Source organism: Bacillus sp. (in: firmicutes), from assembly GCA_017656295.1.
Classification (GTDB): domain Bacteria; phylum Bacillota; class Bacilli; order Bacillales; family JACDOC01; genus JACDOC01.
In genome coordinates this window covers 173,014-230,684 of sequence record JACDOC010000002.1, presented here as the reverse complement: position 1 = coordinate 230,684, position 57,671 = coordinate 173,014, and the positions used below count along the sequence as shown (strand labels likewise).

Here is a 57,671-nt window from a genome sequence, read left to right as displayed (position 1 = left end):
GGTTTTTCGATATAATTGGTACTTTATTTTTGGAGAGTTTGGTACTTGGGGGATTTTTTAAAGTGTGCCACATGGATGACTAGAGAAAGAAAAAACGCTCGAAGCCTTATTCGAGCGTTTTAATCAACCGATTATTTTAAAAGCCTCATATTCACTCCTCAGCGATATCGAGAATAATCATATCGGTTCCAATCGTACGTACTTGTTTCCATGGAACGCGAATTTCACTACCGTTTCTTTTCATACCAAACCATTTCCCTGTTGGAATGATTAATGCCTCAATTTGCCCTGTCGTCGTATTAATTTCAAAATCTGTTTGACCTAATACACCAAGTCGTTCCGCACGATTTAAATCAACAATCTCTTTACCACTTAATTCACTTAGTCGCAAATGTTTTCTCCCCTTTGTTTAAAGTAGCATAGAGAGCCACTCTCCCTCCTTCTCTAATACATGTATAAGGTCGTTAAGATGGTTTTAGAAGTCTCTTTTAAAAAAATAGGCCGAGCAAAAAGCTCGACCGAAAATTAGGATAACGTTGTTGGTAATTGACCATCTGGGCTAATAAGAGCAACAGCAAATTGGTCGGTAAATACCCGTTCGATCACTCGATTCACCGACTCTAGAGATACTCGATCAATCGATTCTACAATTTCATCTAATGTCCGATGTTTTCTTAGCAATAATTCGTTTTTCCCGTTACGACTCATTCGGCTATTCGTACTTTCTAAACTTAACATTAAGCTACCTTTTAGCTGTTCTTTACTATTTTGCAGTTCTTTCGTCGTAATGCCCGTTTCTTTCATTGAGGCTAATGTCGTTTGAATGGTTTCGTATAAAGCATCTAGTTGATTTGCACCCGTTCCTCCGTAAATCGTTAACATCCCGTGATCCAAATAGGAAGTATGGTAGGAAAATACAGAATAGGCTAATCCACGTTGTTCACGTACTTCTTGGAACAATCGTGAGGACATACTGCCACCTAAAATATTATTTAAAATAATAAAGCTATAAATATCTTTATCCCCTAATGGCAAACCTTCGTAGCCAATACATAAATGGGCTTGTTCGGTGTCTTTTTTACGAGACAGGTGGTTGGAATGGAAAACTGGTTGTTCTTCTTCCTCAGAACGCTTCCCACCTTCATAAGAACCGAACCATTTTTCGACTTCTTTAATAAACGTTTCATCGACATTTCCCGCTACGGAAATAACGACGCGATCCGGAGTGTAATGGTTATGCATATATTCCCGAAGCGTATCTCCTGTAAACGTCATTAATGTTTCTTCTGTTCCTAAAATTGGATAACCTAAAGGATGTTTTTTATATACGGCTTGGCTTAATAAATCATGAACGATGTCATCAGGGGTATCTTCATACATTTTAATTTCTTCTAAAACAACATTTTTTTCTTTCTCCAATTCTTCTTCATCAAACGTGGAATGGAAGAACATATCCGCAAGAACAGATAACGCATAGGAAGCATGGTTATCTAACACTTTCGCATAATAACATGTATATTCTTTGGAGGTGAACGCATTTACTTGCCCTCCAATCGAATCAAACGCCTCTGCTATTTCACGGGCATTTCTTGAAGTCGTCCCTTTAAAAAACATGTGCTCAAGAAAATGGGAAATCCCGTTATTTTTTGGTGTTTCATTTCTCGATCCAGTGCCGACCCATATTCCAATCGCTACGGATCGAACGGTAGGAATTTGTTCGAGAATGATTCTTACTCCATTTTGACACGTATATTTCTTGATCAAAAAAAATTCCTCCTGTCCAACAGTCCAACTTCAAAATAGATTGTCAACTTTAATGAGTGTAGCATGAAAGGGCCATTATTGTACAGAAGCTTCCTGTCGATTCATTATTCTCTTTTCACTTAACAATTCGGAAATGGTTCCTACTTTAAAATTTTTCGTTTTCATCGCTTGGAGTAAAGCATCTAATGCGTCCACAGTCGATTGAGTCGGGTGCATTAATACAATGGCTCCAGGATGAATTTTAGATGTTACCCTTTCAATAATAACGGAAGGGGGTGGTTTTTTCCAATCAACCGTATCGACGCTCCACATAATGGTTTTCATCTTCATTTCATGGGCGATAAGAATCGTTTCTTCTCGAAAACTTCCACTTGGTGGGGCGAACCATTTGACTTCTGTTCCAGTTATTCCTTTAATCAATTCATTTGTTTTTTCTAGTTCTTCCCTGATTTTGACACTTGGTAACCGGCTCATATCGGGGTGAGAATAGGAATGATTTCCTAATTCATGTCCATTTGCAGCAATCGTTTTCGCTAATTCTGGATTATTTTTGACCCATCGTCCTTCTAAGAAAAAGGTGGCAAGCACGTCATGCTTTTTAAAAATTTCCAGCATTTTTGGTATATGTTCGTTTCCCCATGCCACGTTGACGATAAAGCTTACCATCGGCTTATTCGGATTTCCTTTGTAAATAGGCGCTGGTTGTAAATCGTCTAAATGAACTTTGGGCGGGACTTGATGATAGACAAGTAATTGTTCATTAAATTCGTTTTTCTTTTTCATTTTTTTATAGGAAGCTTCAATGTCTACTTTTACACCGTTATACCCAGGTATTAACTTCCATACACGATCGAATACAGCGTCTTCAGGATCAGCTTCATAGTTAGGTGCTCTCTCTTTTATCTGTTGATATAGTGGGGTTTCTTGTTTTGAAACGTGTATCGCCTTATTTTTTAATGTTTCAATATAAGTTGATGTCCATTCATTTTGTACGAGGATAAATGAAAGAATAAAGATCATCCCGTATACGAGCCATCTTTTCACATGTTCCACATCCTTTTTCTTCAATCTATATAAACGCATTTAAAAAGTAAGCGGTACCTACTTACAAAGATATGTATGAAAAGGACAAGGTATACCTGTAAACGTCCGTGATGGCTCAAAGTGCAATCCTTATTTCTTTAATATAAAGGCTATGTTATTTTTATTTTGATTTTTAGCAAGTTATTCACACGGCGGTGACACCCGCGGGAACAAGAAGCCAGGCAAGACCATACTTGAGCGTAGCGAGGGGAGCGGCTTGCAGCTTGCCCGCGGAAAGCGTCCGCCACAAGTGTAATGTATCAATCAACAGTATCGATTAACAGAGCGAACATAAAAAAGCCAGGGTTTCATTTCCCTGACTTTTTTAGTTCGCTTGTTCTTTTTGTTCTTTAATGGCTGCTTTACGGGATAGGTTGACACGTCCCTGAGCATCAATATCAAGGACTTTTACTAAAATTTCGTCACCAATTTTGACGACGTCCTCGACACGACGGACCCGTTCTTCCGCTAATTCGGAAATATGGACAAGACCATCTTTACCATTAAAGATTTCGACAAATGCTCCGAATTTTTCAATGCGTTTTACTTTACCTAAATACATCTGACCAACTTCGACTTCTTTTACGATATCTTCAATAATTTGCTTCGCTTTTTTGTTCATTTCTTCGTTAACGGAAGAAATAAAAATGGTACCATCTTGTTCAATGTCAATTTTTACGCCGGTTTCCTCGATAATTTTGTTAATTTGCTTACCGCTTGGTCCAATGACGTCACGAATTTTTTCTGGATTAATCGTCATCGTTAAAATTTTCGGTGCATATGGAGACAGTTGTTTTCGTGGTTCAGCAATTGTCGTTAACATATGTTCTAAAATTTGCATACGGCCACGTTTCGCTTGTTGCAGGGCTTCTTCTAAAATTTCACGGGAGAGCCCTTTAATTTTAATATCCATTTGTAAAGCCGTAACACCTTTTGCAGTACCGGCTACTTTAAAGTCCATATCACCTAAGAAGTCTTCCATGCCTTGAATGTCGGTTAAAATGGTGTAATGATCACCCGATTTTACAAGACCCATAGCGATCCCAGCAACAGGTGCTTTTATAGGTACACCTGCATCCATCATGGCTAGCGTACTTGCACATATACTTGCTTGCGAAGTAGAACCGTTGGATTCTAATACTTCAGAAACAAGACGAATGGTGTATGGGAATTCTTTTTCATCTGGAATCACAGGCTCTAATGCCCGTTCTCCTAGTGCACCATGACCAATTTCCCGACGGCCTGGTCCTCGCATTGGTCCTGTTTCCCCAACACTAAATGGCGGGAAGTTATAATGATGCATGAACCGTTTCGATTCTTCAATACCAAGTCCATCAAGTATTTGTACATCTCCAAGTGCCCCTAATGTACATACGCTTAAAGCTTGTGTTTGACCGCGCGTAAATAAACCGGAACCATGTGTACGCGGTAGTAAGCCAACTGCAGAAGATAACGGACGAATTTCATCAATTTTACGTCCATCAGGCCGTATTTTCTCTTCAGTAATTAATCGACGAACTTCTTCTTTTACAAGCTTGTCGAGAATTTCTTTTACTTGTTTAATTACTTTTTCGTCGTTTTCTTCGTTTTTCTCAAATTTTTCAACAACTTGATCTTTCACTTGTTGAATTGCTTCTTCACGAGCATGCTTCTCCGCTACTTGAATCGCTTGAAGCATTTCTTGTTCGCACATTTTGCGAACTTGTTTCTCTAATTCCGGATCAATTTCATAAAGCTCCACTTCCATCTTTTCTTTTCCAATTTGATCCGTAATTTGTTGCTGGAATTCAATGAGACGTTTAATTTCTTCATGTCCAAACATGATAGCTTCTAACATATCTTCTTCAGGAACTTCATCTGCTCCTGCTTCGACCATATTGATCGCGTCTTTCGTTCCAGCAACTGTTAAGTGCATATCGCTTTTTTCGAGTTGCTCAATCGTTGGATTGATCACATATTTTCCGTTTACTCGTCCGACAATTACACCCGCAATCGGACCTTCAAACGGAATATCAGACACACAAAGAGCCAATGATGACCCGAACATTGCGGCCATTTCTGGTGAGCAATCTTGATCAACACTCATAACCATACTAACGACTTGAACTTCATTACGGAAACCTTCAGCGAATAACGGACGAATCGGACGGTCGATTAACCGGCTTGTCAGAATCGCCTTTTCACTCGGACGACCTTCCCGTTTAATGAATCCTCCAGGAATTTTTCCAACCGCGTATAAACGCTCTTCGTAGTTAACCGTTAATGGGAAAAAGTCGACATCTTTTGCTTCTTTTGATGCAGTTGCTGTTGATAAGACAACCGTATCACCATAGCGGACTAAAACGGCACCGTTTGCTTGTTTTGCAAGTTGACCGATTTCAACGGTTAACGGTCGTCCAGCCCAATCTATGGAAAAGACATACTTTTCTTGTTCCATACGTGTACTCCTCTCTATTCATTCAGCCATCGAGGAAAGAGTTTTCTCTAACCTCATTACTAATAAAAGTCTATCATTTACACACAAAAAGTGCTATGTATCATTTTCATATGTATTTAATTTCTTTATCCTCATTATCAACCAAATAGGAAAAAAACATTCCCCTTTTGGGGGCAACTATTCTCAAACTAACAAAAAAGCGGGAGAAATCCCGCTTTTGTAAAGACTATCGACGTAAACCAAGTTTGTTGATTAATTCACGGTAGCGTTGAACGTCTTTTTTACGAAGGTAAGTTAAAAGGTTACGACGTCGACCTACCATTTTCATAAGACCACGACGAGAGTGATGGTCTTTTTTATGAACGCGTAAATGTTCGTTCAAATTGTTAATTTCTTCAGTAAGGATAGCAATTTGAACTTCTGGAGAACCAGTATCGTTCTCGTGTGTTTTAAATTGGTTGATGATTTCGTTTTTGCGCTCTTGAGAAATCGCCATCCTATTTCACCTCCTACTATTGATCAATCCCCAGTTACTGAGCAAGCGTCGGTGACTCGACTTGCCAAGCAACGGTTCATTTCATACGTGTTATAGAATACTACTTTTAGAAGAAAAATGCAAGTAAAAACTTAACTTTTTTCGAAATAAGTGATCGCCGCTTTTTTATCCTTTTCGATTTGTCTAATTAATTCATCAATGGATGGAAATTTTTGTTCGGCACGAATGCGTTTGTGCCACTCAACCTGTACTTCTTCCCCATAGATGGAATCTGAAAACTCAAAAATATGAACTTCAATCGATAAGTTCGTTTCATTGGGATTGTTAAACGTCGGTTTATAACCAACATTACATACACCTTCATACCATGTCTCATTGACAAATAGGCGAACGGCATACACACCCGTTCTAGGAACAATATAGGCATCGATTAATTCAATATTCGCAGTTGGAAAGCCGATTTTACGACCGCGTTTATCACCGTGAATAACCGTCCCTTTCGTTACATAATACCGGCCTAACAATAGGGCCACTTGCTCCATGTTTCCTTCTCTTAAATAATTTCTCGTAAGGGTTGAACTGACTTTTTCGTTCCCTTCAGTTAATTTTTCGACAGTTGTATACGTAAACGCCTGACGGGAATGAAAAGCTAAAGTTTCCATTGTTCCTTTTCCAAGCTTTCCATATGTAAAATCAAAACCAGCAACTACGTGTTGAACGTTTAAATTAATAATGTATTGATCAACAAATTCTTGAGGGTGCAAATTGGCAAACGCGGATGTAAAGCGAACGACAAAAACGTAATCAATCCCCATCTGTTCTAACAATTCAATTTTATCATTTAAAGGAGTAATGTATTGAACGTGCTGGTGTTTATGTCCTAAAACGACAGATGGATGGGGATCAAACGTCATAACAGCACTTTTCCAACCGTTATTATCGGCCATTTCTTTCGCGGTTAAAATCACTTTTTGATGGCCTCTGTGAATTCCATCAAAATACCCTAGCGCCATACATAATGGTGGTAAATCCTTTTTATTGATCGTATGGGGATGGTGCAATGTGATTACCTTCAAGTTACCTCACCTTTTCTTCATTCATTCCGCAATACTTTCGTTGGCTTAATTAAATACGGTTTGCTAGGATGTAAACAGTACAATGCTAAAGCTCTCCCTTGGTGCATAACAACTACATCCTCTTCGTCATGGGGCCATTGTTTTGGTTTTGATAATACCGAACCGTTAACTACTTTCTTTGCTAATGTATCATTTATTTCAATTTTCGGCAAATGGTATAATCCTTTTTCAATTGAAAAGACGAGGCGATGAATATCTCCTTCTTGAACAAGGTGTTCTAATTGTTCAAGGGTCACACAATGCTCTTTTCGAAAAAATGCCGATTGGGTGCGAACTAAGTCCGACATGTGCGCTGGATAGCCTAAACGCTCACCAATCATCACGGCTAGAGTTCGTATATATGTACCTTTACTACAAGACACCCGAAAACGAAACCTTATGGTATCACCTGAGAAACTCATACGCTCATCCAATAACTCTAGGTCATAAATCGTCACTGTTCGTGTCGGGCGTTCTACTTCCTTTCCTTCCCGGGCATATTCATACAGTCGTTTTCCGTTTACTTTGACCGCTGAATACATCGGAGGTGTTTGCTGAATGTTTCCTTTTAACGAACGTAAAACTTCCTCTATTTCGTCTCTTGTAAGGATGCGTTCGATCCGTTTTTGTTCAACTACTTCACCAGAGGCATCTTCCGTCGTTGTTGAGAAACCTAACGTTACTTCTCCAACATATTCTTTTCCTGCGTTAGTAATATACTCTGCGATTTTCGTAGCTCTACCTAAACAAATAGGTAACACTCCAGTTACATCTGGATCAAGCGTACCTGTATGACCGACTTTTTTCATTTTTAATAATTTGCGAACACGATAGACAACATCGTGTGACGTAAGTCCTTTTTCTTTCCAAATCGGTAAAATTCCTTCCAAGGAAACTCACCTCTTTTCTACTCCATATGAGTTTAAACGTAAGGCTATGTTATATTTCATAGTTGATTTTAACAAGTTGTACACACGGCGGCGACTTAAGCGGGAACAAGAAGCCGCAAGACCATACTTGAGCGTAGCGAGGGAAGCGGCTTGCACCTTGCCCGCGGAAAGCGTCCGCCACAAGCGAAATGTATAAATATCAACAATATCATTTAAAAGAACCAAACGTAAAAAGAATCGGGGGAGTCCCCCGATTATTGTTATTCCGATTCTTTTTGAATTTCTTTTAACAATGTTTCGATGCGGTTTCCGTAATCTATGGATTCGTCAAATTCAAAAATAATTTCTGGGGTTTTTCGTAAACGAATTCGTTGTCCGATTTCGGAGCGGATAAAACCTTTCGCTTTAGCAAGCCCCTTTAGCGTATTTTCCTTTTGTTGATCGTCACCTAACACGGTAATGTACACTTTCGCTTGTTGTAAATCACCAGTCAATCGTACGTCTGTGACTGTAACAAAACCAATACGAGGGTCTTTAATTTTACGACCAAGAATGTCGCTTAATTCTTTTTTCATTTGTTCTGCTACTCGATTGGCTCGTAACGTCATATCCTTCACCCCTTTAAAGCCATTCATAACTCGTTGATGTCCGTTCCCATTCCGGAAAGGAATCTAAAAATGATAAGGCTTTTTCTATTTCATGTTCAGCCGCTTGCTTGGATGAAGCAACAGTAACAATAGCTATTTTTGTCCGTTGCCAAACATCTTGATAGTTGATTTCTGCGACTGAAACATTTCTTTTTTGTTTGAGCCGTGTCAACGTACGTTGAAGCACGGCTCGTTTTTCTTTTAAGGAGTGGGCATTATATATTAGAAATTCACATTCCACATACCCAATCATTAACGTTCAACTTCTTCCATAATGAACGCTTCTATAATATCTCCTTCTTTAATATCGTTAAAGTTCTTAATTGTAATACCACATTCGTAACCTTGAGATACTTCGCGAACGTCGTCTTTGTAACGTTTTAACGTATCGATTTCACCTTCGAACACAACAACACCGTCGCGGATGAGGCGAATACCACTGTCACGTGTAATTTTTCCTTCCGTCACATAGCTTCCAGCAATCGTTCCAATTCGAGAAACTTTAAATGTTTGACGAACTTCTGCTTGACCGATTACTTTCTCTTCGTACTCTGGGTCAAGCATACCTTTCATCGCAGATTCAATTTCTTCAATGACTTTATAGATGATGCGATGGAGACGAATATCTACCTTTTCAGCCTCAGCAGCACGTTTCGCATTGGCATCTGGACGTACGTTGAATCCGATAATAATCGCGTTAGATGCAGCAGCTAACGTAATGTCGGACTCATTAATGGCACCGACGGCCGTATGGATAATTTTAATGTTAACCCCTTCTACTTCAATCTTTTGAAGAGCAGCAGCTAACGCTTCCACCGAACCTTGTACGTCTGCTTTAATAATGACATTCAATTCTTTCATCTCGCCTTGTTTCATTTGTTCAAACAATGTATCAAGACTTACGCGTGTTTTTTCATTACGTTGTGCCTGTATAGCTATTTGAGCCCGAGCTTCCCCAACTTGACGAGCAGTTTTTTCGTCATCGAATACAACGAAGCGATCGCCTGCTTGTGGAACTTCGTTTAATCCGGTAATTTCTACAGGCGTGGATGGACCTGCTTCTTTGACGCGACGTCCCAAATCGTTCACCATTGCCCGTACGCGACCAAATGTATTTCCTACTACGATTGGATCTCCTACGCGTAATGTACCGTTTTGTACGAGTAATGTTGCAACTGGACCCCGACCTTTGTCAAGCTGTGCTTCAATTACCGTACCAAGTGCATTTCGGTTTGGATTTGCTTTTAATTCTTCCACCTCACTAACGAGGAGAATCATTTCTAGTAGGTTATCTATTCCTTCCCCTTTTAATGCGGAAATAGGAACGAAAATGGTGTCTCCGCCCCAATCTTCAGGTACCAAACCATGTTCCGTTAATTCTTGCATGACGCGATCTGGGTTGGCTGTTGGTTTATCCATTTTGTTAACTGCAACAATAATTGGTACGTTTGCTGCTTTCGCGTGGTTGATCGCTTCAATCGTTTGTGGCATTACGCCATCGTCAGCTGCGACAACAAGGACCGTAATGTCTGTAACTTGAGCACCACGTGCACGCATGGTTGTGAATGCTGCGTGCCCAGGTGTATCTAGGAACGTAATCTTCTTGCCATTAACCACAACTTGATACGCACCAATATGTTGAGTGATACCACCTGCTTCTCCTTCGGTTACTTTTGTGTTACGGATGGAGTCTAATAGCGTTGTTTTCCCGTGGTCAACATGCCCCATAATCGTTACAACAGGTGGACGCTCTTCTAATTGGTCTTCTTCATCTGGTGTAAAGTACACTTCTAGATCTGTAATATCAACACTTTCTTGTTTTTCGACTTCTACACCATATTCACTTGCAATTAATTCAATGGCATCTTCTTCAAGCACTTGGTTAATAGTAGCAATTACACCTAACATAAACAGCTTCTTAATAATTTCAGACGGCTCTCGATGAAGTTTTTTCGCCAGTTCAGCTACGGTTAAGGAGTCTGTATACGTAATTTTAGATGGAAGTTCTTTTTCTTTCTTCGGCTGAGAAGCTTGTTTTTGGTGGTTTTGCTTGTTGTTGTGATGATTCTTGTTTTTCTTTTTATTTTTACCGTTTTTATTAAACGCTTTTTTCTCTTTCGATTGATATTCTTGGTCGTGCTTTTTCCCTTCGCGATTTTTTGGAGCAGATTTTACTTTTACTTTTATCGGTGTTACATCATCATCTTCAAAGTTGTCTGTTTTAGAAGGCTTTGGTTGTTCTTTTCCGTTCGCTGGTTTCGAAGGACGAGCTGGTTTTTCTTTTTTTGGTTGAAACGATTCGTTAAGTTTTTGAACCGTTTCCTCATCAATTGTTGCCATATGATTAGATACATCTATATTCATTTCTTTTAATTTGGAAATAACGTCCTTACTAGAAATTTTATTTTGTTTTGCATATTCATAAACTCGTATTTTACTCATACGTTCACCCCCACGTTTTTTCATCGAGCAACATCTCTAATTTTTTGGCAAATCCTTCATCGACAACTGCTACGACTACGCGGGCTTCTTTCCCGATTGCTTGACCAAGCATATACCGATCGGGTACCCGCCTAAGCGGTACTCCATAATAAGTTGTCTTATCTTCTATTTTCTTAGCTGTATTTGAAGAAGCATCATTGGCTAGAAGAACCAATTTGGCTTTATTTGCCTTCACTTCTTTAATGACCAATTCTTCACCAGAGATGATTTTGCGCGCCCGATTGGCCAATCCTAATAATTGAAACCATCTTTGTTGTTTCATTCGGTTTTCAATTTCTCCTTCTCCACAATTGTAAGTAATTCTTCATAGATTTGTTCAGGAATGGCCACATCTAAATGTCTTGATAAAATGTTTTTCTTTTTTGCCAGTAAAATAGCTTCACGGTCTTTTGAAAGGTACGCTCCACGTCCTGATTTTTTACCTGTTAAATCAACTGATACTTCACCTTCTTTGGAGCGAACGATTCGAATCATTTCTTTTTTTGGTTTCATTTCGCCAGTTGCCACGCACTTTCGCATCGGAATTTTTTTTCGACTGCTCATACACATCACCTCTTACTCGATTTCTTCTGTATCAAAATCGAATGTTTCGAGTGTAACATCGTCAGCCTCTGATGCTTGTTCACGTGGATAAATACCTAATTCACGAGCGTCTGATTCGCTTTTAATATCAATTTTCCAACCGGTTAGTTTTGCCGCAAGACGGGCGTTTTGACCCCGTTTACCAATTGCTAATGATAATTGGTAATCTGGTACAACTACCGTCGTCGCTTTTTCTTCTTCGTTCACCATCACATCTAACACTTTGGAAGGGCTTAATGCGTTAGCAACAAATTCAACCGGATCCTCAGACCATTGAACGATATCGATTTTTTCACCTTTTAATTCGTTGACAATCGTTTGTACGCGTGCCCCTTTAGGTCCAACGCAAGCACCGACCGGATCCACTTCAGGGTTTTCGCTATAGACAGAGATTTTAGAACGATCGCCAGCTTCACGGGCAACGGACTTAATTTCTACAGTTCCGTCAAAAATTTCTGGGACTTCAAGTTCAAATAATCGTTTCAGTAATCCTGGATGGGTCCGTGATACGAAAATTTGTGGACCTTTCGTCGTTTTTTCAACTTTCGTAATGTACACTTTAATTCGATCATGTGGCTTATACGTTTCGTTTGGCATTTGTTCACTCACTGGTAAAAGTGCTTCCACTTTTCCTAAGCTGACATAGATGAAGCGGGAATCTTGACGTTGAACGATACCGGTCATAATATCTTCTTCGCGGTCAATAAATTCAGAATAAATAATGCCTCTTTCAGCTTCTCGAACCCGTTGAGTGACGACTTGTTTCGCGGTTTGTGCAGCTACACGGCCAAAATCTCTTGGAGTCACTTCAATCTCTACAATGTCTCCAATATCATAGGCAGGATTAATCTTTTGTGCTTCCTCAAGCGAAATTTCTAAACGAGAGTCGCTTACTTCCTCCACCACTTCTTTTCTAGCAAACACACGTACTGAGCCCTTTTCAGCACTTAAATCAATACGAACATTTTGCGCTTGATTAAAATTTCGTTTATACGCTGTAATGAGAGCAGCTTCTAGGGCTTCAATTATCACTTCACTTGAAATTCCTTTTTCTTTTGCCAAATTGGTAAGAGCATCCATTATTTCAGAGCTCATTGTTTTTCCCCCTTTTTTCTACAAAACGATAATGTGCTTATGAAAATGAAACGGCTAGTCGAGCTTTAGCCACTTTCTCCATTGGGATTGTGATTTCCTTTTTACGCGTTTTAATTTTCACTTCCATTTTCAACGTTTCGCCATCAAAATTGAGGAGCACGCCCTCAAAAACTTTTTCACCATCAATCGGTTCATATGTTTTTACGTGAACGTACTTACCAACAGCTTTGTAAAAATCTTTTTCTTTTTTGAGTGGTCGTTCAGCACCCGGTGATGACACTTCTAAAAAGTAGTTATGTGGAATGGGATCGATTTCATCCAACTTTTCTCCTAGACGTTCGCTCACTACTCCACATTCTTCAATATCAACACCCGTATCTTTATCAATGAACACGCGGAGGAACCAGTTTTTCCCCTCTTTGACGTATTCAACATCCACTAGTTCTAGGTCCATCTCTTCTAAAATGGGAGCTACGAGCTGTTCCACTACTTCCGTTACTTTGCTCATACATACCTCCTACACGGTAAACAGTTGATTTGCTGACAATACGAAAGAGTGGGTTTCCCCACTCTTTTAGCTGACAGAGTTATCAATAGTATTTCCAACACCAATATACCATAATCGTCCATGATTTGCAAACGAAGGCTCATTTCCATTAAAACAACGATAATTGATTTTGGTCTGGTAACGAATCTAAGCAGCCATGCTTTTCTAAATACTCAATGATTGTTTTTGACACACGCCCTCGTTGTTGTAAGTCTTCTTTTGACAAGAATTCCCCTTCTTCTCTTGCTTTCACAATATTAATTGCTGCATTCGTTCCAAGTCCAGGAATGGAATTAAATGGCGGGATGAGGGAATCCCCATCAATAATAAATTCGGTTGCACTAGAACGGTACAAGTCTACCCGTTGGAAGCGAAAGCCACGTTCACACATTTCTAAAGCTAATTCCAGAACTGTTAATAAACTTTTTTCTTTCGGACTAGCGTCTAATCCTTTTTCATTAATTTCCATAATTCGTGCTCGGATTGCTTGTGAACCTTTTACCATGGTGTCAATATCAAAATCCTCCGCACGAACAGTAAAGTAAGATGCATAGTATAGCAGTGGATGATGAACTTTAAAATATGCGATCCGTACCGCCATAAGGACGTACGCAGCGGCGTGAGCTTTCGGGAACATGTATTTAATTTTCTTACATGATTCAATATACCATTCCGGAACGTTATGCTTACGCATTTCTTCTTCCATTTCCGGTTGAAGCCCTCGTCCTTTACGAACGGACTCCATAATTTTAAACGCTAACGATGGTTCTAGTCCTTGATAGATCAGATATACCATAATATCGTCACGACAACCAATTACTTCACTAAGCGTACACGTTCCGTCTTGAATTAGCTCTTGAGCGTTACCGAGCCATACGTCCGTTCCGTGTGATAATCCTGAAATTTGGACAAGCTCGGAGAACGTCGTTGGTTTCGTTTCTTCCAACATTTGTCGAACAAAGCGGGTTCCGAACTCTGGAATACCAAGCGTTCCTGTTTTACACATAATTTGTTCTTCCGTAACCCCTAACGATTCGGTGCCACTGAAAATTTTCATTACTTCAGGGTCATCCGTCGGAATCGTTTTCGGATCGATTCCACTTAAATCTTGCAACATACGAATAACCGTCGGATCATCGTGCCCAAGAATATCGAGCTTTAATAAGTTATCGTGAATCGAATGGAAGTCGAAATGGGTTGTACGCCACTCTGACGTATTATCATCGGCTGGATATTGGATCGGTGAAAAATCGTAAATATCCATATAATCTGGTACAACGATAATTCCACCTGGATGCTGACCTGTTGTCCGTTTAACCCCCGTACATCCTTTTGATAAACGGTCAATTTCCGCCCCGCGTAATTGCAAATTATTATCTTGTGCATAAGCTTTAACGTAACCGTATGCGGTTTTATCGGCGACAGTACCGATGGTCCCCGCGCGATAGACATTGTCTTCCCCGAATAACACCTTTGTATAATTGTGAGCTCGAGGTTGGTATTCACCTGAGAAGTTCAAGTCGATATCAGGAACTTTGTCCCCTTTAAAGCCTAGGAATGTTTCGAAAGGAATATCATGCCCATCCTTTTTATATTTTGCTCCACATTGTGGACAGTTTTTATCTGGTAAATCGAATCCCGAACCAACAGAACCGTCATTGAAAAACTCGGAATGTTTACAGTTTGGACAGACATAGTGTGGTGGTAATGGGTTCACTTCCGTAATCTCGGTCATGGTTGCCACAAATGAAGACCCTACCGAACCGCGAGAACCAACAAGATATCCGTCATCTAGCGATTTTTTTACAAGTTTATGAGAAATTAAATAAATGACGGCAAACCCGTGTCCGATAATACTATTCAATTCTTTTTCTAACCGGGCTTCAACAATTTCAGGTAACGGATCCCCGTATATACTTTTCGCTCGTTCATAACTCATGCGGCGAATCTCTTCGTCAGCACCTTCTATTTTTGGCGTGTACAAATCGTCTTTGATTGGTTTAATGACGTCAATCATGTCTGCAATTTTGTTCGTATTGGTAACCACAATTTCTTTTGCTTTTTCTTGACCTAGGAACGAAAAAGCATCTAACATTTCATTCGTTGTCCGGAAATGGACATCCGGTAATTGGTGTCGGTTAAGAGGGTTTGCTCCCCCTTGGGAACTGACTAAAATTTTTCGATAAATTTTATCTGTTGGATGTAGGTAATGAACGTTACCTGTGGCGACAACTGGAATATGAAGCTCATCACCGAGCTGCACGATGTTACGAATGATTTCTTCTAGTTGTTGCTCATCTTTTACCAGTTCCATTTCGATTAATGGGGCGTAAACTTCTTTTGGATGAACTTCTAAATAATCGTAAAAGCGGGCAATGTCAACGACTTCTTCTGGTGCTTTTTGCATCATTGCCTCAAAGACTTCCCCTTTATCGCATCCAGAGCCAACAATAATTCCTTCCCGATGCTTTTGAAGAACGGACCTTGGAATTCTTGGTACACGGTAAAAGTAGTTTATATGAGCGTATGAAACGAGTTTAAATAAATTTTTCAACCCAACTTCATTTTTAGCAAGCAAGATACAATGGAATGGACGGGCGCGTTTATAGGCGTCACCTTTACCCATGTATTTATTAAAGTCATCATGGTATTGAATTCCTTTTTCTTTTGCATCTTTTAACATTTTAATAAGCAAATAGCCCGTTGCCTCCGCATCATAAATCGCCCGGTGGTGTTGGGTTAATTCGACATCAAATTTTTTCGCCAATGTATTGAGTCGGTGATTTTTTAATTCAGGATATAAAAAGCGGGCAAGTTCCAATGTATCGATTACTGGGTTTGTCGCTTTACCGAGACCAATGTTTTGATAGCCGACATTTAAAAAGCCCATGTCAAAGGAAGCGTTATGTGCTACTAAAATCGCATCGCCTGTCCATTCATAGAAACGGTGTAGCACTTCTTCCACGTCTGGCGCATCTTTCACCATATCGTCGGTAATACCGGTTAATTCAATGGTCGTTGCAGACAATGGCTGGTGCGGATTCGCAAACGATTCAAATCGGTCGACAATTTCTCCGTTTCGAACTTTGACGGCAGCTAATTCAATAATCGTGTCATATACTGCACTTAAACCGGTCGTTTCTACGTCGAAAACGACAAACGTATCTTCAGCGAGCAACCGATGTTGGTCATTATAGGCAATCGGAACCCCATCATCGACAAGGTTTGCTTCTACCCCATACAACACTTTCATATCGTGTTTTTTACTTGCACTATACGCTTCTGGAAATGATTGCACCACTGCATGATCGGTAACGGCAATTGCCCGATGTCCCCATTTTTTGGCTTGGGCAATTAAATCACTTACAGAAGTAACTGCATCCATTTGGCTCATCGGTGTGTGCAAATGTAGTTCCACGCGTTTTTCCCCTTCTGGAGCGGTGTCCTCTCGTTCAACCGGTTTCACTTCATTAATATCGTTGGCAATCATCACTAAATCACGGACAAAGGTATCGTTTTGCACACTACCGCGAACCCGTAGCCACATTCCTTTTTTCACTTTATTTAACAACGCTGCGTCCTCTTTATCCCGAGAGAACATTTTCACTAAAATGGAATCGGTATAGTCGGTAATTTTAAATGTTAATAATGTTCGACCGCTTCGCAATTCTTTCGTTTCTGCTTCAAACACATATCCTTCAATCGCAATGCGTCGTTCTTCATCAACAATCTCTTCTAATTTCTTGAATTCACTATCGTCTTTAATGGTGTAACCGATCATCAGTGGTCCATGATCTTCTTGTGCTTCATCCTTCGTATCTTTTTGTGCTTTCTCTCGTTTTTGCATTTCAAGTAAAGCTTGTTTCGCCCGTTCTTCGTCTTCTTTTCTCTTCTGTTCTAAAAACTGGTGATATTGTTCCGATGGTTCTGTTGAAACAATTTCTGTTTGTATCGATAATCGAGGGAAGCCTACTTTTTCAAAAACCGATAGAATCATCGAGCTATATTTATTTTTAATTTGCATTCCCTCTAATTCGTTGTTGACGTTAACAATGACTTTTTGACCTTGCAACGTTGGATATTGCTCGTTTAACAAAGTTAAGATGGGCGGTGAAATTCCATCAAGTTGTTGAACACAATATTTCCAATAATCGTGTACTAATTGTTCCGTTACTTCAGGATGTAAAACATTGATCGTCATATCGATGGATGCAATGTGGGAAAAGCTTTTCGTTAACTGTTGATAAAATTGTTGCCATACCCGAAACGGTAAGATCTGTTGGAAAGAGAAATAAAAGTGCCATTTTTTTCGCTGTTTCGAAACAGATAATTTTTCAATAAGTGCTTGTTGAAAATACGGCATATAATCGTCATCGGTTAATCCGATTTGTTGGAGCAATATTTGAAATCGTTCTTTTTTTCCGGCGGGATTTTCGTTCATACTTTCCTCTCCCATCCAATAAATCTTTTTTTCTCTTATCATATTAGATAATCGTTCGACACATTTCAACGTACATCCATCATCCATCATGTGGAAAAAAATTATCGGGGTTTCCCCCGATAATTCGTTCGATTAAAGTGTTTTTAATAATTCTAATACTTTTTGGACAACCTCTTCTTTAGCAACTTCAATCACTTCACCTGTCCGACGGATTTTTACTTCAACCATTCCTTCGGATGCTTTTTTACCAACGATCACACGCACTGGTAATCCAATTAAATCGGCATCAGCGAATTTTACACCAGGACGTTCAGCACGATCGTCCATTAGTACGTCAAGACGATATTCTTTCATTTGTTCATAAAGTTCTTCAGCCAACATCCGCTGGGCATTATCTTTCATATTAACTGGAATGAGATGGACATCAAACGGAGCAAGACTTGCTGGCCATACAAGACCGTGTTCATCGTTAAATTGCTCACAAACGGCTGCTAAGGTACGTGACACACCGATACCGTAACAGCCCATAATCATCGGTTGTGCTTTTCCGTTTTCATCTAAGAAAGTAGCATTCATAGCTTCGCTGTAACGCGTACCAAGCTTAAAGACATGACCTACTTCGATTCCCTTTGTAAAGCGAATCGTTCCTTTTCCATCTGGTGAAGGATCACCTTCTTGAATAAAACGTAAATCAACATATTGATCAACGGTAAAATCGCGAGCAGGTTGAACATTTTTATAATGATATCCCTCTTCATTCGCTCCACATACACCATTGACGATATATTCTACCGCATGATCGGCGATGATTTTTACTCCGTTAACACCGATTGGACCAAGGGAACCGATACTACAGCCTAGTACTTCTTTTGTTTCTTCTGGTGTTGCAAGCTCAATAACAGTCGCATCTAACACATTTTTCAATTTCACATCGTTTACTTCATGGTCCCCACGAACAAGAGCAACAACGTATTGATCGTCGACTTTAAACAATAAGGTTTTAATGCATTTTTCAGGAGCTACTCCTAAATAGGTAGACACTTCTTCAATCGATTTTTGGTTAGGCGTCGCAATTTTTTCGAGCGCTAAAGGTTCTTCTGTACTTTTTTCATAGGTAACCACAACTGGAGCCATTTCAATATTTGCCGCAAAATCGGATTCATCAGAATACGCAATCGTATCCTCTCCAATTTCGGAAAGAACCATGAATTCATGCGTATCTTTTCCTCCCATGGCCCCTGAATCGGCTAAAACCGCCCGGAAATTCAATCCACAACGGCGAAACACATTGGAATACGCTTCCATCATTTTTTCGTATGTCTCGTCTAGACTTTCTTGAGACGCATGGAAGGAATATGCATCTTTCATCACAAATTCCCGACCACGCAGCAGTCCAAAGCGTGGACGCTTTTCATCGCGGAACTTCGTCTGAATTTGGTATAGCGTAAGCGGTAAACGTTTGTACGATTTCACTTCATCACGAACAAGGCTCGTAATCATCTCTTCGTGTGTTGCCCCTAATGCAAAATCACGGTCATGACGGTCTTTTAATCGCATGAGCTCAGGCCCGTACGAATACCAACGACCGGACTCTTGCCATAATTCCGCTTGTTGAAGGGCAGGCATTAACAACTCAACAGCACCGATTTTGTTCATCTCTTCACGGACAATTTCTTCGACCTTTTGCAATACTTTTTTTCCTAACGGTAAAAAGCTGTACACACCGCTTGAATTTTGACGAATATATCCCGCGCGTAAAAGCAATTGATGGCTTTTAATTTCAGCATCTGCTGGTACTTCTCGTAACGTTGGAATTAACATCATACTTTGCTTCATCTATTCTCACACCTTTTCTACAAATTATAAAAAGAATCGTTGAATATCGTTCCAAGTCACGACGAGCATAAGCAGCATCAGTAAGGCTAAACCGATAAAATGCACCATTCCTTCTTTCTGGCGATCAATCGGTTTGCCTCGAACTGCTTCAACAGCGAAGAAGAGTAATCTTCCTCCGTCTAACGCTGGAATTGGTAGTAAATTCATAATTCCTAAATTAATGCTTAAAATAGCCGTCCATTTTAACAAATAGTAAATACCTGATTTGGCTACCGTTTCAGTGGAAACATAAATGCCTACAGGTCCGGACAGCATGTCAATTGAAAATTGACCGGTCAATAGTTTTCCTAACAAAATAATAATTTCCTTCGTCCATAAGTAGGTTTCTTCAAAACCGTATGTAACGATTTTTGTTGGTGATTTTTCTACTGGGCTGTACACCCCGATTAAGCCAATTTTTTCTCCTTCAATTTCATGGACTTTCGGCGTAACCGGTATTTCTAACAATTCACCGTTTCGATCAACAGTAAATACCAGCTCTTCACCAGGATGGCGTCGAATAATTTCGACGACGTCTTCCCATGTGGACACTTCAGAGCCATCTATACTTAAGACCACATCTCCCTCTTTAAGTCCTGCTTCTATGGCTGCACCATCATCGGTAAGGGCACCTAGACGAGGGTCATTCGTTGGAACCCCTTGAAAAATACCGATAATAATAAAGATGAGAATCGCTAACACAAAGTTCATCATCGGCCCAGCAAAAATAGCCATGGCTCGTTGACCAAGAGTTTTAGACGCAAACTGACGATCCCAAGGGGCGATTTGCGTTTCTTGCCCTTGGTCTACAATAACAGCTTCACGGTGAATAGAAAAAGATTGAAGGTGTTCATCGTCTCCGTCTTCATAACCACGAATAATTAAATCGTGCTCTAAATCAGCCGATTCCACTTCAACGATACGAACATTTGTATACCGATCTTTTTGATTTAGGATAATTTTTCGAACTCGATCGTGGTCATCAAGCTCGATTGCGATTCGTTGTCCGGGTTTTAAGTCTACCATTTCAGGGTCTTCTCCGGCCATACGGACAAATCCCCCAATCGGTAGTAAACGAATGGTGTAAATAGTTTCACCTTTCTTATAAGAAAACACTTTCGGACCAAATCCAATCGCAAATTCACGACACAAAATGCCAGCTCGTTTCGCAAAAACAAAATGTCCTAACTCGTGAAAAAAGACGATGGAACCAAAAATAAACATAAACGCAATAACTGTACTTAAGCTCAAAAGAAAAACCACCTTTTTTATAAACTTAATCCCGTTAAGTATGGGATAAAAGTGTTTGTACATAGTTTCTCGTTTCTTTATCGACTTCTTGAATCGTCGTTAAATCTGGGTGTTCGATGCTTTCATGACGAGATAAGGCTTGTTCAATGAGATCTTCAATTTGTAAAAATTCAATTTTCCGTTCTAAAAAGGCCGCGACTGCTACTTCATTCGCCGCATTAAGAACGGTAGGGAACGTGCCTCCTTGTCTTCCAGCCTCATATGCAAACTGTAAGCAGCGGAATCGATTCATATCCATTTTTTCAAAGTGTAATTGGCCAATTTCAGTTAACGATAACCTGCTCGCTTGCGGGAGCGGAAGACGATCTGGATAACTTAACGCATACATAATGGGTACACGCATATCAGGTGTTCCTAATTGAGCAATGACGCTACTGTCATGAAATTCGACCATTGAATGAATAATGCTCTCTCGATGTAAAATCACATCAATTTGTTCGTATGGTAAATGAAATAACCAATGGGCTTCAATAACTTCTAATCCTTTGTTCATCATAGTAGCCGAGTCAATGGTAATTTTAGCTCCCATCGACCAATTTGGATGATTAAGGGCTTCATCCACGGAAACCCCTTTTAATTGTTCTCTCGTCCGGTCGCGGAAGCTACCACCCGATGCAGTTAACACGAGACGTTCAATGTTTTTTTCTTTTTCTCCCTGTAAGCATTGAAAAATGGCCGAATGCTCACTATCAACAGGCAAGATGGAAACACCATGATTTTTTGCTTCCTCCATTACTATATGACCTGCGGTAACCAGTGTTTCTTTGTTGGCCAGTGCAATCGTCTTCTTTTCTTTAATAGCTTGTAAAGTTGGATATAGACCAACACTACCAATGACCGCATTTACGACCATTTCAGCTTCTGGATGAACTGCCGCTTCGACAAGTCCTTCTTCTCCATATAATATTGTCACTTTTCCGTCATATTCCAATTTTAACTGCTCCGCATCTTCTTTTTTTTGGACGGAAACTAGTTTTGGAGAATATTTTTCTATAATTTCCCTTACTTTGTCAATATTTTTTCCAACCGTACAAGCAACAAGACGAAATTGATCTGGGTGTTGGTCTAAAATATTTAACGTTTGGGTACCAATCGAACCTGACGCCCCAAGTAAACTGATCGACTTCAACCTTCTAATCCCCCGTTCTTATACAAAATGCATAAAATGCATAATTGGTAACACAAATAATAAGCTGTCAAATCGGTCTAAAATCCCCCCATGTCCAGGTAATAAATTCCCGGAGTCTTTTACCCCATAATGACGCTTTAAAGCTGATTCGACAAGATCACCGATTTGACCAAATATACTTAGAATAGCAGTAGTTCCATATAACTGAAGTGCAGGAACGTTCCAATCGCTAAACATAGAGAAGATAAATGCTATCAGCAAAGCTGATAAAATTCCACCAATAGATCCTTCAACAGTTTTTTTCGGACTTATTTCTGGCCAAAGTTTATGTTTGCCAAAGGCTCTTCCAACAAAATAAGCTCCGGAATCCGTTGCCCAAATAATAAATAAGGCAAAAAAGATATATGTAAGTCCTTCGATTCTCGTTTCGATAAAATAGTAAAAGCCAATGCCTACATATAAAGCAGAAAGCATGGAATAGGCGACATCATCGAACGTAAATCGGTTTTTGGAAATAACCGTATATGTTAAAAACAACAGAACCCCCATTAATGCAACTTCTATTTTACTATATCGAAATTGTTCAAGTAGATGGATATATTCTTTTGGTAGTAAAAAAATCCACAAGAGAAAAATAGAAATAGCCCCTGGGATTGAAAAAATAGATAATTTTCTCATTCGGAGTAATTCATGTAATCCGATTGTAGCGATTAAATAAATGAGTAATACTAGCGGAAATTGACCGTAAACGACAATGGGTAAAAAGATACCCGCCGCAACAACGGCAGTAATAATCCTTTGTTTCATTCATCATTCCTCACTTTGTAGACCACCAAACCGACGAGAACGAGATTGGAATGCTTCAATCGCTTCTAATAAATGCACTTCTTTGAAATCAGGCCACAACACATTCGTAAACCAAAATTCCGTATAGGCTAACTGCCAAAGCATAAAATTACTTAGACGAATTTCGCCACTCGTTCGAATTAATAAATCCGGGTCTGGTAAGTCGTGGGTCATTAAATAATTTGAAAAAAGTTGTTCGGACAAGTCTTCTTCTTTTAGTATGCCATTATTTATATCTTTTAAGACGTGTTGAACGGCATGAAGTATTTCCGCACGACTCCCATAGTTTAACGCGAAATTTAAAATAAGTCCGGTATTATTTTTTGTATCATGAATCGCTTTGTCTATTGCAGCAATCGTATGGCTAGGAAGATTCGTCCGATCGCCTATCATTTGAACTTTTACATTTTCATCGACTAACTCTGGTAAAAACGTTCCTAAAAATTCTTCGGGAAGTTTCATTAAATAATCAACTTCGGATTTTGGTCGTTTCCAATTTTCTGTTGAAAAGGCGTATAAGGTTAAAACTTTCACACCTAATTTGTTCGCCAAGCGGGTAATTTTACGGACAACTTTCATCCCTTCATGATGACCCGCTACTCTTGGCAGTGCCCTTTTTTTTGCCCAACGGCCATTGCCATCCATAATAATGGCGATATGAGCAGGTACTCCATTATTTTGAATGACTTTTATCCGTTCTTCCATTGTTTGATGGTCCGATTGTGATTTGAATAATTTATTTAACATAAAACAAGTCCTCCACATGATTTCCTCATGTTTAATAGTGCATCAATGTTTCGCACTTTCTATCATACCAAAAATGTGGATTGATATCTTCTTTTTCGTGTATCTTTTCCATGAACCGTATGGAAGGAAATGAGCACAAACGATCATATGTAATGCGTATGTCATTGGAATGAGTAAAAAAACCCCCTGAAATAGAGGGTTTTTATGTTACACTTCCATAATTTCTTTTTCTTTTTCTTTCGTGAGCTTATCAATTTGATTGATAAAATCATCGGTTAATTTTTGAACATCTTCAGTGTACCCACGTAATTCGTCTTCAGTAATTTCACCATTCTTTTCAAGCTTTTTCAGTTCGTCGTTTGCGTCACGGCGAATGTTACGCACAGCTACTTTTGCCTCTTCAGATTCTTTCTTTACAACTTTCACAAGTTCTTTACGGCGTTCTTCAGTTAACGCAGGGATGGTGATGCGGATTAAGGAACCATCACTTGTTGGAGTTAAGCCTAAATCGGATTTTAAAATCGCCTTTTCCACTTCACCTACTACAGACTTATCATACGGTTGAATAACAAGTAGGCGAGCTTCTGGTACTGTAATAGAAGCTAATTGATTAATCGGTGTTGGAACCCCGTAATAGTCAACTGTGATTTTATCTAATAAAGATGCGTTTGCACGACCTGCGCGAATACTAGCTAATTCACGAGAAAACGCTTGAACTGCTTTTGTCATTTTTTCTTTTGCCGAAGAGAGTACTTGATTTGTCATTATCCATTCCTCCTTACAATAGTTCCGATCGATTCACCCATAACGGCACGCTTAATATTTCCTTTCTCCATTATAGAGAATACAATGAGTGGAATATCATTGTCCATACATAATGATGATGCTGTTGAATCCATTACCGCCAAACCTTGTTGTAACACATCTAAATAAGAAAGTTCATCATATTTAACAGCGTTTTTGTCTTGTTTCGGGTCTGCTGAATAAACACCGTCAACATTGTTTTTCGCCATTAAGATGACTTCGGCTTCAATTTCTGCTGCACGTAATGCGGCGGTTGTGTCTGTTGAGAAATACGGATTACCTGTACCCGCCGCAAAAATAACGACACGCTTTTTCTCTAAATGACGAATCGCACGACGACGAATGTATGGTTCAGCCACTTGTCGCATATCGATGGATGTTTGGACACGTGTTTCAATTCCCAGTTGTTCTAAACTATCTTGAAGGGCAAGGGAGTTCATGACAGTTGCTAACATCCCCATATAATCTGCAGTAGCTCGGTCCATACCCATTTCGCTTCCAATTTTTCCGCGCCAAATATTACCGCCACCGACAACTACAGCAACTTCTACACCTAGCTCGGCAATTTCTTTTACTTGCTCTGCGATCGATTTAATGACCGTAGGATTAATTCCAAATCCTTGATCTCCGGCTAACGCTTCACCACTTAGTTTCAAAACGACACGTTTATATTTTGGAACGCTCATAGGAACCTCCGTATGTAAGAATTAAAAGTCATTTGCTTGAAAAATAGGGAACACAATGTGTTCCCTATTTTGTAAAGCAGCTATCGATTAGTTACCTTTTACTTGGTTCATTACTTCTTCAGCGAAGTTGTCTTGACGTTTTTCCATACCTTCGCCTACTTCGTAACGAACAAATTCTTTTACAGTAGCGCCTTTAGACTCTACAAATTGACGTACTTTTTGGTCAGGATTTTTAACGAACGCTTGGTCAAGTAAGCAAATATCTTCGAAGAATTTACCAAGACGACCTTCTACCATTTTTTCAACGATATGTTCTGGTTTACCTTCGTTTAGTGCTTGTTGTTTTAATACTTGACGCTCACGCTCAATTTCTTCTTGGGATACTTGGTCGCGAGAAACGTACTTAGGATTTAACGCAGCAGCATGCATAGCGACATCTTTTGCTACTTCTTCATCAGTTGTACCTTCAAGCACAGTTAAAACTGCAATACGTCCGCCCATGTGTAAGTATGCACCAAACGCATCGTTATCTGTTTTTGTTTTGATTTCAAAGCGACGAAGCGTAATTTTTTCACCGATTTTCGCGATTGCTGCATTGATGTAGTCAGCAACTTTTTCACCATTTTCCATTGATTGTTCAAGCGCTACTTCTAATGTTGCAGGCTTGTTTTTAAGTAGGTGAGCAGCAAGCTCTTTAACAAGGTTTTGGAAGTTTTCGTTTTTCGCAACGAAGTCTGTTTCAGAGTTTACTTCAAGGATAACTGCTTCGTTACCTTCTGTTAAGATGTAAGTAGTACCTTCAGCCGCGATACGGTCAGCTTTTTTCGCTGCTTTTGCAATTCCTTTTTCACGAAGATAGTCGATTGCTTTTTCCATATCTCCGTTTGTTTCAGTTAATGCTTTTTTACAATCCATCATACCAGCGCCAGTTTTTTCACGAAGTTCTTTAACCATTTGCGCAGTAATTGCCATTTAAGTTCCTCCTTCATCATTCATATGTATGGAAAAGTAATTCTTAAAAAAAGGTGATAAGGGTGTCTCCCTCTTATCACCTTTTTAACATTACTCAGCAGCAACAGTTGCTTCTTCGCCTTGTTTTGCTTCTAAAATTGCATCAGCAATTTTTGAAGTTAAGAGTTTGACAGCGCGGATTGCATCGTCGTTTGCAGGAATTACATAATCGATTTCGTCTGGATCACAGTTTGTATCAACGATACCGATAATAGGAATATTTAATTTACGTGCTTCCGCAACTGCAATACGCTCTTTACGAGGGTCAATAACGAATAGAGCATCTGGAAGCTCTTTCATGTCTTTAATACCGCCAAGGAATTTCACTAAACGTTCATGTTCTTTTTTCAACTGAACAACTTCTTTTTTAGGAAGAACATCAAAAGTTCCGTCTTCTTCCATACGCTCAATGTCTTTTAGACGTTGAATACGTTTTTGGATTGTAGCAAAGTTTGTTAACGTACCACCTAACCAACGTTGATTTACGTAGAACATACCAGAACGTTCTGCTTCTTCCTTAACAGATTCTTGAGCTTGTTTCTTTGTACCAACGAAAAGAATTTTACCGCCTTCAGCAGCAAGTTCTTTTACGAATTGGTATGCTTCTTCAACCTTTTTAACTGTTTTTTGAAGGTCGATGATGTAGATGCCGTTACGCTCAGTAAAGATGTATTTTTTCATCTTTGGATTCCAACGGCGAGTTTGGTGACCGAAATGTACACCAGCTTCAAGTAATTGTTTCATTGAAATTACTGACATGTTTCTTTCCTCCTAATGGTTTTATTTCCTCCGCTTAATTCATCTTTAAACAGAGACTATTTTAAAAAATAGCACCGTCTGTTTAAATCATTAAGCGTGTGTATTCACACCATGAAATACTATAGCACAATCAAAAAGGTCAATCAAGAAATAGTTAATGATTTTGACGAAATTTCAATAGAAGCTCCACTTCGGTTTTTCCTTTATTTAAAATTTGTGCAATTTCGTCCACTGTTAAACCTTTATTTTTTAATTTTATTACTTCAATGGCGTAAACATCCATTTCGTTGATTTGTACCTCATCACGAAGCATTTGGTTTGTATCCCCATCATGTTGAGCTATGTCGACCTCTTGATCATGGGTTGTTAAGCCATTCGCCCGGTATCGTTCAATCGCTTTATGCATAGAAGCTTTCGGGATGGAAGGAATCGGTTGGACCTTTTCCCTTGATTGATGGGTATTCGTTTCAATCAAATGGTTTTGGGGCGTTTGTAATTCTGGTTCGGAAGGTGAATAATCTAGACTTTCCAAACCTTTCATCAACCGATCGTTTTCTTCTTTTAATTCAAGCAAATAGGAAGAAAAAACCTCTTCTATTTCTTTTAACGCTTTTTTCTGCATTTCTTCTAATTGAAGAAGGCGGTATTGGCGCAGATATAATAAGATAATGGCAAAAAGGGAAATGCCCTGTAATAAAAAAAGTATCGTAATAAGTAATGGCATCATTTGTACGTCCCTCATCCGTTATAGTCAATCAATTTACCTTTATACGGATGGGTGTTTTTCCCATCCGCCAATGGTTTCTTTTTTTGTTTTTTAAGATTTCGATAACGTTCTTTTTCTTGCTTTTCTTTTAAACGAACGTTATCTTTTCCATTTTTAGAAATAACCGTTTGGCTTTGTTGACGAACCATTTGTTGCATATGTTCTGCAAGATGGCTTTGATCAATCGTGTGACGTAATTGATGTTGGTCTGCTACTTTGCCAGCATCGAAGGTCCGTGGAAGGGCTACTTGCATTTCAATTGATTTGAAACTCATAAAACTACTCCATTCTTTTCAAAAGCTTTCTAAGCTTATAAATCGCTTTTGAATGAATTTGCGAAATCCGTGAAGTGGACAAGTTCATCACTTCCCCAATTTCAGTTAATGTTAACTCTTCCTTATAAAATAGGCTTAATACAAGTTGTTCCTTCTCCGTTAATTTTTGTATTTCTTCTGATAACTGTTGAATAAGCTCGTCCTTTAATAAAATCTCTTCTGGCGTTAACTCATTTTTATCAGTAAGTGATTGGACGTATGATTCTTTCTCATCCGTATCGTGATTTTGTTCATCAATGGAAAGAACATTAGCAAAAAAATGTTCATTCATCGTTTGCGTAACTTCTTCAACAGACATATCTAAGCATGCGGCTACTTCTTCAGCTGTAACGGTACGCATATATCGCTGTTCAAGCATTTCTATTGTTGCTTCGATTTTCTTTGCCTTTTCTCGTGTCCCCCGTGGAAGCCAATCTTCTTTTCTTAATCCGTCTAAAATAGCCCCACGAATTCGAAAGGAAGCATATGTATCAAATTTTAAGTCTCGAGATGGGTCAAATTTATTTAAAGCGTCAAACAGGCCCATCATACCTAGGCTATATAATTCATCTTTTGACACATTTTTAGGTAGCCCTACTGCTATTCGTTGAACGTGATAAGATACGAGCGGCGTGTACATTTTAACTAAAGCTTCGCCAGCTTGAGGATCTTGCTCGTTTAACCATAATTCCCAAATATTTTGTTGTTCTTTTAAAATTGGTTGCGACATGGTCGTTCCTCCTCGCCGCTTGACGTATAGATTTTTTATTCCATCTATACAAAATCGATCAGTTTAAATTTCGGTTGTTCCTTTATTTACAGTTCGGATTTGAAAAACTCCTGTTTGTGGAAAAAATTCTACCGTCCGTCCACTATTTCCTCCTACATCCTCAGCTACGATTGGTATGTTGAGTCGTTCTAGTTGATGACGAACAGCTTCCACGTTACGTGGACCAATACGCATCATTTCACTTTGAATGGTCATTTGAAACATTTGAGCACCTCCGGCCATCTTCGCTTTTAGTCGAAACTTTGAAGCACCGGCGTATAGCACTTTTTCATATAACAACGGTATAGCGGTGTCCGCAAATTTTGCCTTATTCACATGTCCACCTTTCGCTAATGAAGAATCAGGAAGCATGATATGAGCTAAGCCACCAACTTCTGCCACTTGATCATAGATGACCACTCCGACACAAGAACCTAAACCAGATGTACGAATGGAGTTCGGTGACCGAACAACATTTAAATCAGCGATTCCTACTTTGACTACTTCCATCACACTATTCATCCAACGCTACTCCTAACGATTGGAAAATCACTTCAAAGGATTGTGGGTCAGGCAATAAAAAGAAGTGGCCATTGATCGCTTCCTCATCTGACGCTTCATCTTTTTTAATATTGGTATCAACGACAATGGCATAATCACTCGTTTGGGATAATTCCATTAATCCATAACTAATAATGGCTCCTGCCATGTCCACGGACAAGGCAGGAACAGATGGATATAACGATAGATTTGTAAAGTCTGATAATGACGATAAATACGAACCAGACAAAATATTCCCTAGTTCTTGCATAGCAGATAAACCGATTTCTGAATAAGGAGGGTGTTCAAACGAAAACGTTTGATCACCTGTTAATTGCTGAATGAGCTGAGATGCTTGATCCAATGGTAAAATGAAAAACATACTTCCCGGTGCATCCCCTTCAATTCTTAAAAACACACTCACCACGATGTTTTCAGCTCCACCTGCTAATTCCATCATTTCATCAAATGTGACGATATTAACGTTTGGAACTTTCATATCTATCTTTTGGTTAAGGAGCTGAGACAACGCGGTGGCAGCATGGGCGGCTCCAATATTTCCAATTTCTCTTAAAATATCTAAATGGAGACTGGTAATACGATGAATAAAGTCCATAAGGTGCCCCCCTTACGTTGAAGAATGGAACACTTTTTCTAAGTTCATTAAAACTAGAAGGCGTTTATTCAGTTTTGCTACCCCTGTTATATATTCTTCTTCTTGGGCACCAACGACTTCGGGTTGAGGCTCAATGGATTCTGCTGGTAAATCAAGAACATCGTTCGCTGAATCTACGATGAGTCCAACCTCTTTATCTTCTAAATGGACAATAATAATTCGTGTATGATCATTATACGGTGCTTCTTCCACGCCTAATCGTTTTCGTAAATCGATAATTGGCGTGACTACACCTCGCAAATTAATAACACCTTCAACGAAATGAGGTGTTCGCGGCACACGAGTAATAGGCATCATTTTCTCGATGGAACGGACTTGAGAGACGGGAATAACATATTCTTTATCTTTAATTTGAAAAGCAATCACTTTCGTTTCTGTTGTATTAGAGACTTGGCTCATGTTATCACCTACCTAAGTTTCTACTAAAATAGGAGCTTTGTAAAATTGGCATTCATTTATTTTATTAATGCATTACAGTCAATAATTAACGCAACTTGACCATCTCCTAAAATGGTTGCCCCCGAAATCGCAAAGACGTTCGTTAAATAGTTTCCAAGTGATTTTAAGACAACCTCTTGCTGACCGATGAAGGAATCGACAACAAGGCCGGCCATTTTGTCCCCTTTCCGAACGATGATGACGGAATAATAATCGTCTTGTTTATTTTGAACAGGAACCTCAAATACGTCTTTTAAAAATACGAGAGGAACGACTTTACCACGGAAGTCAATCACTTTTTGGTTATGGGCATTTAAAATATCGTTTTTATGGATAATGGCTGTTTCTATAATGGACGATAATGGTATCGCATATTTTTCTTTCTCTAATTCTACTAACATCACGGAAATAATCGATAATGTTAACGGTAACTGAATAGAGAAAATGGACCCTTTTCCTTCTTCAGAATCAATCGTAATACTTCCGCCTAACGATTCTATCGTTGTTTTAACAACATCCATTCCAACGCCCCGACCAGAAATATCGGAAATTTTATCAGCTGTTGAAAAACCGGAAGCCATAATGAGTTCAAACACTTGACGATCCGTTAATGTATGGCCAGCTTCTTCTGATATAATTCCTTTTTCAATGGCCTTACGAAGAACTTTATCACGATTAATTCCGGCTCCATCGTCTTCAATTTCAATAAAGACATGGTTTCCACTATGGTACGCTTTTAATTTCACCGTACCTACTTCTGGCTTTCCTTTCTTTCTTCTTTCTTCAGGGGTTTCGATTCCATGGTCAATGGCATTTCGTAATAAATGAACAAGTGGATCCCCGATTTCATCAATCACCGTACGATCAAGCTCTGTCTCAGCACCGATAATTTCAAGATTAATTTGTTTACCTAAATCTCGTGCTAACTGACGAACCATACGTGGGAAACGGTTGAATACTGTTTCTACCGGTACCATCCGCATATTTAAAATAATATTTTGTAAGTCTCCTGAAATACGGGACATACGTTCAACTGTTTCATGTAACTCTGGATGATTTAATTCTCTAGATATTTGTTCTAAGCGCCCACGGTCAATAACTAATTCTTCAAACAAATTCATTAATATGTCTAACCGATCGATATTTACACGAATGGTTTTATTTACAGCACTGTGTTGTTTTTGTTTTTTCGTTGAAGCCTCATTTTTTAATGGTGTAGCTGCTTCTTCACTTCTTGGTTGATCGTTTTTGTGAGCAACCTGCTCGCTAGTAGAAGATTTCATCTCTTGTTCTTCCACTTGTTTCAAAAGAGCTTTCGCAGATAGAGGAACGGCTTCTACTTTTTCAATTTCAGATACTTTTAAAATCTTTTTCTCAATTTCTTCTTTTGAGTCTTTCGTTACAACTGTTACGACAAAATCTTGATCAAATTGTTCCTCTTCTAATTGTTCTACAGAAGGGATCGACTTAATAATTTCCCCGCTTTTTTCAATGACTTCAAATACCATGTACACGCGAGCGGCTTTTAATAAGCAATCGCTACGAAGCGAAACCAAAATTTCGAAGCAATTAAATCCTTGTTCTTCCGATTGTTGAATTACGGTTAACTCAAATGAATCGTACGTGTTTTGCGCTTTAGAATCCCTAGCAATAGTAGTTGCCGCTTCCTCTTTTGCTTTATTAACTGCTGAAATGTTTTCTCCGTTTTCAATGGCTTTTAATTTTTGCACAATGTCTGTCACATCTTTTTTTCCGTCTCCACCTTCAGCAATTGATAAAACCATTTCTTCCAGAGCGTCCATAGCCATAAATACAACATCTAATAATTCAGGAGTTACATGTATTTTTTGGTTCCGGATGGCATCCAGAACATTCTCCATATTGTGGGTTAAATTCGCTAAATCTTCAAATCCCATCGTTGCGGACATCCCTTTTAAGGTATGTGCGGAGCGGAAGATTTCATTGACAATGGTTAAATCATTAGGATTTTTCTCTAATTCTAGTAATTGTTGGTTACATGTTTGTAAATGTTCTTTACTTTCTTCGATAAATACTTCTAAATATTGATTCATTTCCATGTGCCCACACCTCTCATGTGAAATACTTCAAAATGGTATATGCAATTTGATTGACTTCTTCCACGTGGTTAACAAGGTTTGTCTGAATTGCCGCTTTAGGCATCCCGAAAACAATACAGCTTTCCTCTGATTCTGCAATAGCGATTACTTTTCCTCGTTGTTTTAATGAAATGAGCCCCTCCTTCCCGTCTGAACCCATTCCGGTCATAATAACGGCAATTTTATCAAACTGATCCAAATGACTGACGGACTCAAACATGACATCGACGGACGGTCGGTGTCCATTTTTCGGCGGAGTTTGGAGTAATTGAATGGCTGTTGCACTTCCAACTTTCTTAACTGTCATGTGATAACCACCTGGTGCTATATACGCCGTTCCATTTTGAATAATTTCCCCATCTTCAGCCTCTTTAACATGAATTTGGCATAAACTATCTAAACGTAACGCTAACGAACGAGTAAATCCAGGCGGCATATGTTGAACGATTAAAACAGGGGCTGGAAAGTCTTTAGGAAGCACCGTAAGTACTTGTTGTAAAGCTCTTGGACCACCTGTAGATGTACCAATCACTACGATCTTATTTGATGGTGACTTCCAATTGACGCTTCGTTGTGTGTGAACAGGTTTTGCCATCGGTTGGCGCTTTTCTATCTCTTCCTTTTTGGTATTGGAATCGGAAAGCTTTTTTAGAGTCTTTTCGTTGATTTGACCGGCAGCTAAAACTTTTTTGATCAGCTCATCTTTTATCAGATGTAAATCAAGCGAGATCGTACCAGATGGTTTGGTGATAAAATCAAAAGCCCCATATTGCATCGCTAATACAGTATTTTTAGCCCCTTCAGCCGTTGTACTTGAAAGCATAAGAACGGGTAATGGATGTTCTTCCATTATCTTTTTTAATGCTTCTAATCCGTTCATCACAGGCATTTCGACATCAAGGGTCACCACATCAGGTTGGAGAGTTTGTATTTTTTTTAGGGCATCTTCACCATTTCGAGCAGTGCCGATGACTTCAATTTGTTCGTGTTCTGATAAAAAATCCGTAATGAGTTTTCTCATAAAAGCCGAATCATCAACAACTAAAACTTTTATCTTTCTCAGAAGGTCCCCCTCCTATCTAAAAGATATGTACGTAGCCGTTGAATAAAGTTCACGGACTCTACAACCATTGGACGTCCTTGCTCAAATGAAAATGGAATCGTTTGAATGGCTTTGGCTACTTTCGATTTCGGATAAGCAAGAACAACTGGTTGTTGGGCGAGAACAGCTTTTTTTATTGTTTTGTCTTCAGGTATCATTCCTAAAATATGAACATCCTTTTGTAAAAACTTTTTCACAGCTGTTTTAAGACGTTGTAACACTTCGCGCCCCTCAGTATCATCTTCCACGCGGTTGCACACTAAATAGAAATTTTGGTTTTGGTCAAGCAATGTAATGTATTTCATCATTGAGTAAGCATCGGTAATCGCCGTTGGCTCTGGGGTTGTGACAACAAAAATATGTTGAACAGATAACAAAAATTGCAAATAAAACGATTGTGCTCCTGCCCCCATATCAAAAATGAGATAATCGTATGTCGTTTGCAATGATTCCATATGGCGTAGAAAACGCTGGAGCAAATCGGAGTCAAGGTTCATCAATTCGGGCAATCCGTTCCCGCCACTTATATAGTCAAGCCCATGGGAATGCTGAATAATATCTGATAAACTGCAGTTTTCTGTAATGTAATCGGCGATCGTTTTTTCCGCTTGAGCCCCTAATATGAGATGGACATTCCCCATACCAATATCTAAATCGAAAAGCAACACTTTTTTTCCTTGTTGTACGAGGGATAGGGCATAATTTACAGAAAAATTAGTTTTTCCTACCCCCCCTTTTCCTGAAACAATAGCAATAGATTTCGCTGATTGATTCATTTGTGCATGAAACAATTTTTTTCGTAAACTTTCTGCTTGATCCCTCATTTTACTCGCCCTCAAATACCATATTTACCAATTTTTCCTCGTTCATTGGAACAAGATCGTCAGGAACGTTCTGACCATTTGTGACAAAAGCAGCACCGATACGATATTTGTATAGTAAGTTCACCATGACCCCAATAGAAGTCGTTTCGTCAAATTTGGTAAAAATGAATTGATCGATAGGAATTTTGAAAAATTTCTCGACAATCGCTTCTAGATCTTTTTGTTTTCCTGTAAGTGAAAGAACTAAGTAGGTCGTCATTTCCTCGTTAAAATCAATCAGTTCTTGTAAATCGTGAATATATTGTTCATCTAAATAATTTCGGCCAGCTGTATCGATAAAAATGTGATCCAATGATTGTAATTTTTCTACTGCTTTTCGGAAGTCGTCGGGCTTGTACACAACTTCTACTGGCACATTTAGTAAGTTAGCATACGTTTTTAACTGATCGATTGCCGCAATGCGATATGTATCCGTAGTAATGAATCCAATCTTTTTTTTATCCATTAACACCGCTTGTGCAGCTACTTTTGCCAATGTTGTCGTTTTTCCAACACCTGTTGGCCCAACAAAATTAATGAATTTCTTCATTTTTATATGGTTTTTTACATAAGCGGGACGTAAAAGTTCGATTAAAAAACTTTTCATCCACTTTTCAACCATGCTGGAATCGACAGCTTCTTTTGTATTTCGAAATTTCTGTAGAGCATCATCAGCGATGAGTTGTAATAAATTTTCATCGACTTCATGCTGATGCAATTTTGTTACCACTCGTTGAATCGATTCCGGATAGTTCATTATCCAGGACGATGAAGCTGTTAATCTTGAAAGTAACTGTTTTAATTCATCGATATCTTGTTTTAGTTGTTCCTTTTCTTTTTGATCATCTGAATCAGCTTCTAATTTCTTTGTTAAAAGTGATTGGGACGGCTTTACCATTTGCTTATTCATCAGTTCCGTCTTTTGAGACTCCTTTATAACCGCCCCATCTTTTGCGGCAATTACTTCGATATTTTTCTTTTTAAATAGACCTAAAAAACCGCCTGTATAAACAATTTTAGAATGAAGAATAACAGCGTCTTCTCCCAAATCCTCCCGAATCATTTTCATCGCTTCTGGCATAGACGGTGCAACATATTTTTTTACCCTCATTCAATCGTCACCACCCCGACGCTCTGAACTTCGATATTTGCTTCAAGTTCATTATACGAAAGAATTGGAATTTGAGGAAAATATCTATCAGTTAATTGTCTTACATACATACGAACAGCTGGCGAACATAAAATGATTGGCGATTGCTCCATTAACGAGAGTTGTTCAACTTGTCCTGCAATTGCTTCTAATATTTTTTGAGAGTCGTTTGGATCTAATGCTAAGAAATTACCATGCTCCGTTTGTTGAACAGCTTCTGCAATTAATTTTTCTACTTTACCGGAAAGTGTAATAACTTTTAATTTATTTTGCGAATCCACATATTGTTGAGTGATTTGCCGCGCAAGTGCTTGACGGACATATTCTGTTAATAAGTCCGTATCAGATGTCACTTTTCCATAGTCAGCTAACGTTTCAAATATAACCGGTAAATTCCGAATGGAAATATTTTCTTTCAGCAATTTAGCTAACACTTTTTGAATATCTCCGATCGATAATGGGTTTGGAGTAACTTCTTCAACTAGAATTGGATAAGACTCTTTCAAATGATCAATTAGTTGTTTTGTTTCTTGTCTTCCTAATAACTCATAGGCATTCGCCTTGATGACCTCCGTAATATGTGTTGAAACTACTGATGGAGGATCAACGACGGTATACCCTAAAATTTCTGCTTGTTCTTTCACATCTTCCGTAATCCATTTCGCAGGCAGACCAAAGGATGGTTCAATCGTATCGATTCCTTCAATTTGATCATCTTCACCAGTTGGGCTCATAGCTAAATAATGATCTAGCAATAATTCCCCTCGTGCCATTTCCTGGCCCCGAATTTTTAAGCGATATTCATTCGGTTGTAATTGGATATTGTCACGAATGCGGACGATCGGAATGACAAGCCCAAGTTCAAGAGCGAGTTGGCGGCGAATCATGACGATACGGTCAAGGAGGTCTCCACCTTGTTTCGTGTCAGCGAGTGGAATGAGTCCATATCCAAATTCAAACTCGATTGGGTCCATACTTAAAAGATTCATGACACTTTCAGGACTCTTCATTTCATCTGTTTCGATTTCCTCTTCCATTTCCATTAATTCCTGTTCATTTGGTTCTGGTACCCGCGATAAAGAGTATCCTCCAAATAGTAATAGCCCAGCAATCGGAATGGTGATGGCGTCATGAATCGGTGTCGTCAGACCGAGGAGAAATATCGTCCCACCGGCAACATACAACATTTTCGGATAGGCTAATAACTGCCCCATAATATCTTGTCCAAGATTTCCATCAGAGGCCGCTCGTGTTACGACGATTCCCGTCGCTGTTGATATGAGTAACGCTGGTATTTGACTGACAATTCCGTCTCCAACCGTTAATAAACTATATTTTCTCGCTGCCTCAGTGATGGAAAGTCCGTCTTGGGCCATCCCTATAATCATGCCAAATAATAAGTTAATAAAGACGATTACAAGACCCGCAATCGCATCTCCTTTTACAAACTTGCTCGCACCGTCCATCGCTCCATAAAAGTCAGCTTCACGCGCCACTTTTTCTCGACGTTCACGTGCTTCTTGCTCAGAAATAATTCCAGCATTTAAATCGGCATCAATACTCATTTGTTTACCCGGCATGGCGTCTAACGTAAAGCGGGCAGCTACTTCTGAAACACGTTCGGAACCTTTCGTGATGACAACGAATTGGATGATAATTAGTATTAAGAAAACAACCAAGCCGACAAGCACTTCACCACCCACAACAAACGTTCCAAATGTTTCGACAACGCCACCTGCTTCCCCGCGGCTTAATATCGATCTCGTTGTCGAAACATTCAGACCAAGGCGAAAAAGCGTGAGTAACAATAGCAGTGAAGGAAATACAGAAAATTGGAGCGGCTCTTTCATATTCATTGATGTTAATAACACGATTAAGGCAAGAGAAATGTTTATAATAATGAACACGCTTAACATCCAGGATGGGAATGGGATGATAAGCATAGCAACAATTAATATCACACTCGCTAGTACCGTTAAATCTCTTGCTTGCATACAAATTCTCTCCTAACCAAATTCACTATGTTGCTAAATTTTGTTTTTGACTCGATATACATAGGCTAAAATTTCTGCTACCGCTTTAAAAAATTCTTCTGGTATGGCTTCCCCAATGTCAACTTGGTCATAAAGGGCCCGGGCTAATGGCCGATTTTCAACCATGATTACGTCGTTTTCCTTCGCAATCCATTTCATTTTTTGCGCGATATAGTCAACCCCTTTTGCCACGACAACAGGGGCGCTCATTTTTTCTTCCTCATATTTTAATGCAATCGCGTAATGCGTCGGGTTTGTTATAACTACGTCAGCTTTCGGCACTTCTTCCATCATTCGTCGCATCGCTATTTCTCGTTGCCGCTGTTTAATACGAGATTTAATTAATGGGTCCCCTTCCGTATTTTTATGTTCATCTTTAATCTCTTGTTTCGACATGCGTATACTTTTTTCAAAATCGTATTTTTGATACAGATAATCAAATACGGATAAAAATAATAGGGCAATCGATGCCGCTATCCCCATATAAACCGTAAGACGAGCAATGGTTCGTAAAATGTCTTCCATCGGTTTATAAGCTAAGTTCAGCACATCTTCCATATTCAACCAAAGAATAGAAAACGTGACAATCCCAACAAACGTTATTTTTAAAATCGACTTTAACAACTCTACAATGGCACGAAGAGAAAAGATTCGTTTAAACCCTTTGATCGGATTAATTTTCTCTAACTTTGGCTTTAATGGTTCAACCGTAAATAAAAAACCGACTTGTGTATAATTGGCTAAAACAGCTGCTACCATAGCAATAGCCATAATAGGGGCCAGAATAATTGCTACTTCTTTGGCCACATCGATAAATACACCTTCAATATTGGATACAGTCACATCAACTAACAAATTATGTTCAAACGAATAATGGAATAATCGATAAATTCGCTGACTAATAAATGAACCACCTAATAATAGGAAGAAAAACACAGAAAGCATCACAAGAGATGTATTTACATCTTGACTTTTAGCCGTTTGTCCTTTTTTTCTTGCATCTTGTCGTTTTTTCGGTGTAGCTTTTTCTGTCTTCTCTCCGGCAAAAAATTGTAAATCCAATTGTATGTACTTCATCTATGCTCCCCCAATTAGCTCCATCACCGTGCGCATCGTGTAAAACATCGTTTCAAATAGTTCCCGAACTAACGACATCATTATTCCCATCACAATGAGAAGAACAATAAAACTGACCCCTATTTTAATCGGAAACCCTACGACGAACACGTTTAACTGTGGTACCGTTCTTGCGGTAATCCCTAAAGCTACATCAACTAAAAATAAGGAGGCCACAACCGGTACTGCCATTTGAAAGGCAACAACAAATAATGAGCTAAACGTTTTAATGATAAATTCAGCTAAACTAGCTTCACCAAAGCCGGCAAAAGAAGCAGACAAAGGAACGAATTGGTAACTATAAAAGATTCCATCAAGAATTAAATGATGACCATTGACGGACAACAAAAAAAGAAGAGCAAAGGTGTATAAATATTGTCCTATTAAAGGACTTTGAACACCTGTTTGGGGATCAATTACGTTCGCTATGGCAAACCCCATTTGAAAATCGATAAATCCACCAGCAATTTGAATAATAGAAACAATCATATTGGCAACAAAACCGATTAACAATCCTACCAATGCTTCTTTGATTAACAGATAGTAATAGTGCCCATCAATCTCCATTGGCGGTAAATCAAACGTATAATACATCATCCATGCAAGAATAAGCGCTAACGTTAACCGATGTCTTGCCGGAATGGTCCGATATGAAAAGAACGGCAAAGTAACAAAAAATGTCGATAAACGAACAAATATTAATAATAATGTGGAAAACTGAGGTAGTAATTCATCCATACCATCAACCTACAAATCGATTTAAATTCGTAAATATTTCGTTAGCAAACATCAATAATTGGCTTAACATCCAAGGTCCAAAAAAGATTAAGCCAACAAGAACTGCTACGATTTTTGGAATGAATGCTAGCGTTTGTTCTTGAATTTGTGTCGTTGCTTGAAAAATACTTACGATTAATCCGACAATGAGTGCTAAAAGTAAGAGAGGAGCAGAAACCATTAACGTAGTATAGACACCTCTCTCAGCGATGCCGATGACTGTTTCAGGACTCATCCTATTCACCTACTTAAAAGCTTTGGAGTAGAGACTTTACAACTAAATACCAACCATCTACAAGAACGAATAGCAAAATTTTAAACGGTAATGAAATCATCACAGGAGGTAACATCATCATCCCCATCGACATCAGGACACTTGCTACCACCATATCAATCACTAAAAACGGAATAAAAATCATAAAGCCAATTTGAAAAGCAGTTTTTAATTCGCTAATAGCAAACGCTGGAACTAGTGTCGTCAATGGAATCTCCTCGATCGAACTCGGTGGCTCCGCTTGCGTGTAATCTAAAAACAACTGTAAATCTTTTTGACGTGTATGAGCGCTCATAAATTCTTTAAATGGAATAGAGGCGCGTTCATACGCTTCTTCTAAATTTATTTCCTCATTAAATAAAGGCTGCAGCGCTTGTTCATTGACTTCATGAAACGTAGGAGCCATAACGAAGAACGTTAAAAATAACGCTAAACCTATAAGCACTTGGTTCGGTGGCATTTGTTGTGTTGCCAACGAAGTTCGTACGAAGGATAAAACAATAATGATTCGTGTAAAACATGTCATTAAAATTAAAATGCTAGGAGCTAATGATAGTACAGTTAATAAAAGTAATAATTTGACAGCAGTTGACACATTTTCAGGAGAGCTTGTATTAAAAAATTCGATAAATTCATTCATGCTCTTGTTTTCCCTTCTCCTTCTTTGACTGCACAATCTTTTGTCGCTGTTTTTTTATTTCGTCCAACTGTTGTTTTAGCGTTTCAGCAAACGGCTGCTGAGAATTGCTCTGTTTTTGAAAACGGTCTAACCATTTGATCGGTTGAAAAAGCTCTTCTCTTTCTTGCGAAAACTGTGTCAAAAGTTTCTCTTTTTCGTCCTCATCGTCAATTTCTTTTAATAAGGTGACATCCTCGCCCACACCTAGAACAAATAATGAGTCACCTACTTTAACTAATTGCAAGGAACGGTTACCTCCTAATGGGGTACCTCCTAAATGTTGAATCGTTTTTATTGGTTGGTATGAACGACTTCGATGCTGAATAAATTTTAACAATCCATAAAGAAGTCCAAGGACGAACAATAACGCAAATATCATTTTTATATAGTCCCACATCGTAATATCCGTTTGGGACCTAGCGTCGTTATGTAACGATGAGTCAGTCAGGTTAGAACAATCCGCGTTATTTTTCGTACAATCCAAGACAGACGGTTGATGCTCCGTACCAGCCCCCATCATGTGGGCTGGTACGAAAAAAAACATGACGAAAATGAAAGTTATGACAAGGTTGACTTTTTTAAACAAGGCTAGGCACCCTCTTAACGATCCTTATCCAATTGTTTTTTGAATCGCTTCAAGTACTCGATCCGCTTGGAACGGTTTAACGATGAAATCTTTCGCCCCAGCTTGAATCGCGTCAATAACCATTGCTTGTTGTCCCATTGCTGAACACATAATCACTTTCGCATTTGGGTCATGTTTCTTAATTTCTTTTAAAGCAGTAATTCCGTCCATTTCTGGCATCGTAATATCCATTGTCACTAAATCTGGATGAAGTTCTTTATATTTTTCAACCGCTTGTACACCATCAGCTGCTTCTGCCACCACTTCGTAACCGTTCTTCGTTAAAATGTCTTTAATCATCATTCTCATAAACGCTGCATCATCTACAATTAATATTTTGCTTGCCATCAAAATTACCTCCGAATTGTTTATTTTAATTTTTTAATTCGCTCTTTTTGACTTAAAATGTCCGTGATTCGTACCCCAAAGTTTTCTTCGATGACAACGACTTCCCCTTTGGCAATTAAACGGTTATTGACAAGAATATCAACTGGCTCACCAGCTAATTTATCTAATTCAATGACAGAACCAGATGTTAATTCTAATACTTCTTTTACTGAACGGGAAGTTCTTCCTAGTTCGACAGTCACTTGTAATGGGATATCAAGCAACATGTTTAGATTACGAGTCTCATGTTCCTGTAGTGGGGGTACCGATTGAAACTCTGAAAACATGGCTGGTTGGACATTTTTCGGTTGTTGATCAAAGCCATGGCCACCAAAGTGATTCGGTGTTTGTTGAGCTGATAGTGGAGGTGTATAAAAGGATGGTTGTTGAACCTCCACGGGCTCTGAGTTAGATACAGTTTCTTGTAATGATGATACTGATGGTGATACCGTCTGTTGTAATTGCTTCTCTTCGATTGTAACGGAGATTTCTTCATTTGTAGATGTAGGATTCAATAATTCTCCTACTAAAGTCTTAGCAAATGGTAGTGGTAGTAATTGCATAATATTTGAATCTATTAAATTACCAATGGTCAAACGAAACGAAACTTTGACTAGCAGATCTTCTTCGAGAAGCGTATCCGTTCCTTCTCCTTGAGTTAAATCAAGCAACTCGACAGAAGGAGGGGAGATATCTACCTTTTTGCTAAAAATCGTCGACATCGATGTAGCGGCAGATCCCATCATTTGGTTCATTGCTTCTTGGACGGCACTGATTTGGATTTCGCCAAGCATATCGGAAGGATTTGTCCCGTCTCCTCCCAGCATTAAATCGGCAATAATAGCCGCATCGCTTTGCTTGATGACAAGAAGGTTTGTCCCAAGAATCCCTTCTGTATATTCCACTTGTATCGCTACATAAGGATGTGGAAATTCATCTTTCAAGTTATTTTTTGGTACGATCCCCACTTCTGGTGTTGTAATATCTACTTTCTGGTTTAATAATTGCGAAAGAGCAGTCGCCGAACTTCCAAATGAAATATTTCCGATTTCACCTAAAGCGTCTTGCTCCATTGAATTTAAATAATCGTCAACATTAATTTCTTCTTTATTATCGAACATATCTCCATCATCAGCTGTCCCTCTTAGAAGTGCATCAATTTCATCTTGAGAGAGCATGCCATCATTCAACATCCAAATCTCCCCCCTTGTAAGTGTCTAAAATCTGAATGGCGAGTTGTTTGTTCACCTTACCTGGTTGAGCGATAAATTTTGGTATATTTCCTACTTTCACGGTGAGGGGCTGATCAATTTTTTGATGTAATTCGATGACATCCCCTACATCTAACATTAAAAATTCTTCAATGCTGATTTCAGACGTACCTAATTCTGCAACTAATGGTACAACAGCCCTTTTCACTCGTTTTTCTAGTTGAACTATTTCTTCAGGTGAACGTTCTTTTTTCTTCGTTTGCATCCAGTAATGAACAGATAATCTAGGAATAATCGGTTCTAATACGACATGTGGAATACATATATTAATCATCCCACTTGTATCACCAATTTGGGTATTTAACGAAATAACTACTACCGTGTCATTCGGTGATACCATTTGCAAAAATTGTGTATTGACTTCAAACTCTGATAAAACAGGGTCAATATCTACGATGGTACTCCAAGCATCTCGTAAGTTTTCGAACGCCCTCTCAAATAAATTCGACATGATTTTTGTTTCAATTTCGGTCAAGTTTTCAATTTTATTCATGCTCGTTCCTTTTCCCCCAAGCACGCGGTCCATCATCGCATAGGCTATATGTGGATTAACTTCCATCAAAATACGACCGTCTAATGGAGGAACTTCAAAAACATTTAATATCGTCATTTTCGGAATCGAGCGGACAAATTCTTCATACGGCAATTGGTCCGCTGAGGCGACGGTGATTTGCACGTAAGTTCTGAGCTGAGCAGAGAAATAAGTTGTTAGAAGACGAGCAAAGTTTTCATGAATACGCGTTAAACTTCGAATTTGGTCTTTGGAAAAACGAAGCGCCCGCTTAAAATCGTAAACTTTAACTTTTTTCTCGTCCTCGTCTTTTTTTAATTCTTCTGCACTCATCTCTCCTGTTGTTAAGGCAGATAAGAGGGCATCGATTTCGCTTTGAGATAATACTTCGCTTGACATTGTTTCACCTCCACCTCCTCTTTTGTAAAATTTCTGTTAATAAATTATTGAATGATTAAGGAGGTGATATACACTTTTTCAACCGTTCCTTCTTGCATGATACTGTTCACTTTCGAACGAATCATTTCTTCTAAATGGTGCTTTCCTTCTTTTCCTTTCAGGTCTTCGGCTTTCATCTCGGAAAGCTCTTTTATAATAATATCTTTCACTTGAAAGTTCCGTTTTTCCAATTCTTCTTTTGCTTTTTTGGAACTGGTCTGAATCTTAAATGAGATTTTAATATAATCATTGCTATATAAGTTCGTCGTAATTTCTTCAATATCTACGGTAGCTTCCAATACTTCATCTATGGTAGGTTCTGCATTGGGATCGTCATTTAAATTTAATATGACGACCAGTGCTACGACCCCTACTAATGTAATAACTGTTAATAAAATGAGCATGATTCGGATTAAGCGATTATTCATCTTCATCCCCCTTTGGCACAACCCCTAATACGTGAACAGAACGGTAAAAATGGAGGATTCGTTCCATTACATCGTGTTCTTTTTCCTTCACAACATACTTTTTTCCATTTGTAAGTGTAATCGTTGTATCAGGAAGTGACTCAACAGTTTCTATGTATAGTGCATTAAGTAAAAAAGACTTGCCATTTAAGCGTGTAACTTGGATCACGGTAATTTGAGGGCTAAGGCACAAAGCTTAGCCCTCTACCTCCTTTTTATCGTTTTAAATTCACTAATTCTTGTAAAATTTCATCTGATGTCGTGATAATTCTCGTATTCGCCTGGAATCCACGTTGAGCAACAATCATTTCAGTAAATTCTTCTGATAAATCAACGTTAGACATTTCAAGTGTACCGGCCACGATTGTCCCTTCACCATTTGCTCCTCCAGCTGTACCGTAAGCGGGTGCACCTGAGTTTGATGTTTCAATAAATAAGTTTGAACCGGCTTTTTCTAATCCTTCTGGGTTATCGAATTTAGCAATTGTTATTTGCCCTGCAGGTTGTAAAGTACCAGCTGCGTCAATATAAGTAACAGTTCCATCACTGCCAATACTAAAACTTTTAGCTGTATTCGGAATGTTGATTCTACCTCCGCCAACTTCTCTTACAAAAAGACCATCAGCATTGACCAAGTCACCATTTACATCTAAATAAAAGTTCCCAGCACGAGTAAATACGGTTTGGGCACCATTTAACAAGACAAAAAAACCATCACCAGAAATAGATAAATCTAATGGTCGACCGGTTGTTTGTAAACTACCTTGAGTATGAATGGTATCGATTGTTGCTAACTGGGAGCCAAGTCCTACTTGTTTTGGGTTTGTTCCACCTCTTGTCGCCGTTGCACTACTAGCACCAGAGATTTGCTGACTTACCATATCTTTAAAAGTTGTTCTCCCTTTTTTAAAACCATAAGTATTTACATTGGCAATATTGTTACCAATAACATCTAACTTAATTTGGAAATTTTTCATTCCACTAATACCTGAATACATAGCTCTTAGCATTGCGAATACCCCTTTCTTTTTTTGCTGCATCTGTCAGTCAGCAGCGTGACAGCCTCCTAAAAAAGGTCCAGCTGTTAATCGTCTACAATTATGGTCCCATTTATATTAGTAAAAATTTGCGTCTTTGCTTCGGTGCGGTCCATCGCTGTTATAACGGTTTGATTTTTTGCACTGACAATTAAGGCAGCATGTTTGGTCAGAACGAGCGATTCATTCACACCTAATTTCTTTGCCTCCAACACTTTTTCTGTGATCTTTTGCCATTCCTGGGCAGGAATATGGATCCCCCGTTGCGCAAGTCGTTCGTTGGCATGTTTACTGATCGTTAATGTTCGTTGTTGCTGAATGGTATCTTGAAAAATGGTTTTAAAATCTTGCGTTGATTTCGTTAACGGACGTTGTAACGACTTATTTTTCCCTGTCGGTTGAATCGACTGTGGAGGAAAGCCTAATACATACGGTGGCTTCATGTGATCCCTCCTTTTATTGTGAAATGAATATCACCTCATCTAACGTTATTTCATCACCGTTGTCTAATTTCAGTTGAAGGATGCCTGATTTGACGGAAACCGCTTGAATGACTCCAGTTCGTTCTTCTTGATCATTCATCCATGTAACATTTCGTCCAATCATCAAACTGCCTTGTAAGAGAAGATTACTTTCTTGTTCTATCGGTTGATGGACTTCTGATATGTTCTCAGGTTTTAAAACGGTCCCATCTTCTAGTATGAATTCCGCATAATCACCTTTATATCGAATCGATTGAATCACACCAGTTCCTTCTTCAACGATCAGTTGATCTTCATCGACAACTTTATGCCAAGAAATTTCTTTCCCGACAAATTGATTCATTTGAATCATTTGATTTTGCTTTTGCTCATTGGCCCAACGATCAAAGCTAGTTGCTAGATTCGTAATTTGTTCTAATGTTGAAAATGTCGCCATTTGGGCAATAAAATCCTTATCTTGTAATGGGTTTAACGGATCTTGGTTTTGTAATTGGGTCATTAATATTTTTAAAAAGTCATCTTTCCCTAACGTATCGCTCTTTGCTGTACGTTTTTGTTGAATGGAACTTAAAAATAAGTTTGGGTCTAAAGAAACCGTCATCCTTCTCACCTTATTCTTCCATTATTTCGACCGCTTTTATGAACTCGTCAAACGATTCTGCTGATTGTTCTTTTTGCTTCTGTTTCGATTCCTGCTGGGAAGCTTCTTGTTCACCTCGTGATTGTTGTCCCCCTTTGTCAAAACGTTGTGATTCTAATTGACCATGGGAGATCTCAATTTTCTCTACTTGAATTTGGTGTTGAGCAAAAGCTGATTTTAATCCTTGTACTTGAGACTCAAGCAGTTCTTTCGCAGCAGCAGTAGATGCTAACATCTTTGCTGTCAATATCCCGTCTTTTTGAATCAATTCAATCCGTAAACTACCTAAATGCTCAGGATATAGCTTAATGAGCAGCTTCTCTGTTCCTTTCCCTTTCATGAAAGAGGAGCGATTCAATATGTTCGTAAATTCCTCTACAAATTGTTCATAACTCAATGGTTTCAATTGTGAAGTTAGGGTAAGCATCAGTTGCTCTGCTCGGGATGGCTGCATGAAGACGCTTTGTCCATTACCAATGGTTTCAGTCCAACCGAACATCGACCCTTTAACCAATTGTCCACCTAGCGTTGTCATAGATTGGCCCGTTTCAGTATTTGATTGGGACATATGATGATACACTTGTTTTAAAAAGGCTTTGTTGTTATTTCCAATCAGCGGTTCCAATCGTTGAGCCATTCCTCTAAGCAACTGTTGTAACTCGTTCGCTTGTTCCAACCGTTTTCCGAATCCATCCATATGACGAATAGCGTGTTCAAACATTTTCGCTGCATAAAGGACGGATTTTAAGTGCTTAGATGACAATTGACTTAACTTATCAGCAGGAACCATATGTAAAAGGCTGAGCAATGGAGATAAAACTGCACTCCAATCCCCTTGGTTTTGAACTTTTATGAGCCAATGTAGTTGTTCTTGGAATATAGGATCATTTATCTCTAATCGTTGTAACCCGTTAATCAATTCGTTTAGAGCATCGTTCAACTCACTGTTTGTTAGACCGGTCTTCTGTAATGTTACTTCTTCTGCTGTTCCGTCTTGAATAGGAGATATAAAAGAGACTTGTTCATTTAATAAGCGAATAATATCCTTCCACACTTCATTACTTGATAATGGAAGGTTGGTTTCATTACTAATGAATGGGGAATTAGTAGTTTTCCCTTGCAACTGAGCAAACACAGCACCGAAAGAAGTACCATTCCTTTTAGTTGTTGTAGGTGTTGATGACAGAAACGGTGTTCCTGCTTTTACGAGACTCACTTCCACCTTTTTTCACCTCCTTTCAAAAAGGCTCTGTTAAACGATACTATTGATATTTATTCATTTCGCTTGTGGCGGACGCTTTCCGCGGGCAAGCCGCTTCCCTCGCTACGCTCAAGTATGGGTCTTGCGGCTCCTTGTTCCCGCTAGAGTCGTCGCCGTGTGAATAACTTGCTAAAAATCATGACGTATAACATAGCCTTCAAAAAAACTTAATGGTTATTTGTTGCTAATAGTTCGGTATATTTAGCCGCATCTTCTGGAGACATTTTTTCCAAAATTTTCGAAAGCGCTTCTGTACTTATATTTGCTAAAATTTTCACCGCTTGCTGTTCCTCCATATTAGAAAGGATGGAGGCTGCATTTTTAGGAGACATCGTCTCATACGTTTGAACTAACTCATTAAATGCTCGCTTATTTTCTTCCTGAATTTGGTGAAGTTCCTCCATTTGTTGCATCAGTTGTTCTTTCTCGGCTTTTAACTCGCTATTCGTTTTTTCTGAAGAAGCCAATTTCGCTTCAAGTTGAGTAATTTTCGCTTCTTTATTTTTCATTTCTGCTTCTAATTCAAAAATTTGTTCATTTAATTTAGTAATCGAATCTTTAGTTTCCCCATCTATTGTTGAAGATAAAAAAGGTACTTTTTGCGCCCATTCTTTTCCGCTTTCAAATACGTTAACTCCAGCAGCGGTCATGACAAAAAGTGCAACGGTCGTTGCAAAAAGTAAAGGAATCACGATAAGAAACACAACAACTTGAAGTGGTCTATACCTTTTGTTTGTCATCTCTTCCATTTTCAACACCTAACTTCCGCTGCGGTATACATATTGAAAAATTGAAATTTCGTCCATTTCCCGCATATCTTGCTTTTTTTCGATTTCAATAAACTTTTTGAATTCTTGCTCTTTTACTTTTTCGTATTTTTTTACTTCCATTTGCTTTTCTTTTAATTGTTCTTCTTGCCAATACATACGGGTACGCGCATTACGAACGGCTTCTTGGAAATAGTCAATCGAGCGTTCCAAATTGGCGATAAATTGTTGATGATGTTTCATTTGTTGTACAGACATACCAGAAAGCAGCTGTTTTTGTTGAAGCGTTTCAAGGTCTTCTTTTCTTTTTAAAAGCTCATATAATTTTGTAGCCACTTTGTCAAATTGTTCAATCGCTTCTTGATAATCCCGCTGCGCTTTTTCTTGTTCTTTTTCCTTCATCGCCATTACTTTTTCTAAACGAAATTGAAACGACAATTCGATTAACCTCCTTTACGGCTGAGGTTTATTAACTGATCAACACTTTCTTTCATCGACACTTGTTCGTACATCGATTGTTTCAAAAACTGTATGATACTTGGATAAAATTGAATGGCTTCATCAATATCCCGTGAAGTCCCTTTTTTATAAGCCCCAATATGGATTAAATCTTCTGATTGTATATATGTATGAAGTCGATTCCGAATGATGGAAGCTGCTTCTAAATGTTCATCGGTAACTAAATGATTCATTAATCGGCTTACGCTTTTTAACACATGGACGGCAGGGTATTGCCCTTGATTTGCTAACTTTCGATCTAAAACAATATGACCATCTAGTATGCCTCGAACAGTATCGGCAATTGGCTCATTCATGTCATCTCCATCCACTAATACCGTATAAAAAGCTGTAATAGTCCCTTTTTCATTCGTTCCTGTTCGTTCTAATAACTTCGGTAAAAGGGCAAAAACAGATGGAGTGTATCCTTTGGTCGTCGGAGGCTCCCCAATCGCTAATCCAACTTCACGTTGAGCCATGGCTACACGAGTGACAGAGTCCATCATTAACATCACATTCATTCCACGGTCTCTAAAATATTCGGCGATGGCAGTAGCTGTTAAGGCCCCTTTGATTCTCATTAAGGCTGGTTGATCCGATGTGGCGGCCACGACAATCGAACGTTTCAATCCTTCTGGACCTAAATCCCGTTCAATAAATTCACGTACTTCCCTGCCGCGCTCACCAATTAAGGCGATAACGTTCAAATCAGCCTTTGTATTGCGAGCGATCATCCCTAATAGCGTACTTTTACCAACTCCACTTCCAGCAAAAATACCAACACGTTGTCCTTTTCCAATCGTTAGTAAACTATCAATGACTTTTACTCCAACTTCCATTGGCTCCACAATCGGAGGTCGAGTTAATGGATTAGGTGGATCTTGTTCCGTTGGTACGCTGGTAAGCCGTTTTGGAAGTATTCCGCCATTTAACGGATGGCCAAAGGCATCGACTACTTGTCCAATTAAAGATTCCCCAACTTTTACTTCAAGTGGCTTTAATGTGGCTTCAACTAAACTGCCTGGAGCTATTTCTTTTACGTTCGTATATGGCATAAGCATGACATTTTCATCTTTAAATCCAACGACTTCTGCTAAAATCCTCCGTTGCCCTGCATGAATCAAGCACACGTCCCCAATGGAACTTTCAGGTCCTTGCGATTCAATTAATAAACCAACCACTCGTTTTACCCGACCGTACCGTTTAATGGGGACAAGTTTAGGAATATAAAATAGTAATTGTTCAGCCTTCATTCATTTGAATCTCCTTCAAGAATTGCCTGTAATTGTCGGCGGATTTCATTTAATTGGGTGTCGACACTGGCATCAATTCGTCCTTGCGGTGATTCTATGAAACAACCATCTAATGGTAACTCATCATTTGGATAAACGTATAATTGCACTTCATTTGGAAATAGCGTTTGTAATTCTTCTTTTTCCGACAGCAAATAACTGTACTTTGATGGATGGATATGAATTTGAATATCACGATATTCTCGTGCTTCTTTTAATACTTGTTTGACAATCGAACTGAAGATGGATGGGTCTTCGTTTAAAGCATGTCCCACAATGCGCTCAGCCGTCTTCATTCCTAGTTCAAAAATGACATGTTCTGATCGTTCAATATTCTCATTCGCTTGTTGTTGTGATAATTGAACGATCTTTTTAGCTTCTTGAATGTATTCCCGCTGTTCATCGTACCCTTGTTGTTGTCCTTGTTGAAATCCAGCTTTATACCCTTCTTCCTTAGCTTGATTTAATAATCGCTGCCTTTCTTGTTCCAGTTGCTCTTTTTCCAATTCAATTTGCTTTTTCGCTTGTTCTAGTTCCAATTGGGCCTGTTGAATGATTTGTTCTGCTTTCGTTCGTGCTTCTTCCAAAAGGCGCTGTTTTTCTTGTTCTGCATTGAGTTCATTCTTTTGAACATCATTTTTCTTCACTCCAAAATGAAGATTACGTATTCCAATAACCTTTGATGATGCTTGAGCATTGGTCCAACGGGACTTGATAATTTTAGACAATAATATCGTCCCCTCCTCCGCGTGCAATAATGATTTCTCCCGCATCCTCTAGACGCCGGATAATAGCAACAATACGAGATTGGGCTTCTTCTACATCTCGTAGGCGGACTGGACCCATATATTCCATTTCTTCTTTGAATGTTTCCACCATCCGTTTGGACATATTGCGAAAAATAATTTCTTTGACTTCGTCGCTCGCAACTTTTAAAGCTAGCTTTAAATCCTCATTATCCGCATCGCGAATAACTCGCTGAATGGAACGATTGTCCAAGGTAACAATATCTTCGAAAACGAACATCCGCTTTTTTACTTCTTCGGCTAGTTCTGGGTCTTGGATTTCCAATGCATCTAAAATGGTCCGTTCAGTTGCCCGGTCAACCCCATTTAACACTTCGACGAGCGCCTCAATTCCACCCGTTTGAGTATAATCTTGAGTTACGGTCGTTGATAATTTCCGTTCTAATATCGCCTCTACTTCATTAATAATTTCCGGTGAAGTAGAGTCCATTAAAGCAATGCGTCGGGCGATATCCGCTTGAACTTCTTGAGGTAATTCAGAAAGTATTTGACCTGCTTGCGCAGGATCTAAATATGATAGAACGAGCGCAATTGTTTGCGGGTGTTCATTTTGAATAAAGTTTAAAATTTGTCCCGGATCTGCTCTTCTAGCAAAATCAAACGGTCTTACTTGTAAAGATGATGTTAAACGATTAATGATTGCAGCGGCCTGTTCTTCCCCTAGCGCTTTCTCCAATACTGTCTTTGCATAGCCGATTCCACCTTGGGAAATATAGTCTTGGGCTAAAGCAATATTATGGAACTCTTCAAGGACTTCTTCTTTCGCTTGTGAATCAACTTTTTTCACTCCAGAAATTTCAAGCGTTAATCGTTCAATTTCTTCTTCCGTTAAATGTTTGTAAACAGAAGCAGATACATCAGGTCCTAGTGAAATGAGAAGAATGGCAGCTTTTTGTCTTCCTGTTAGTTCTTTAAAATTTTTCTTACTCATCTTCTAGTTCACTCCTAGTCTTCCGCTAACCAAGTACGCAATATTTTAGCGAATTCTTCCGGCTTTTCTTTAGCCATTTTTTCAAGTTGTTTTCTCCTCATCGATGCTTCTGTTTCTACTTCTTCGTTCACGTCCGGGATTTCAATTGATGCACTCATTTCTTGTAACACCATGTCCTCTTCATCTTGTCTGCGGCGAGCTCTCATTAATAGGAAGATTAATAGACCAATAATACCAATAAGTACTCCGCCAACAACGTATGCCCACCAAGGAATAATAGTTGTAGATGTTGGATTAAATTCGATTTTCCCTTTAAACGGTTGGACGGAAACAACAATGCGATCTTCAATCTCTTCATCCGTTAATGGTGTTGCGACTTCTTTGTCAATTGAAGTACGGACAATGGTTGCTAGCATTTTCGTAATGTCTTCACGTCGGTCCTCTGGCAAAGAGGAAGGGTCATCTGGGTTTGGAGGTTCTACCATCACTTGGATTCCTAAATCGCGAATTTTGTATGGACTTTCAACGATTTCTTTTCGAATTCGATTTACTTCTTTATTAATCGTTTCTTCCATTCGTTCGTAATCACCAGTTCCTCCATTCCCTTCTAAATAGGAGGTACCGAGCGAATCGGCAGGGTCTCCTCCTTGTGGTATCCCTCCTGCAGCATCCGCATTACCGGTAAAGGTTTCCGTAATCCGTTGGGCACTAATCGTAATTCCTTCCATATTTTCCCCATCAACAGGAGTGACTAATGATTCCTCGCGATTTTCTTGGGTAAAATCAACATCAGCTGTTACTGAAACAACGACTTTATCGTGTCCCATTAATGTTCCAAGCATACTTTGGACTTGGCGTTGAATATTGCGTTCAATTTGTTCTTTAATATTTTGTTGTTCAGCAAATAATGAACCAGTCGAATTATTATCATTTTCCAGGTCAAAATATTCAAAATATTGGTTCATAATGACGATATTATCAGTAGGAAGGTTGGGAATACTTTTAGAAACTAAGTGATACAACGATTTTATTTGCTTTTCATCAAAATCGTATCCCGGCTCTGTTTGTAGAACGATAGAAGCCGACGCTTCCTGTGCTTTATCTTTTACAAAAACTCCTTCATTTGGTAAGTTGATCATCACTCGGGCGTCTCGTACACCGTCAATCCCTTTGATTAACTCAGCAAGTTCGGTTTGCATCGCATCAAGCTTCATGACATTAAACTCATTTTCTGTCATACCAAATCCGGCGTTTTGACTAAAAAATGAATAATCGATACTCCCAGACTTAGGAATCCCTTCAGCTGCTAGTTCCACTAATAACGTGTCCACATATTGCTCTGGCACTTTGATGGTCGTACCACCATCGGTAATTTCAGACGGAATCCCCTTTGCGTCAAGACTTTCTTTTATCGATCCAGTCTCAGCTGGAGATAAGTTGCTATAAAGAGGAACCATTGTGGGACGTGAAAGTATGTACACCGTTACCGAAATTAAGATGATAGCGAGAAGAGAGATTCCGGTTATAAGCCATTTTTGTTTCGTTGATTTTTTGTTCCAAAATTGTTTCAGTGGTTCTATATATCTATGTAACGTCTCATTCATCGTAATCCTCCGGCGTTATCGATATTACTGAAGAGTAAAATTATACTTGCATTCTCATCATCTCTTGATAAGCTTCAACTACTTTGTTTCGAATTTCTACAGCTGTTTGTAACGAAATCGTTGCTTTTTGAGCGGCAATCATCACTTGATGAAGCTCCACATTTTCACCTTTTACTAACTTCTCTGTTAAACGATCCGCTTCAAGTTGAGATTGGTTCACTTGTTCAATGGATTGCTTTAATACTTTGGCAAAAGATTGTTGAGCAGAAAAAGCAGATTTTTGAACTTTTTTTTCACTTAACGGTCGAAAAGGAGAAACAACATTCGAATTAATTTCATTGAGTAGCATATATTCATAACTCCTTTACTTATTTTCCGATTTCAAGAGTTTTCATCATCATTCCTTTAGACGCATTAAATACCGTTACGTTCGCTTCGTACGAACGTGTTGCACTTATCAAATCAACCATTTCGCGGAGTGGATCAACGTTCGGTAATTCAACATAACCATCCTCGTTAGCATCTGGGTGATTGGGATCATAGACTAGTTTAAAAGGGGTTTGGTCTTCAACGATTTTCGACACTTTCACCCCTTTAGTCGCCTCATTTGTTCCCATTGCTTGGCGCAAAAATGACGCAAATGAATGACCCTTTGGTTCAAGAACAACCATTTTCCGGCGGTATGGCTGCCATTCGCCATTCACAAGTTGGGCTCTAGTTGTGTCCACGTTCGCCATGTTGGAGGAAATAACATCCATGCGCAATCGCTGAGCGGTTAAGGCAGAAGAGGTGATATTTAAGCTAGTAAAGATCGACATGACCTTACTTACCTCCTTTAATAACGGTTTGTAATGAAGAAAACTTACCGCTGATTCGATCGGTTAAGGCATGAAAATAAATTTGATTTGTCGCTAAATCTGCCATTTCTTTGTCTAAATCAACACTATTTCCCGAATGATTGTAGTTCATCAATTGGGAAGTAATAAATGCACCAGTCGTTGTCTGACGACTTTGAAAATCAAAATGCCTTTTGTCCGTGCGATAAGCAGAGAACGATTGGTAATTCCGTTCTTGTTCGAATATTTGTCGAAAACTGACATTTTGGGCTTTATAATTTGGCGTATCCACATTCGCTATATTATTGGAGATCGCCTTTTGTTTGAGGGCAGAATAATCTAATCCTTTTTCTAGCAAAGTAATTGTCGATGAAAATAACTTCATAGCGTCCTCCTTTTTTACGAGGATTACATTTTTTTATCTTTTTTGACAAATTTCACGGAAAATCACAGTAACTATTGTAATGTTTTCCAAACCCCATGTCTATTTCATTTCCTAAGACTACTAACCTATTTTTTAGAACTAGTACTTTAGAATTAATTATATACATTATTTTGTAAATACAGAAAATGGACAATTTTCGACAAATATCTCGGTATTCATTGTATCAATTTTCATCTTTTTCTTCCATAGTGAAATGTTGAAATGGTATAAATGATTTTACAAAATAACCGATAATTGCATTTTCATCATAACATGTACAAACGGGCAGATACGTTAATTTTTTGTATATTTTGTTGAAGTTTGTCAAATTCTACTTATCATAACATGCTGATTGTTTGTAGATTTATCAATTTGATTCAATTAGTCATACAAAAATAAAATAAAGGCTATGTTATATTTCATTGTTGATTTTTAGCTAATTGTTCACTGAAACGAAAGGCGGCGACTCCAGCGGGAACAAGAAGCCGCAAGACCCATACTTGAGCGTAGCGAGGGAAGCGGCTTGCGGCTTGCGGCTTGCCCCCGGAAAGCGTCCGCCACAAGCGTAATGTATAAATATCAACAGTATCGTTTAACAAGGCAAAATTAAAAAAAGCGGGACTGTCTAAAAGACAATCCCGCTTTTTTGTTGTAATTAATGAGAACGTAATTTTTCAAGCTCCACTAAGAATTTGTCGTTTAAAATTTTAATGTAAGTTCCTTTCATCCCTAATGAACGAGATTCGATAACACCTGCACTCTCTAATTTACGAAGAGCATTAACGATGACAGATCGAGTAATACCTACGCGATCAGCAATCTTTGATGCTACGAGTAGTCCTTCTGTCCCATTTAGTTCTTCAAAAATATGTTCAATAGCTTCTAATTCACTGTATGATAAGGAGCTGATAGCCATTTGAACAACGGCTTTGCTGCGTGCTTCCTCTTCAATTTCTTCCGCTTTTTCACGTAAAATTTCCATCCCTACAACTGTTGCACCATACTCGGCTAAGATTAAATCATCGTCATGGAATTTTTCTTCTAAGCGAGCGAGAATTAACGTTCCGAGACGCTCACCCCCACCGTTAATAGGTACAATTGTTGTTAATCCGTTACGGAATAGATCACGGTTTTCTACAGGGAATGCTGTGTATTCACTATATACATCTAAGTTAGGTGATGTTTCCGTGATATTAAATAAGCTTTTTGTATATTCTTCTGGAAATTGCCGATCCTCAAGCATTTTCTTCATACGCTCGTTTTCAATTTGTTGGTTAATAGCAAATCCTAATAATTTTCCACGACGGCTGACAACAAAAATATTTGCTTCAATTACTTCTGATAATGTTTCAGCCATTTCTTTAAAGTTTACAGGTTTACCTGCAGCTTTTTGTAACATTGCATTAATTTTACGTGTTTTAGTTAATAAGTCCATTTCTATTCCTCCTAGCATAAATTTGATTCATAAAATGTTATCTAATCGTTTCATTGTCTATTACTATAAAATAAACTGACTTAAATCTTTATTTTGAGAGATTGCTCCAAGTTTTTCATCAACATATTGTGGAGTAATCGTAATCTTTTCAAGCGTAATATCAGGTGCTTCAAACGACAAATCTTCTAACAATTTTTCCATAATGGTATGCAAACGGCGCGCTCCAATATTGTCCGTATTCTGATTAACTTCAAAAGCGATTTCAGCAATTCTACGAATAGCATCGTCAGAAAATTCAATTTGTATACCTTCAGTTTCCAATAATGCTTGATATTGTTTAATAATTGCATTATCTGGTTCAACTAAAATTCTAACAAAGTCTTCGACGGACAATTTTTGTAGCTCAACACGAATTGGAAAACGTCCTTGAAGCTCCGGAATTAAATCTGAAGGCTTCGCCATATGAAAAGCTCCAGCGGCAATGAATAAAATATGGTCTGTTTTTACTGAACCGTATTTCGTTACAACAGTCGAACCTTCAACAATTGGTAAAATATCGCGCTGAACACCTTCTCGCGATACATCTGCCGAAGATTGACTCGAAGTGCGACTTGCAATTTTATCGATTTCATCGATAAAAATAATTCCTGTTTGCTCAGCTCGATAAATTGCTTCTTGGGTCACTTCGTCCATATCGATTAATTTTTGGGCTTCATCATTCGTTAAAACTTTTCTGGCTTCTTTTACTTTTAGTTTCCGCTTTTTCTTACGTTTTGGCATCAAACTGCTTAACGCATCTTGCATATTAATGCCCATTTGCTCCATTCCAGAACCTTGAAGTAAGTCAAACATGGAAGGGGCTTGTTCATCAACTTCCACAGTGACAATTTCCTCTTCTAATTCGCCACGGCCCAATTTTTCAGCGACTTGTCTTCTCCGTTCGTAAATGTTGGTATCCTCTTTTTCATCCGTCTCAGGTGTTGTTGTCGAGGAAGTCCCACCAAAAATCATTTCGAACGGATTTTTATACCCACCAGACTTTTTTGGAGATGGAACGAGCAATTCGATGAGTCGTCGATTCGCATTTTCTTCCGCGCGATCTCGCACTTCGTTCATTTTTTCTTCTTTTACGATTCGGACAGCCGTTTCGACTAAATCGCGAACCATCGATTCAACATCTCGCCCGACATAACCGACTTCAGTAAATTTCGTCGCTTCTACTTTTACAAACGGAGCACCAACGAGCTTTGCTATACGGCGTGCGATTTCCGTTTTTCCTACTCCCGTTGGACCGATCATTAAAATATTTTTCGGAATCACTTCATCGCGTAATTTTTCATCTAACTTACTGCGACGATACCGGTTACGTAAAGCGACAGCCACCGCACGTTTGGCTTCTTTTTGGCCAATAATATATTGGTCAAGACGCTCAACAATTTGACGGGGAGTTAATTCATTTTTTTTCACATTTATTCACCCCTTTACAGCTCTTCTACAACAATTTCATGGTTTGTGTACACACAAATGTCTGCAGCAATCTTTAAGGCAGCAGCAGCAATCTCTTTCGCAGACAAATGA

Annotated in this window: 62 protein-coding genes (1 of these 62 running past the window's edge); 1 reads left to right on the top strand and 61 read right to left on the bottom strand. The window is 38.8% G+C overall.

Translation table 11 applies throughout. The features are described 5' to 3' along the window. Positions 1-151: 151 nt before the first annotated feature. The 7 genes from H0Z31_03885 to truB all read right to left on the bottom strand — a co-directional run bounded on the left by H0Z31_03885 (position 152) and on the right by truB (position 7,785). Positions 152-391 (bottom strand): YlmC/YmxH family sporulation protein, encoded by a 240-nt coding sequence (locus H0Z31_03885; protein MBO8176581.1) that lies wholly within the window; start codon positions 389-391, stop codon positions 152-154. A 134-nt stretch (positions 392-525) separates the two neighbouring features. Beyond that, on the bottom strand, positions 526-1,764 hold the full coding sequence (locus H0Z31_03880) for an insulinase family protein (protein MBO8176580.1): 1,239 nt from the start codon (positions 1,762-1,764) through the stop codon (positions 526-528). A gap of 75 nt (positions 1,765-1,839) precedes the next feature. Then, the gene (locus H0Z31_03875; GenBank protein ID MBO8176579.1) at positions 1,840-2,784 is read right to left on the bottom strand and encodes a polysaccharide deacetylase family protein; all 945 of its coding nucleotides are present in this window, start codon (positions 2,782-2,784) and stop codon (positions 1,840-1,842) included. A gap of 388 nt (positions 2,785-3,172) precedes the next feature. Continuing rightward, positions 3,173-5,284, bottom strand: coding sequence for a polyribonucleotide nucleotidyltransferase (pnp, locus tag H0Z31_03870; protein MBO8176578.1), 2,112 nt, complete (start codon positions 5,282-5,284; stop codon positions 3,173-3,175). Positions 5,285-5,510: 226 nt separating this feature from the next. Then, positions 5,511-5,780 (bottom strand): 30S ribosomal protein S15, encoded by a 270-nt coding sequence (rpsO, locus tag H0Z31_03865; GenBank protein ID MBO8176577.1) that lies wholly within the window; start codon positions 5,778-5,780, stop codon positions 5,511-5,513. A 131-nt stretch (positions 5,781-5,911) separates the two neighbouring features. Continuing rightward, positions 5,912-6,856, bottom strand: coding sequence for a bifunctional riboflavin kinase/FAD synthetase (ribF, locus tag H0Z31_03860; GenBank protein MBO8176576.1), 945 nt, complete (start codon positions 6,854-6,856; stop codon positions 5,912-5,914). A gap of 17 nt (positions 6,857-6,873) precedes the next feature. Then, positions 6,874-7,785 carry a tRNA pseudouridine(55) synthase TruB gene (gene truB, locus H0Z31_03855; protein MBO8176575.1) on the bottom strand — a complete coding sequence of 304 codons (912 nt, stop codon included), beginning with the start codon at positions 7,783-7,785 and terminating at the stop codon, positions 6,874-6,876. A 46-nt stretch (positions 7,786-7,831) separates the two neighbouring features. Between truB and H0Z31_03850 the strand changes: the two genes are divergently transcribed. Beyond that, on the top strand, positions 7,832-7,981 hold the full coding sequence (locus tag H0Z31_03850; GenBank protein ID MBO8176574.1) for a hypothetical protein: 150 nt from the start codon (positions 7,832-7,834) through the stop codon (positions 7,979-7,981). A 64-nt stretch (positions 7,982-8,045) separates the two neighbouring features. On the opposite strand, the gene rbfA is transcribed toward H0Z31_03850, so the two are convergent. The 54 genes from rbfA to hslV form a co-directional block, all read right to left on the bottom strand. Continuing rightward, positions 8,046-8,393 carry a 30S ribosome-binding factor RbfA gene (gene rbfA, locus H0Z31_03845; protein MBO8176573.1) on the bottom strand — a complete coding sequence of 116 codons (348 nt, stop codon included), beginning with the start codon at positions 8,391-8,393 and terminating at the stop codon, positions 8,046-8,048. A gap of 13 nt (positions 8,394-8,406) precedes the next feature. Next, positions 8,407-8,685 (bottom strand): DUF503 family protein, encoded by a 279-nt coding sequence (locus H0Z31_03840; GenBank protein ID MBO8176572.1) that lies wholly within the window; start codon positions 8,683-8,685, stop codon positions 8,407-8,409. Then, positions 8,685-10,874 carry a translation initiation factor IF-2 gene (gene infB, locus H0Z31_03835; protein MBO8176571.1) on the bottom strand — a complete coding sequence of 730 codons (2,190 nt, stop codon included), beginning with the start codon at positions 10,872-10,874 and terminating at the stop codon, positions 8,685-8,687. The genes H0Z31_03840 and infB overlap by 1 nt, the downstream gene beginning before the upstream one ends. 4 nt (positions 10,875-10,878) lie before the next feature. Then, on the bottom strand, positions 10,879-11,196 hold the full coding sequence (locus H0Z31_03830) for a YlxQ family RNA-binding protein (GenBank protein ID MBO8176570.1): 318 nt from the start codon (positions 11,194-11,196) through the stop codon (positions 10,879-10,881). Then, positions 11,193-11,477 carry a YlxR family protein gene (locus H0Z31_03825; GenBank protein ID MBO8176569.1) on the bottom strand — a complete coding sequence of 95 codons (285 nt, stop codon included), beginning with the start codon at positions 11,475-11,477 and terminating at the stop codon, positions 11,193-11,195. Before H0Z31_03825 ends, H0Z31_03830 begins: the two co-directional genes overlap by 4 nt. A 12-nt stretch (positions 11,478-11,489) precedes the next feature. Then, positions 11,490-12,611, bottom strand: coding sequence for a transcription termination/antitermination protein NusA (nusA, locus tag H0Z31_03820; protein MBO8176568.1), 1,122 nt, complete (start codon positions 12,609-12,611; stop codon positions 11,490-11,492). 37 nt (positions 12,612-12,648) lie between these two features. Then, positions 12,649-13,119 (bottom strand): ribosome maturation factor RimP, encoded by a 471-nt coding sequence (gene rimP, locus H0Z31_03815; GenBank protein MBO8176567.1) that lies wholly within the window; start codon positions 13,117-13,119, stop codon positions 12,649-12,651. A 148-nt stretch (positions 13,120-13,267) separates the two neighbouring features. After that, entirely contained in the window at positions 13,268-17,599 is a 4,332-nt protein-coding gene (locus H0Z31_03810; protein MBO8176566.1) for a PolC-type DNA polymerase III, read from the bottom strand. A 132-nt stretch (positions 17,600-17,731) separates the two neighbouring features. Further along, positions 17,732-19,435 carry a proline--tRNA ligase gene (locus H0Z31_03805; GenBank protein MBO8176565.1) on the bottom strand — a complete coding sequence of 568 codons (1,704 nt, stop codon included), beginning with the start codon at positions 19,433-19,435 and terminating at the stop codon, positions 17,732-17,734. A 24-nt stretch (positions 19,436-19,459) separates the two neighbouring features. Next, positions 19,460-20,788, bottom strand: coding sequence for an RIP metalloprotease RseP (gene rseP / locus H0Z31_03800; GenBank protein MBO8176564.1), 1,329 nt, complete (start codon positions 20,786-20,788; stop codon positions 19,460-19,462). After that, the gene (locus tag H0Z31_03795) at positions 20,760-21,914 is read right to left on the bottom strand and encodes a 1-deoxy-D-xylulose-5-phosphate reductoisomerase (protein ID MBO8176563.1); all 1,155 of its coding nucleotides are present in this window, start codon (positions 21,912-21,914) and stop codon (positions 20,760-20,762) included. Before H0Z31_03795 ends, rseP begins: the two co-directional genes overlap by 29 nt. Positions 21,915-21,932: 18 nt before the next feature. Beyond that, positions 21,933-22,721 (bottom strand): phosphatidate cytidylyltransferase, encoded by a 789-nt coding sequence (locus tag H0Z31_03790; GenBank protein MBO8176562.1) that lies wholly within the window; start codon positions 22,719-22,721, stop codon positions 21,933-21,935. A 3-nt stretch (positions 22,722-22,724) separates the two neighbouring features. Then, positions 22,725-23,507: an isoprenyl transferase gene (locus H0Z31_03785; protein MBO8176561.1), complete on the bottom strand. Its 783-nt coding sequence runs from the start codon at positions 23,505-23,507 to the stop codon at positions 22,725-22,727. Positions 23,508-23,714: 207 nt separating this feature from the next. Then, the gene (gene frr / locus H0Z31_03780) at positions 23,715-24,272 is read right to left on the bottom strand and encodes a ribosome recycling factor (GenBank protein ID MBO8176560.1); all 558 of its coding nucleotides are present in this window, start codon (positions 24,270-24,272) and stop codon (positions 23,715-23,717) included. Continuing rightward, entirely contained in the window at positions 24,272-24,997 is a 726-nt protein-coding gene (locus tag H0Z31_03775; GenBank protein ID MBO8176559.1) for a UMP kinase, read from the bottom strand. The genes frr and H0Z31_03775 overlap by 1 nt, the downstream gene beginning before the upstream one ends. A gap of 87 nt (positions 24,998-25,084) precedes the next feature. Then, on the bottom strand, positions 25,085-25,969 hold the full coding sequence (locus H0Z31_03770; GenBank protein MBO8176558.1) for an elongation factor Ts: 885 nt from the start codon (positions 25,967-25,969) through the stop codon (positions 25,085-25,087). A gap of 90 nt (positions 25,970-26,059) precedes the next feature. Further along, a complete protein-coding gene (gene rpsB / locus H0Z31_03765) occupies positions 26,060-26,767 on the bottom strand; it encodes a 30S ribosomal protein S2 (protein ID MBO8176557.1) in 708 nt (235 codons plus the stop codon). Positions 26,768-26,921: 154 nt separating this feature from the next. Next, the gene (locus tag H0Z31_03760) at positions 26,922-27,491 is read right to left on the bottom strand and encodes a hypothetical protein (GenBank protein ID MBO8176556.1); all 570 of its coding nucleotides are present in this window, start codon (positions 27,489-27,491) and stop codon (positions 26,922-26,924) included. 14 nt (positions 27,492-27,505) lie between these two features. Further along, complete coding sequence (locus H0Z31_03755) at positions 27,506-27,808, bottom strand: hypothetical protein (protein MBO8176555.1); 303 nt, start codon at positions 27,806-27,808, stop codon at positions 27,506-27,508. Positions 27,809-27,812: 4 nt separating this feature from the next. After that, on the bottom strand, positions 27,813-28,577 hold the full coding sequence (locus H0Z31_03750; protein ID MBO8176554.1) for a FliA/WhiG family RNA polymerase sigma factor: 765 nt from the start codon (positions 28,575-28,577) through the stop codon (positions 27,813-27,815). A gap of 63 nt (positions 28,578-28,640) precedes the next feature. Further along, a complete protein-coding gene (locus H0Z31_03745) occupies positions 28,641-29,138 on the bottom strand; it encodes a chemotaxis protein CheD (GenBank protein MBO8176553.1) in 498 nt (165 codons plus the stop codon). After that, on the bottom strand, positions 29,131-29,772 hold the full coding sequence (locus H0Z31_03740; GenBank protein ID MBO8176552.1) for a chemotaxis protein CheC: 642 nt from the start codon (positions 29,770-29,772) through the stop codon (positions 29,131-29,133). The genes H0Z31_03745 and H0Z31_03740 overlap by 8 nt, the downstream gene beginning before the upstream one ends. Positions 29,773-29,784: 12 nt before the next feature. Next, positions 29,785-30,231 (bottom strand): chemotaxis protein CheW, encoded by a 447-nt coding sequence (locus H0Z31_03735; protein MBO8176551.1) that lies wholly within the window; start codon positions 30,229-30,231, stop codon positions 29,785-29,787. A 56-nt stretch (positions 30,232-30,287) separates the two neighbouring features. Beyond that, complete coding sequence (locus H0Z31_03730; protein MBO8176550.1) at positions 30,288-32,348, bottom strand: chemotaxis protein CheA; 2,061 nt, start codon at positions 32,346-32,348, stop codon at positions 30,288-30,290. Between the two features lie 13 nt (positions 32,349-32,361). Then, positions 32,362-33,450 (bottom strand): chemotaxis response regulator protein-glutamate methylesterase, encoded by a 1,089-nt coding sequence (locus H0Z31_03725; protein MBO8176549.1) that lies wholly within the window; start codon positions 33,448-33,450, stop codon positions 32,362-32,364. Continuing rightward, positions 33,447-34,313: a MinD/ParA family protein gene (locus tag H0Z31_03720; protein ID MBO8176548.1), complete on the bottom strand. Its 867-nt coding sequence runs from the start codon at positions 34,311-34,313 to the stop codon at positions 33,447-33,449. Before H0Z31_03720 ends, H0Z31_03725 begins: the two co-directional genes overlap by 4 nt. A gap of 1 nt (position 34,314) precedes the next feature. After that, complete coding sequence (gene flhF / locus H0Z31_03715) at positions 34,315-35,463, bottom strand: flagellar biosynthesis protein FlhF (GenBank protein MBO8176547.1); 1,149 nt, start codon at positions 35,461-35,463, stop codon at positions 34,315-34,317. Further along, complete coding sequence (gene flhA, locus H0Z31_03710) at positions 35,460-37,496, bottom strand: flagellar biosynthesis protein FlhA (protein MBO8176546.1); 2,037 nt, start codon at positions 37,494-37,496, stop codon at positions 35,460-35,462. The genes flhF and flhA overlap by 4 nt, the downstream gene beginning before the upstream one ends. A gap of 33 nt (positions 37,497-37,529) precedes the next feature. Beyond that, positions 37,530-38,612 (bottom strand): flagellar biosynthesis protein FlhB, encoded by a 1,083-nt coding sequence (flhB, locus tag H0Z31_03705; GenBank protein ID MBO8176545.1) that lies wholly within the window; start codon positions 38,610-38,612, stop codon positions 37,530-37,532. Beyond that, positions 38,613-39,389: a flagellar type III secretion system protein FliR gene (gene fliR / locus H0Z31_03700; GenBank protein MBO8176544.1), complete on the bottom strand. Its 777-nt coding sequence runs from the start codon at positions 39,387-39,389 to the stop codon at positions 38,613-38,615. A gap of 4 nt (positions 39,390-39,393) precedes the next feature. Continuing rightward, on the bottom strand, positions 39,394-39,663 hold the full coding sequence (gene fliQ / locus H0Z31_03695) for a flagellar biosynthesis protein FliQ (GenBank protein MBO8176543.1): 270 nt from the start codon (positions 39,661-39,663) through the stop codon (positions 39,394-39,396). Between the two features lie 13 nt (positions 39,664-39,676). Beyond that, positions 39,677-40,342, bottom strand: a complete 666-nt coding sequence (gene fliP, locus H0Z31_03690; protein MBO8176542.1) for a flagellar type III secretion system pore protein FliP — start codon at positions 40,340-40,342, stop codon at positions 39,677-39,679. Continuing rightward, positions 40,335-40,967: a flagellar biosynthetic protein FliO gene (locus H0Z31_03685; GenBank protein MBO8176541.1), complete on the bottom strand. Its 633-nt coding sequence runs from the start codon at positions 40,965-40,967 to the stop codon at positions 40,335-40,337. Before H0Z31_03685 ends, fliP begins: the two co-directional genes overlap by 8 nt. Before the next feature lie 24 nt (positions 40,968-40,991). Beyond that, complete coding sequence (locus tag H0Z31_03680; GenBank protein MBO8176540.1) at positions 40,992-41,354, bottom strand: response regulator; 363 nt, start codon at positions 41,352-41,354, stop codon at positions 40,992-40,994. A 20-nt stretch (positions 41,355-41,374) separates the two neighbouring features. Continuing rightward, positions 41,375-42,586, bottom strand: a complete 1,212-nt coding sequence (gene fliY, locus H0Z31_03675) for a flagellar motor switch phosphatase FliY (protein ID MBO8176539.1) — start codon at positions 42,584-42,586, stop codon at positions 41,375-41,377. Continuing rightward, positions 42,576-43,574 carry a flagellar motor switch protein FliM gene (gene fliM, locus H0Z31_03670; protein ID MBO8176538.1) on the bottom strand — a complete coding sequence of 333 codons (999 nt, stop codon included), beginning with the start codon at positions 43,572-43,574 and terminating at the stop codon, positions 42,576-42,578. Before fliM ends, fliY begins: the two co-directional genes overlap by 11 nt. A 44-nt stretch (positions 43,575-43,618) precedes the next feature. Continuing rightward, positions 43,619-44,047 carry a flagellar basal body-associated protein FliL gene (gene fliL / locus H0Z31_03665; protein MBO8176537.1) on the bottom strand — a complete coding sequence of 143 codons (429 nt, stop codon included), beginning with the start codon at positions 44,045-44,047 and terminating at the stop codon, positions 43,619-43,621. Continuing rightward, a complete protein-coding gene (locus H0Z31_03660; GenBank protein MBO8176536.1) occupies positions 44,034-44,249 on the bottom strand; it encodes a flagellar FlbD family protein in 216 nt (71 codons plus the stop codon). Before H0Z31_03660 ends, fliL begins: the two co-directional genes overlap by 14 nt. Positions 44,250-44,295: 46 nt before the next feature. After that, complete coding sequence (gene flgG / locus H0Z31_03655; GenBank protein ID MBO8176535.1) at positions 44,296-45,090, bottom strand: flagellar basal body rod protein FlgG; 795 nt, start codon at positions 45,088-45,090, stop codon at positions 44,296-44,298. Positions 45,091-45,164: 74 nt separating this feature from the next. Further along, positions 45,165-45,560 carry a flagellar protein gene (locus tag H0Z31_03650; GenBank protein ID MBO8176534.1) on the bottom strand — a complete coding sequence of 132 codons (396 nt, stop codon included), beginning with the start codon at positions 45,558-45,560 and terminating at the stop codon, positions 45,165-45,167. Between the two features lie 13 nt (positions 45,561-45,573). Further along, on the bottom strand, positions 45,574-46,200 hold the full coding sequence (flgD, locus tag H0Z31_03645) for a flagellar hook assembly protein FlgD (GenBank protein MBO8176533.1): 627 nt from the start codon (positions 46,198-46,200) through the stop codon (positions 45,574-45,576). A 10-nt stretch (positions 46,201-46,210) separates the two neighbouring features. Next, complete coding sequence (locus tag H0Z31_03640) at positions 46,211-47,461, bottom strand: flagellar hook-length control protein FliK (protein ID MBO8176532.1); 1,251 nt, start codon at positions 47,459-47,461, stop codon at positions 46,211-46,213. Positions 47,462-47,667: 206 nt separating this feature from the next. Further along, complete coding sequence (locus H0Z31_03635; GenBank protein ID MBO8176531.1) at positions 47,668-48,249, bottom strand: MotE family protein; 582 nt, start codon at positions 48,247-48,249, stop codon at positions 47,668-47,670. A gap of 9 nt (positions 48,250-48,258) precedes the next feature. Then, entirely contained in the window at positions 48,259-48,705 is a 447-nt protein-coding gene (gene fliJ / locus H0Z31_03630) for a flagellar biosynthesis chaperone FliJ (GenBank protein MBO8176530.1), read from the bottom strand. Between the two features lie 5 nt (positions 48,706-48,710). Beyond that, complete coding sequence (gene fliI, locus H0Z31_03625; GenBank protein MBO8176529.1) at positions 48,711-50,018, bottom strand: flagellar protein export ATPase FliI; 1,308 nt, start codon at positions 50,016-50,018, stop codon at positions 48,711-48,713. Then, the gene (gene fliH, locus H0Z31_03620; protein ID MBO8176528.1) at positions 50,015-50,785 is read right to left on the bottom strand and encodes a flagellar assembly protein FliH; all 771 of its coding nucleotides are present in this window, start codon (positions 50,783-50,785) and stop codon (positions 50,015-50,017) included. Before fliH ends, fliI begins: the two co-directional genes overlap by 4 nt. Then, positions 50,778-51,794 (bottom strand): flagellar motor switch protein FliG, encoded by a 1,017-nt coding sequence (fliG, locus tag H0Z31_03615; GenBank protein ID MBO8176527.1) that lies wholly within the window; start codon positions 51,792-51,794, stop codon positions 50,778-50,780. The genes fliH and fliG overlap by 8 nt, the downstream gene beginning before the upstream one ends. A 14-nt stretch (positions 51,795-51,808) precedes the next feature. Further along, positions 51,809-53,398 (bottom strand): flagellar M-ring protein FliF, encoded by a 1,590-nt coding sequence (fliF, locus tag H0Z31_03610; protein MBO8176526.1) that lies wholly within the window; start codon positions 53,396-53,398, stop codon positions 51,809-51,811. Positions 53,399-53,438: 40 nt separating this feature from the next. After that, on the bottom strand, positions 53,439-53,747 hold the full coding sequence (gene fliE / locus H0Z31_03605) for a flagellar hook-basal body complex protein FliE (GenBank protein MBO8176525.1): 309 nt from the start codon (positions 53,745-53,747) through the stop codon (positions 53,439-53,441). 19 nt (positions 53,748-53,766) lie between these two features. Continuing rightward, positions 53,767-54,216, bottom strand: a complete 450-nt coding sequence (gene flgC / locus H0Z31_03600; protein ID MBO8176524.1) for a flagellar basal body rod protein FlgC — start codon at positions 54,214-54,216, stop codon at positions 53,767-53,769. Between the two features lie 4 nt (positions 54,217-54,220). Next, positions 54,221-54,619: a flagellar basal body rod protein FlgB gene (gene flgB / locus H0Z31_03595; protein ID MBO8176523.1), complete on the bottom strand. Its 399-nt coding sequence runs from the start codon at positions 54,617-54,619 to the stop codon at positions 54,221-54,223. Between the two features lie 694 nt (positions 54,620-55,313). Next, a complete protein-coding gene (gene codY / locus H0Z31_03590; protein MBO8176522.1) occupies positions 55,314-56,093 on the bottom strand; it encodes a GTP-sensing pleiotropic transcriptional regulator CodY in 780 nt (259 codons plus the stop codon). Between the two features lie 63 nt (positions 56,094-56,156). Next, positions 56,157-57,560 (bottom strand): HslU--HslV peptidase ATPase subunit, encoded by a 1,404-nt coding sequence (hslU, locus tag H0Z31_03585; GenBank protein MBO8176521.1) that lies wholly within the window; start codon positions 57,558-57,560, stop codon positions 56,157-56,159. Between the two features lie 14 nt (positions 57,561-57,574). Further along, positions 57,575-57,671, bottom strand: the final stretch of a protein-coding gene (hslV, locus tag H0Z31_03580) for an ATP-dependent protease subunit HslV (GenBank protein ID MBO8176520.1). The gene runs 446 nt beyond the window's last position; 97 of the gene's 543 nt are visible here — the last part of the coding sequence; its start codon lies off the right edge, out of view; it ends in the stop codon at positions 57,575-57,577.

Bases quoted from the DNA above. Each gene is read 5' to 3' on its own strand.
- rseP (MBO8176564.1), bottom strand. From the start codon at position 20,788: ATGTACAAACACTTTTATCCCATACTTAACGGGATTAAGTTTATAAAA.
- fliG (MBO8176527.1), bottom strand. From the start codon at position 51,794: ATGAGTAAGAAAAATTTTAAAGAACTAACAGGAAGACAAAAAGCTGCC.
- pnp (MBO8176578.1), bottom strand. From the start codon at position 5,284: ATGGAACAAGAAAAGTATGTCTTTTCCATAGATTGGGCTGGACGACCG.
- H0Z31_03650 (MBO8176534.1), bottom strand. From the start codon at position 45,560: ATGAAGCCACCGTATGTATTAGGCTTTCCTCCACAGTCGATTCAACCG.
- flgB (MBO8176523.1), bottom strand. From the start codon at position 54,619: ATGAAGTTATTTTCATCGACAATTACTTTGCTAGAAAAAGGATTAGAT.
- rbfA (MBO8176573.1), bottom strand. From the start codon at position 8,393: ATGACGTTACGAGCCAATCGAGTAGCAGAACAAATGAAAAAAGAATTA.
- flhF (MBO8176547.1), bottom strand. From the start codon at position 35,463: ATGAGGGTAAAAAAATATGTTGCACCGTCTATGCCAGAAGCGATGAAA.
- fliQ (MBO8176543.1), bottom strand. From the start codon at position 39,663: ATGAGTCCTGAAACAGTCATCGGCATCGCTGAGAGAGGTGTCTATACT.
- H0Z31_03810 (MBO8176566.1), bottom strand. From the start codon at position 17,599: ATGAACGAAAATCCCGCCGGAAAAAAAGAACGATTTCAAATATTGCTC.
- fliI (MBO8176529.1), bottom strand. From the start codon at position 50,018: ATGAAGGCTGAACAATTACTATTTTATATTCCTAAACTTGTCCCCATT.
- H0Z31_03750 (MBO8176554.1), bottom strand. From the start codon at position 28,577: ATGTCGCAACCAATTTTAAAAGAACAACAAAATATTTGGGAATTATGG.
- nusA (MBO8176568.1), bottom strand. From the start codon at position 12,611: ATGAGCTCTGAAATAATGGATGCTCTTACCAATTTGGCAAAAGAAAAA.
- H0Z31_03850 (MBO8176574.1), top strand. From the start codon at position 7,832: ATGTTATATTTCATAGTTGATTTTAACAAGTTGTACACACGGCGGCGA.
- H0Z31_03790 (MBO8176562.1), bottom strand. From the start codon at position 22,721: ATGAAACAAAGGATTATTACTGCCGTTGTTGCGGCGGGTATCTTTTTA.
- H0Z31_03745 (MBO8176553.1), bottom strand. From the start codon at position 29,138: ATGAATAGTGTGATGGAAGTAGTCAAAGTAGGAATCGCTGATTTAAAT.
- fliY (MBO8176539.1), bottom strand. From the start codon at position 42,586: ATGTTGAATGATGGCATGCTCTCTCAAGATGAAATTGATGCACTTCTA.
- H0Z31_03830 (MBO8176570.1), bottom strand. From the start codon at position 11,196: ATGAAACAACAAAGATGGTTTCAATTATTAGGATTGGCCAATCGGGCG.
- H0Z31_03825 (MBO8176569.1), bottom strand. From the start codon at position 11,477: ATGAGCAGTCGAAAAAAAATTCCGATGCGAAAGTGCGTGGCAACTGGC.
- H0Z31_03775 (MBO8176559.1), bottom strand. From the start codon at position 24,997: ATGAGCGTTCCAAAATATAAACGTGTCGTTTTGAAACTAAGTGGTGAA.
- rpsO (MBO8176577.1), bottom strand. From the start codon at position 5,780: ATGGCGATTTCTCAAGAGCGCAAAAACGAAATCATCAACCAATTTAAA.
- rimP (MBO8176567.1), bottom strand. From the start codon at position 13,119: ATGAGCAAAGTAACGGAAGTAGTGGAACAGCTCGTAGCTCCCATTTTA.
- H0Z31_03680 (MBO8176540.1), bottom strand. From the start codon at position 41,354: ATGGCAAGCAAAATATTAATTGTAGATGATGCAGCGTTTATGAGAATG.
- flhB (MBO8176545.1), bottom strand. From the start codon at position 38,612: ATGAAGTACATACAATTGGATTTACAATTTTTTGCCGGAGAGAAGACA.
- flgC (MBO8176524.1), bottom strand. From the start codon at position 54,216: ATGTCGATCTTTACTAGCTTAAATATCACCTCTTCTGCCTTAACCGCT.
- fliE (MBO8176525.1), bottom strand. From the start codon at position 53,747: ATGCTACTCAATGAAATTAATTCGAATGTTGTTTCTCCTTTTCGACCG.
- frr (MBO8176560.1), bottom strand. From the start codon at position 24,272: ATGACAAATCAAGTACTCTCTTCGGCAAAAGAAAAAATGACAAAAGCA.
- fliM (MBO8176538.1), bottom strand. From the start codon at position 43,574: ATGTCAAGCGAAGTATTATCTCAAAGCGAAATCGATGCCCTCTTATCT.
- flhA (MBO8176546.1), bottom strand. From the start codon at position 37,496: ATGCAAGCAAGAGATTTAACGGTACTAGCGAGTGTGATATTAATTGTT.
- H0Z31_03740 (MBO8176552.1), bottom strand. From the start codon at position 29,772: ATGGACTTTATTCATCGTATTACCAGTCTCCATTTAGATATTTTAAGA.
- rpsB (MBO8176557.1), bottom strand. From the start codon at position 26,767: ATGTCAGTAATTTCAATGAAACAATTACTTGAAGCTGGTGTACATTTC.
- H0Z31_03785 (MBO8176561.1), bottom strand. From the start codon at position 23,507: ATGTTAAATAAATTATTCAAATCACAATCGGACCATCAAACAATGGAA.
- H0Z31_03730 (MBO8176550.1), bottom strand. From the start codon at position 32,348: ATGGAAATGAATCAATATTTAGAAGTATTTATCGAAGAAAGTAAAGAA.
- H0Z31_03635 (MBO8176531.1), bottom strand. From the start codon at position 48,249: ATGGAAGAGATGACAAACAAAAGGTATAGACCACTTCAAGTTGTTGTG.
- fliP (MBO8176542.1), bottom strand. From the start codon at position 40,342: ATGAATGAATTTATCGAATTTTTTAATACAAGCTCTCCTGAAAATGTG.
- fliR (MBO8176544.1), bottom strand. From the start codon at position 39,389: ATGGATGAATTACTACCTCAGTTTTCCACATTATTATTAATATTTGTT.
- fliL (MBO8176537.1), bottom strand. From the start codon at position 44,047: ATGAAGATGAATAATCGCTTAATCCGAATCATGCTCATTTTATTAACA.
- H0Z31_03840 (MBO8176572.1), bottom strand. From the start codon at position 8,685: ATGATTGGGTATGTGGAATGTGAATTTCTAATATATAATGCCCACTCC.
- codY (MBO8176522.1), bottom strand. From the start codon at position 56,093: ATGGACTTATTAACTAAAACACGTAAAATTAATGCAATGTTACAAAAA.
- H0Z31_03735 (MBO8176551.1), bottom strand. From the start codon at position 30,231: ATGAGCCAAGTCTCTAATACAACAGAAACGAAAGTGATTGCTTTTCAA.
- H0Z31_03760 (MBO8176556.1), bottom strand. From the start codon at position 27,491: ATGCCATTACTTATTACGATACTTTTTTTATTACAGGGCATTTCCCTT.
- flgG (MBO8176535.1), bottom strand. From the start codon at position 45,090: ATGCTAAGAGCTATGTATTCAGGTATTAGTGGAATGAAAAATTTCCAA.
- H0Z31_03875 (MBO8176579.1), bottom strand. From the start codon at position 2,784: ATGATCTTTATTCTTTCATTTATCCTCGTACAAAATGAATGGACATCA.
- fliF (MBO8176526.1), bottom strand. From the start codon at position 53,398: ATGAATGAGACGTTACATAGATATATAGAACCACTGAAACAATTTTGG.
- H0Z31_03755 (MBO8176555.1), bottom strand. From the start codon at position 27,808: ATGAGTTTCAAATCAATTGAAATGCAAGTAGCCCTTCCACGGACCTTC.
- H0Z31_03770 (MBO8176558.1), bottom strand. From the start codon at position 25,969: ATGGCAATTACTGCGCAAATGGTTAAAGAACTTCGTGAAAAAACTGGC.
- flgD (MBO8176533.1), bottom strand. From the start codon at position 46,200: ATGACGGTTTCTTTAGACCCAAACTTATTTTTAAGTTCCATTCAACAA.
- H0Z31_03720 (MBO8176548.1), bottom strand. From the start codon at position 34,313: ATGAGGGATCAAGCAGAAAGTTTACGAAAAAAATTGTTTCATGCACAA.
- H0Z31_03805 (MBO8176565.1), bottom strand. From the start codon at position 19,435: ATGAAGCAAAGTATGATGTTAATTCCAACGTTACGAGAAGTACCAGCA.
- infB (MBO8176571.1), bottom strand. From the start codon at position 10,874: ATGAGTAAAATACGAGTTTATGAATATGCAAAACAAAATAAAATTTCT.